The sequence below is a fragment of the Streptomyces sp. NPDC041713 genome (assembly GCF_055591085.1).
The window spans coordinates 279,049-335,320 of sequence record NZ_JBVIZY010000003.1; the positions used below are offsets into that span (position 1 = coordinate 279,049).

The window sequence follows — 56,272 nt, forward strand, 5'->3', positions numbered from 1 at the left end:
CGTCGGCGACGAACGTGGCCCGCTGGTAGTCGGTCACCAGGGACGGTGTGAGGCCCTCGGGCGCGTCGATGCCGTACGAGCCGCGCAGCACCCCGGCCAGGAAGCCGAGCCGCACCGCGTCCAGGGCGTGGTCGTCCCCTTCGAGGCGCTGGCGGTGCTTGACGGTCTCGCCGCGCCCGCTCTTCAGCTTGATCTCGAACTGCCGCTCGCCGCTGTCCCGGTAGACCCGCTCGCGGATCCGGTAGCGCAGCCGCCGGCCCTGCCGGTGGTCGTGGAACGTGCCGAGCTCGGGGGTGTCGTAGTACGTCGAGTGGTAGCGGAACCAGCGCTTCCCGCCGATGCTGAGCGCCCGGAAGGGGCCGCAGGGCCGCCGCGGGTCGGTCAGCAGGGCCGCGAGGTCCTCGAATATCTCGACCGGCACGAGATAGCTGTTGTCGTAGCGGGCGAGCAGCTCCGCCCTGGCGTTCACTTCGTCGAGCGCGATGGGGTGCGCGGCGAGGGCGGCGCGGCCGATGGCGCGTACGGCGGGGTTCACACGGTCTCCTTCGGGTACCTGGGGGCGATCGTGTCGGACCGGGTCGTGCGTCGTCGTTCCGTCAACTCCCGGGACGGCGCGGAAGGTTCCGGCTGACGGAAGCGGACTTCCAGCACCATGAGGTCGCGTACGTAATCCACCTCCTGGACGGTCCATCCGAGCGGCTCACCGAGGCGCCGGGCCAGGTCGGCCCGCAGGGGCGCCTCCTCGCGGTGCACGGTGTCCAGGGTGACGACGGCCCGCCGGTCCCGCGCGAACAGGCGCGGGTGGTCGGCGCCGTACATCACCGCGAGCAGCACCCCGGCGAGCACCGCGGCCACGGGCAGGCTCAGGCCGGGCAGACCGCACAGGAGCCCGAGCACCAGGGTGATGAAGTAGTACGCGACCTCCTGGTGCTGCAGGGCGTCGGAGCGCAGCCGCACGATCGAGAGCACGCCGAAGAGCCCGAAGCCGAGGGCGAGCCCGCCGTTGCCGCCGACCGTCCCGAGCCCCGCGACCACCGCGAACAGCGCGGTGTTCAGGGCGAGATAGGCCGGCACCAGCTCGCGCCTGCGGTGCCGCGGATAGAAGACACCGAAGGTCAGCAGGGCGACGGCGGCGAGATCGAGGCCCAGGTGGGCGCCGAGGTTCAGGGTGCTTTCCATGCCGAGGACGCTAGGGAGGGGCAGGTTAAGGCCGCCCCCTGTGGACGTTAACGATGCGGCCCGGCTTCCGGGGTCCGGTCCCTCCTGGACCTATTGACAGCATGCTTACGTACGCACTACAGAGCACAGCCACCCGCCCCGGAGGCCGTCATGTCTGTCACGTCCCGCAAACCCGTGCACCTGGCCCTCTACGACACGTTCGCGGACTGGGAGACCGGCCACACCACCGCCTGGCTCGCCCGGGTGGGATACGAGGTCCGCACGGTCGCCCCCTCCGCCGTCCCGGTCACCTCCATCGGCGGCCTGCGCGTCCAGTCCGATCTGACCCTCGACGAGCTGCGCCCCGAGGACAGCTCGCTGCTCGTCCTGCCGGGCGCCGACCTGTGGGACACGGGCGACGACCTCGCGCCGTTCGCACGCACCGCCCGCGCCTTCCTCGACGCCGGCGTGCCGGTCGGCGCCATCTGCGGGGCGACCGCCGGGCTCGCCCGCGAGGGGCTCCTCGACGACCGGGCGCACACCACCGCGGCGTCGGAATACCTGGCGGCCACCGGATACGGGGGCGGCGGACGGTACGTCGAGGCGGACGCCGTCACCGACGGCGACCTGATCACGGCGGGCCCGACCGAACCGGTCGCGTTCGCCCGAGAGATCTTCGGCCGGCTCGGCGACGTCTTCGAGGGCAAGAAGCTCGACGCGTGGTTCCGCCTCTTCCACGACTCCGACCCGTCGGCGTACGAGACCCTCAACTCCTGAGCAAAGGACGGAAGATGACCGACGACGCGACCCGGGCGCGGCAGGACCTGCTCAGCCGCACGGCCCTGACCGTCTTCCGGCTGAACGGCCAGTTCCTCGCGCTGGCCGAGGAGCTGGCCGGACCGGTGGGCCTGACCGCCGCCCGCTGGCAGGTCCTCGGCGCCGTCCTGCCCGAGCCGCTGCCGGTGGCCGGGATCGCCCGCGCCATGGGGATCACCCGGCAGAGCGTGCAGCGCGTCGCCGACCTGCTGGTGCGCGACGGCCTCGCCGCGTACGCCCCGAACCCCGCACACCGCCGCGCCAAGCTGCTGCGCCCCACCGACGCGGGGCGGGCCGCCGTGGCGGAGATCGCGCCGGGCCACGCCGGGCTCGCGGGCCGGCTCGCCGACGCGCTCGGCACGGACGGATTCGAGGAGACGGTACGGGTGTTGGAGCGGCTGTCCGCCGTGCTCGACGAGCCCGGTCCGGGGCCCGCCGCACGGCCCCGCACCCAACCCGTTACGCAACCGTAGAGCGAAGCGCGCTCCACCCTGTCGTGCCCGCGCACTATCCTCACTCTGTTGCACACCAGTGGGGGAGGTCGGTGCGGCGATGGAGAAGCTCGTACCCGGAGATCCGCAGAGAATCGGCGCGTACCGGCTGTTGGCGCGGCTCGGCGCCGGCGGCATGGGACAGGTGTACCTCGCGCGGTCGGACCGCGGACGTACGGTGGCGGTCAAGCTGGTCCGCCAGGAGCTCGCCGAACAGGACGAGTTCAGGAACCGCTTCCGGCAGGAAGTGCAGGCCGCCCGGCAGGTGGGCGGCGCGTGGACGGCGCCCGTCCTGGACGCGGACACGGAGGCGGCGATCCCGTGGGTCGCCACGGGGTACGTGGCGGGGCCCTCGCTGCAGAGCGTCGTCTCGCACGACCACGGGCCGCTGCCGGAGCGGTCGGTGAACATCCTGGCGGCCGGGCTCGCGAGCGCGCTGCGGGACATCCACGCGGCGGGCATCGTGCACCGCGACCTCAAGCCGTCGAACGTCCTGGTCACCATCGACGGGCCGCGCGTCATCGACTTCGGCATCGCCCGCGCCCTGGAGACGGTCACCGACGGCGGCCTGACCCGTACGGGTGCGCTGGTCGGCTCGCCCGGCTTCATGGCCCCCGAGCAGGTGCGCGGGGACCGCATCACGCCGGCGTGCGACGTGTTCTGTCTCGGCTCCGTCCTCGCGTACGCGGCCTCCGGGGCGCTGCCCTTCGGGACCGCCAACAGCGGCGTGCACGCGCTGATGTTCCGCATCGCGCAGGAGGAGCCGGACCTGACGGGGCTCCCGGAGAGCCTCACCGAGCTGATCGGCGCGTGCCTGCGCAAGGATCCGGCGGCCCGGCCCTCCCTGGACGAGATCCAGGAACGCACGGGCGCGGCGGACGCGCTCGGCGACGGCCGCACGCTCGACCCCTGGCTGCCGGGCGCCCTCGTGGCCCAACTGGGGCGGCACGCGGTGCAGTTGCTGGACTCGGAGGACCCGGAGGACACGACGTCGGGGGCACCCGCGGGGAAGGCGGGCGTGGTCGACGGGGTCCCGTCGCCGGCGCGGGCCGCGGCCGCGGGAGCGGTCGGGGCTGTCGGCGCGGGTGCCGCGGGTGCCGCATCGGGCGCCAACGGTGCCGGTGACGGTGACGCGAAGGGTGCCGGTGACGCAAAGGGTGCCGGTGACGGCAGCGGCGGCGGTACGGGTGACGGGCAGCGCGACGGTGCGGTGCAGCCCCCGCCACCCGGGAGCCCCGGCCCCGCCGCGCCTCTCGACCACCTGCCCACCATGGTGTCCGGACAGGCCCCGCCGCCCACACCCCCGCCGGGCTCCCCGGCGTACGGCTATCCGCAGCAGTACGCCCAGCCCGCCGGCTACGGCTACCCGCAGTTCCCCCAGCAGGCCCCCCAGCTGCCGCCCGGCTACGGGCCGACGCCCCCGTACGGGCCTGGCTCCACGCCCCCCTACGGGCCCGGCGCCACACCCCCCTACGGGCCCGTCCCGCCGCCCGAGCCCCCGCGCCGCAGCGGGCGCTCCACGGCGGCGCTGGTCGTCGTCGCGCTGATAGTGGCCATCGGAGCGGGCGGCACGGTCTACGCCGTCATGAACGGCGACGGCACCGACGACAAGGGCGACGACGCCAAGAACAGCGCCAACACCGCTCCGACGACACCGGGCCCCTCGGCGTCGACGCCCGGCCCGAGCAGTGCGAGCCCGTCCCCGTCGGCCTCGGCCTCGGCCTCGGAAGACGGCGTCATCCCGGACAAGTTCGTGGGCTCCTGGAGCGGCGGCCTGGACACCAAGAGCGGCCACAGCACCCGCACGCTCTCCCTCCGGCAGGGCGAGGAGGGCGACACGGTCCTCGCGGTGACGGCGGACGGCCCGACCGACGGCGGCGGCACGTACCACTGCGTCTTCGAGGGCAAACTGCAGTCCGCGTCCGACGACCGCCTGCACATCGGCCCCACGGTGGTCACGGTCGGCGAGCCCATGGCGTCCTGCACCCCGGGCGAACCGAGCGTCGTCACGATCCTCGGCAACGGAAAACTGCGGCGTGCGAACACCGACGGCAGCGGGGAGCTGACGTACGACAAGAACTGACGCCCCGGCGGACACCGCACCTCGCGTCCGACCCCGGCATCGCTCAGGAGCGGTACCGGGGGAACGTCCCGGTGTCCACCGACCACTGCCCCATCGGCACGGTGTCACCGAACTTGTAGTGGCGCGGGGCGTCGGCGTAACGGGGCTCGCCCGCGGAGGTGTCGGGGCCCGAGTGCACGGTGATCGTGCCGTCACGGGGGTCGATGATCACGTAGACCGGGACGCCCATGCGGGGGTAGTCGCGGAGTTTGGTGACGTAGTCACGGGCCGGGTCCGAAGGGGATACGACTTCGACGGCCACGGATACGTCGGGCGCGAACGCTGCGAAGTCCGCGGTCTCCTGCTCGTCCGCTTCCTTCGTCATGGCGAGGAGATCAGCAGTGCGGCTCATGCCGAGCTCAGGGTGGTCGACCCGTGTTTCGGCGAGAACTACCGCCTCTGGGTCCTGGGACCGGATCTGGAATCCGATCTCCATCACGATCCGGCCATGCGGCTTCGACGGGGACATCATGTGGACGGTGATCTCCTGGTTCGCAATGTCTGCCCGCACCACGTGGCCGTGGTTGTTCTCGTTGGTCTCGATGAACTCGACGAGTTCCGTGAGCTGCTCATAGGTGACCTGCCGTACCTCTGGCTCCACCGGCTGCGCGCTCATCGGCCTACTCCTCGCTCGGGCATGACGGAGATGCCCTCCCACGGTAACGCCGGTCGCTGTCATGCCCGCAGTCTTGCCGGACACGCACAAGGGGTGGGTCGCACTTGCGCGCGACCCACCCCTTCGAGTGAGCTGAGTGAGCTGGTGAGCTTCAGCGAGCTCCGCTCTAGACGAACGAGTTGATCTCGATCGTCTCGGTGCGGCCCGGACCCACGCCGATCGCGGAGATCGGCGCGCCGGACATCTCCTCCAGGGCCTTCACGTAACCCTGCGCGTTCTTCGGCAGGTCGGAGAAGGTCTGGGCCTTGGTGATGTCCTCGGACCAGCCCGGCAGCATCTCGTAGACCGGCTTCGCGTGGTGGAAGTCGGTCTGGTTGTACGGGAGTTCCTCGACGCGCTTGCCGTCGATCTCGTACGCCACGCAGACCGGGATCTGCTCCCAGCCGGTGAGGACGTCGAGCTTGGTGAGGAAGAAGTCCGTCAGGCCGTTCACGCGGGTCGCGTAGCGGGCGATCGGGGCGTCGAACCACCCGCAGCGACGGTCACGGCCGGTGGTGACACCGCGCTCGCCGCCGATGGTGCGCAGCGCCTCGCCGTCCTTGTCGAACAGCTCCGTCGGGAACGGGCCCGCGCCGACGCGGGTCGTGTACGCCTTCAGGATGCCGATGACGCGGCTGATCTTCGTCGGGCCGACGCCCGTACCCGTGCAGGCGCCGCCCGCGGTCGGGTTCGAGGAGGTGACGAAGGGGTACGTGCCGTGGTCCACGTCCAGGAGCGTGCCCTGGCCGCCCTCGAACAGGACGACCTTGTCCTCGTCGAGCGCGTTGTTGAGGATCAGGGTCGTGTCGGCGACGTACTGCTTGATGTTCTCGCCGTGCTCCAGGAGCTGCTCGACGATCTGCTCCGTCTCGATGGCGCGACGGTTGAACACCTTGGTGAGCAGCTGGTTCTTCTGCTCCAGGGCCGCTTCGACCTTCTGCGTCAGGATCGACTCGTCGTAGAGGTCCTGCACGCGGATGCCGGTGCGGTTGATCTTGTCGGCGTAGGTCGGGCCGATGCCGCGGCCGGTGGTGCCGATCTTGCGCTTGCCGAGGAAGCGCTCGCCCACCTTGTCGACGGTCACGTTGTACGGCGTGATGACGTGCGCGTTGCCGCTGATCAGCAGCTTCGACGTGTCGACGCCGCGCTCGTTCAGACCGCTCAGCTCGGAGAGCAGGACCGACGGGTCGACGACGACTCCGTTGCCGATGACGGGCACACAGTCCGGGGAGAGAATCCCGGAAGGGAGGAGGTGCAGCGCGTACTTCTGGTCGCCTACGACGACCGTGTGGCCGGCGTTGTTGCCGCCCTGGTAGCGCACCACATAGTCCACCGAGCCACCGAGCAGGTCGGTGGCCTTTCCCTTGCCTTCGTCACCCCACTGAGCACCGAGCAGCACAAGTGCGGGCACAGGCGTACACCCCTTCCGGGCGGGGCATGTCCAAGGTCAGGGGCCGTAGCCGCCGTATGGGTGTGCCTTGGATGCTGCCCCGGAATAGACGAAGCCCCTGGCGCAATAGCGCAAGGGGCTCTTGCACAAAGATGCTACCCGAGGTCTCAAAGAACGGCTAAAAGAAAGGGCGCACCTTGTCGGCTCGCGACCAGCTCCTAGTCGTCATCGACCCGGTCGCCCGGCGCACGGACGGTGAGTCGGTACGGATCGCGAAGGACGTGCTCGGTGCGGGCGCGGCGGTCCGGATCTGTCTCCCCGACGGGCCCGAGGACTTCACGAAAGCGCTGGCCAGGAGGGGTGCGCGGCGGTTGGTGGTGGTCGGGGACGACCGCGCGCTGCTGCGGGCGGTCGGCTCGCTCCACCGGGAGCGGGAGCTCGCCGGGTGCGGGCTCTCGGTCGTGCCCGTGGGCGCGGCGCGGACGCTGGCGCTGGCGCGGGTGCTGGGGGTGCCGGCGGGGGCGGTGGCGGCGGCGCGGGCGGTGCTCGAGGGCGCGGAGCGCCGTCTGGATCTGTTGGTGGACGACAGTGACGGGGTGGTGCTGGGGGATCTTCGGATTCCGCCGGTGGCGGGGGCGGGGGCGGATTTGGTGCGGCCCACTGAGGCGCCGGCGGCTGCCGGGGTGTCTGTGTCGGGGGTGGGCGCCGGTGGTGGGGGTGAGGGGCACGCTTGGCTGCGGAGCTGTCAGTCGTTCGTACGGACGCTGGCGGCGCGGCCGTCGCGGGCCGGGGCGGGGGCGCAGGGGCCTGCGCGGCTGCGGGTCGAGGCGGACGGGGTGACGCTGGTGGACCTGGACGAGCCGGTGGAGGACGTGCGGGTGTCGGAGGTGTACGGGGGGCTGGCGCAGGTGGAGGTACGGCGGGCGGGGCCGGGTCCTGGTTCGGGGGCGGCGGCTGTGCGGGTGCGGGCGCGGACGGTGACGGTGTCGGGGCCGGACTTCCGGTACCGGGCGGATGCGGCGGTGGCGGGACCGGTACGGAGCCGCACATGGACGGTCCGCCCACTGGCCTGGGGCCTGACACTGCCTCGGTGAGGTGTGGCTGAGCCTCGGGCGCGGGGGCGCCTCGGGGCCGGGGGCGGGGGCGCCTCGGGTACGGGGGCGGGGGCGCCTCGGGTACGGGGGCGGGGGCGCCTCGGGTGCGGGGGCGCCTCGGGGCCGGGGGCGGGTGTGCCTCGGGTACGGGGGCGGGGGCGCCTCGGGCGCGGGGGCGCCTCGGGCGCGGGGGCGCTTCGGGTGCGGGTGCGCTTCGGGTGCGGGGGCGCTTTGGGCTGGTGTCTGCGGTGCTGTCCGTCTGTGGGTGCGGGGCCGCGGGGGTATGTGCGTACTCGCCATCCACTGTTCGCCACGCCTCGCGGACAACCTTGCTACAGCGCGCTCGGTGCTCCGTGCGCACATACCCCCACGTCCCCTCCCGAGCGTTTGCGCCTGCGGCCCGGTGGGGCGGCTCCCCACCCAGCCAGTGCGTCTCCTCCACGTCAGCCCCTACCCTCCAGTTGCTCGCCGCCCCAAACCGCACCCCCCCCCAATCCGTGTGTCCCGAAGGCCCCCACCCGCTCACCGCCGTGAACCACAGCCGCCCCCAGGCGTACGTCGTGGGGCAAACGGGCGAGTGGGTGTGGAACATCCGCCGCGGAGCGGCGGGACTGTGCCGCCCTGCCGCGTAGCGGCAGCCCGCGCCGGCGCGCCCCCGTGCCGGAGGAGCCGTCCAAGTGCGGGCGCAACCGGTCTACGGTTCGACCAGCAGTTCCTGGAGGCCCCGGATCACGAAGTTCGGCCTGCGCCGCGGCTCCGCGGCGAGGGTGAGGCGCGGGGCCCGGCGCAGCAGGGCCCGGAGCGAGGCCGCCAGCTCCATGCGGGCCAGGGGCGCGCCGATGCAGTAGTGGATGCCCGCGCTGAAGCTGATGTGCGGGTTGTCGCGGCGGGCCAGGTCCAGCTCGGCGGGGCGCGCGAAGACCGCCGGGTCGTGGTTGGCCGCTCCGAAGAGGAGCGCCAGCTCCGCGCCGCGCGGGATCGTCACCCCGTCGATCTCGATGTCGTCGAGGACCCACCGCTCGAAGAGCTGCAGCGGGGTGTCGTAGCGCATCAGCTCCTCGACGGCGCTCGGCACCAGGCCCGCCGGGTCCGCGCGCAGGGCGGCCAGCTGCGCCGGGTCGCGGAACAGCGCGTACCAGCCGTTGACCGTGGCGTTCACCGTCGCCTCGTGCCCCGCGTTCAGCAGGAGCACGCACGTCGAGATCATCTCCTGCTCGCTGAGCGACCGGCCGTCCTCGTACGCCGCGATGAGCCCGGAGATCAGGTCCTCGCCCGGCTCCTTGCGGCGTACGGCGATCAACTCCCGCAAGTACGCCGTGAATTCGAGCGAGGCGCGGACCGCGCGGGCCGCCGTCTCCTCGGACGGCTTCAGCTCGTACATGCCGCAGATCGCCGCCGACCAGGGACGCAGCAGCGGCCGGTCGGACTCCGGGACGCCGAGCATCTCGGCGATGACCGCGACGGGCAGCGGTTCGGCGACCCGCGCGGCGAGGTCCCCGCCGCCGTCCGCCACCAGCTCGCGCACGAGCCGGTCCGCCAACTCCGCCACATACGGCCGCAGTTGTTCGACCGTGCGCGGCGTGAACGTCTTCGACACCAGGCGGCGGATGCGGGTGTGCGTGGGCGCCTCCAGGTCGAGCATGCCGTGGTCGTTGAGGACGTGGAACGGCTCGTGCGCGGCCGGCGGGGCCTCGCGGCCGAACTCCTCGTGGCTGAAGCGGTGCAGATAGGTGCGGCCGAGGCGCCGGTCGCGCAGCAGGGCCGCGACGTCCGCGTGGTGCGGGACCAGCCACTGGCCGGTCGGCGCGTAGTGGTGGACGCGGCCCGCCGCCCGCAGTCGCGCGTACGCCGGGTAGGGGTCGGCGACGAACTCCGGCGAGTCCGGGGCGAACACCTCGGTGACGTCGAAGGCCGGCTCCATGGCGCGACGCTAGTCCGCCCGCGCGGCCGTGACCAGCCCCCGCCTCACCCCGGCGTGACCAACCGCGCCTCGTACGCGAACACCGCCGCCTGCGTGCGGTCCCGCAGGCCCAGCTTCACCAGGACCCGGCTGACGTGCGTCTTGATCGTGGACTCGGCGACCACCAGCCGGGAGGCGATCTCCGCGTTCGACAGGCCCTGCGCGATGAGGACGAGGACCTCCGTCTCGCGCTCGGTGAGCTCCCCGTACTGCTGGGCCTGGACCGACGCCGAGAGCCGGGGCGTCTGCGCCAGCTTCGAGAACTCCGTGATCAGCCGGCGCGTCACGGTGGGCGCGAGCAGGGCCTCACCGGCGGCCACCACCCGTACGCCGTCCGCCAGTTGGCGCGCCGACGCGTCCTTGAGGAGGAAGCCGGACGCGCCCGCGCGCAGCGCCTGGTAGACGTACTCGTCGAGGTCGAAGGTGGTCAGGACCAGGACCTTGCACCCGTCCGTGCCGCCCTCGGCCGCGATGATCTCGCGGGTCGCCTCGATGCCGTTCAGCTCGGGCATGCGGATGTCCATCAGGACGACGTCGGGGGCGAGCTCCCGGACCCGCCGCACCGCCTCGCGGCCGTTGACCGCCTCGCCGATCACCTCGATGTCGGGCATGGCGTTCAGGAGCACGGAGAAGCCCTCGCGGACCATCATCTGGTCGTCCGCGATCAGCACACGGATGGTCATGCCAGGTCCTCTCCGGCCGGGTCGAGCCGGTCCGCGTGCGGGACCGGCAGGAAGACGGTGACCTCGTAGCCGCCGTCGGCCGTCGGCTCCGCCGTCATCTCGCCGTTCAGCATCGTGACACGCTCGCGCATGCCCGTGATGCCGTGGCCGGCCCCCGGCGACGGCTTGACCAGGCCCGTCGCGGGACCGTTGACGATGCGCAGGCCGAGGCCGCCGAGGACGTAGCCGACCTCCACGCGGGCGTCCGCGCCCGGTGCGTGGCGCAGGCTGTTGCTGAGCGCCTCCTGCACGATGCGGTACGCCGAGAGCTCCACGCCCTGCGGCAGCTCGCGGGCCGCCCCGGTGATCACCTTGTCGACGCTCAGCCCCGCGTCGCGGACGTTGTCCAGGAGCCGGTCGAGGTCGGCGAGCGTGGGCTGCGGGGCGTCCGGCGCCTCGTAGTCCTCCGCCCGGACCACGCCGAGGACGCGGCGCAGCTCGGTGAGGGCGGACACCGCGTTCTCGCGGATCGTCACGAACGCCTGCTCCAGCTCGGGCGGCGGGTTCTCCACGCGGTAGGGCGCGGCCTCCGCCTGGATGGCGACCACCGACATGTGGTGCGCGACGACGTCGTGCAGCTCGCGGGCGATGTTGGTGCGCTCCTCAAGGAGCGTGCGCTTGTCGCGTTCGATGGCGGTGACGGTGCGCTGCACGGTGACCTCGCGCTGCGCCTCGCGGCGCACGTGCACCATGGTGGTGATCAGCAGCGCGAGCGCGGAGAAGAACAGCATCTCCGGGCTGTCGTTCACCGGGGAGCCGCCGAGGAACACCTGCGTCGCCAGCGCGTACGCCGCCGTCCCGAGCCACATCCACACGGCGGTGCGCGGCCCGGTCCGTGCCGCCACCACGACCATCACCACGATGTGCGCGAAGAACGGCGCGGGCGCCCACGGCCAGCCGTCCCAGCTGTTGCCGAGCGCCCCGGTGAACGGCGCGGAGAGCAGCGCGATCCAGTAGGCGCCGACCGGCCTGGCCAGCGTCATCAGGACCGCGACGGCGGGGACGAGACCGGTCAGGGCGTACGCGAGGGTGTTCCCGAACCCGCCCATGCCGAGCCCGATGAACAGGGTGATCAGGGCGGCGGACGCCACCAGGGCGTGCGGGAGCCAGGCCGCGTACCGGCGGATCCGCGCGGGCAGCCGGCCGACGAGCGGCCCGTCGGTGGCCCGGGGCGGCAGCGGGCGGTAGGCGAAGGCGTCGTGGAACAGTGTCTGGCGCAGGCCACCGACGACGCCCACGACCAGGCGGTACTCGGGGCTCTTCTGGCCTCTGGCCTTGAACGGCTCGGTCTTCTCGGTCACCTCTACGACGGTACGGGGGCCGCCGCGCGAGGTCGTCCACAGCAAGACGGGTTCCCCGGGGTCCGTCCCAGGTACTACTGGGCCCCGCCAGGGGCCGGGCCCCCGCGGGACCGCCTCAGTACGCCAGCTGCGCGATCTCCTCCGCCACCACCGCGCAGGCGTCCGCCGCCGGGTCGATCAGGGGGAAGTGGCCGACCTCCTCCAGGAGCGTCAGGCCCACCACCTCGCCCGCCTTCGCCGCCGCGTCCGCGTACGCCTCCGCGACCGCCTGGGGGACGGTGATGTCGGTGCGGCCCTGCACCACGGTCGTGGCGATGCCGGTGGGCAGCAGCGCGGCCGGGTCGGCGTACGGGAGCCGCTCCTCGAAGCGGGCCGCGCCGCCCAGCAGCTCCGCGCAGGCGCCGCCGCAGACCGCCAGCTCCTCGGCGGCCCGGAAGTCCGCGATGGGCGCGAGCGCGACGACGCCGCGCAGGGGCGCCGGGCGTGCGGTGCGCCAGGGCGCGTCGGCGGGCAGCAGGTGCCGCGCCGCCGCCCACAGCGCGAGGTGGCCGCCCGCGGAGTGGCCGGTGACCACCGTGCGGCGCGGGTCGGCGGACGGGAGCGCGTCCCGTACGAGCGAGGGCAGGGCGTCCAGGGCGGCCGCCACGTCGTCGAAGGTCTCCGGCCAGCGCCCGGCGACCGGGGCGGTGCCGCCCTGCGCGGGGATCGGGCTGCCCCTGCGGTACTCGACGTTGGCCACCGCGAAGCCGCGGCGGGCCAGGAAGTCCGCGAAGGGGGTGAGGTGGCGCCGGTCGTACGGGGCCCGCCACGCGCCGCCGTGCAGGACGACGACGAGCGGGGCGGTGCCCTGCGCGTCGCCTCGCGGGGCGTAGAAGTCGACGACCTGGTCGGGGTGGTCCCCGTACGCGGCGGTGGTGTCCGGCTCCACGGCGGGATGCGAGAAGGCGGCATCGGCCTCGGCGGCATCGCGGGCCACGGCGGCGTCGTCCGGCATGCGACAACCTCTCAACAGCAGTGCGGCTGACGGGCCCCCGCCCTCCTCCGCGCGCGGCAGCGGGAGAACGGGAGCAAGATCCGCCGGACGTTATCAGCCCAGCGTCTCCGCCAGCACCCGGGCGGCCCGCTCGGCGTCGCCGAAGGAGACGTACAGCGGCGTGAAACCGAACCGCAGCACGTCCGGCGCGCGGAAGTCGCCCACCACACCCCGCTCGATCAGGCGCCGCATCACGTCACCGGCGCCCTCGCAGCGCAGGGCGACCTGGCTCCCGCGCTCGGAGTGCGCGGCGGGCGTGAGGGAGCGCACGCGCCCCTGCGGCACGTACGCGCCGACGCAGCGCAGGAAGAAGTCGGTCAGCGCGAGGGACTTGGCGCGCACCTCGTCCACCGAGACGCCGTCCCAGACGTCGAGCGCCGCCTCCAGGGCGAGCGTCGACAGGATGTCCGGCGTGCCGACGCGTCCGCGCAGCGCCCCGGCGGCCGCCTCGAACTCCGGCCGCATCCCGAAGGGTTCGGCGTGCGAGTTCCAGCCGGGCAGCGGCGAGTCGAAGCGGTCCTGCAGCTCTGCCCGTACGTAGAGGTAGGCGGGCGAACCCGGGCCGCCGTTCAGGTACTTGTACGTGCAGCCCACCGCGAGGTCCACGCCGTGCTCGTCCAGGCCGACCGGCAGGGCGCCCGCCGTGTGGCAGAGGTCCCAGACGGCGAGGGCGCCCGCCGCGTGGACCGCCGCCGTCAGACCGGGCAGGTCGTGCAGCCGGCCGGTGCGGTAGTCGGCGTGGTTGAGCAGGACGGCGGCGGTGCGCTCGCCGAGGACGCCGGGGACCTCGGCGGGGGCGGCCTGGACCAGCCGGCAGCCGGTGAGGCGGGCCGCCGACCCGGCGATGTACCCGTCGGTGGGGAAGGTGGTGGCGTCGACGACGATCTCGTCGCGCCCGTCCCCACCGGCGCCCCGGGCGATGCGGACGGCGGCCACCAGCGCCTTGAAGACGTTCACGCTGGTCGAGTCGCCGACCACGATCTGGCCCGGCGCGGCGCCGACCAGCGGCGCGATGCGGTCGCCGATCCGCTCCGGCGCGGTCCACCAGCCGCTCTCGTCCCAGGAGCGGATGCGCAGCTCGCCCCACTGCCGGGTGATGACGTCGGCGACCCGGTCCGGGACGTGCGCGGGCAGCGCGCCCAGCGAGTTGCCGTCCAGGTAGACCGTGTCGTCGAGGACGAACTCCTTGCGCTTGGCGCGCAGTTCGTCCCGGGCGTCGAGCGCTTCGGCCTCGGCCCGCAGATCGTCCGTGCGGGGTTCAGACATGGCTCCTCGCAGTCCACAGCTCGGGGAAGACGTTCTTCTGCGCGCGCTTCTCCAGCCACGCCACGCCGGCCGAGCCGCCCGTGCCGGTCTTGGAGCCCATCGCGCGGCGGGTGGCGACCAGGTGGTCGTTGCGCCAGCGCCACACCAGCTCGGCGACGTCCGTCAACGTCTCGCCGAGGCGCGCCAGTTCACCGCTCTCGTCCCCGGAGTAGAGCTCCGTCCAGACCGCCTCGACCTCGGGCGAGGGCTCGTACTTCTTGGTCAGGTCGCGCTGCAGGACGGACTGCGGTATCGCGTGGCCGCGCCGGGCGAGGAGCGCCAGCACCTCGTCGTACAGGCTCGGCTCCTGCAGCGCCTTCTCCAGCTCGGCATGGACGCGCGGCGCGCCCCGGTGCGGGACGAGCATGGACGCCGACTTGTCGCCGAGCAGGAACTCCATGCGGCGGTACATCGCGGACTGGAAGCCGGAGCCCTCGCCGAGCGAGCCGCGGTAGGAGTTGAACTGGGCCGGGGTGAGCTGGGCGAGCGGCTGCCAGGAGGCGTTCAGCGCCTCCAGCTCGCGCAGGCTGCGCTTGAGCGCGTTCTGCGCCACGGGGATGTCGTCGCGGCGCAGGGCGTGCGCCGCGGTCTCCCACTCGTGGACGATCACCGTGAACCACAGCTCCATGACCTGCGTGGTGACCAGGAAGACCATCTCGCCGGGGTCGTCCGAGCGCAGGTGCTGGAGGTGGGTGAGGACGTCCGCCTGGACGTAGTCCTCGTACGGGGTGGTGCCTGCGAAGTCGAGGTTCGGGCTCTCGGCCTCGGGGACCTCGGTGGACGCCGCGCGCTCCTCGGGGGATGCCTCATGCGTCTCTGGGGACATCGCTGTCTCCTCGATACGTGCTCCGGGTAGCGGTCCGCCCCTGCCGTTACCGGCACGGGGGCCCCGGTCCCCACCGGAATCTTCTGCAACTTTGCGGCAATCGGCAAGGGAGCAGGAAACCCGTACAGCACCGAAACGCGTACGGGACTGTCTGACCGGAACACTGCCGACTTCCCGGAACACTGCCGACTCAGTCCCGCACGCGGCGGCGCTCCCGGCAGGCCCGCAAGTGGGCGGCGTTCCCGCAGCCGCGCACCGAGTGCCAGACGCCGCTGTTGTTGCGGGAGCGGTCGTAGAACGCGGCCGCGCAGCCGGCGTTGCGGCAGATCTTCAGCCGCCGCCACACGCCCGTGGCCTGGGCGAGCAGCCCCTCGGCGAGGACGGCGGAGGCCAGCCAGCGCGCGCCCGCGCCCTCCGGCTCCACGGTCAGCGCGCCGTCCCCGGCGAGCGTGACCACCACCGGCGCGGAGGTGAACCGCACCGCGCCGCCGCCCTCGTCGCAGGCGGCGAGCGCCCGGCGCAGCTGGTCCCGCAGACAGCGCAGCTTCGGCAGGTCCTCCGCGGTCAGCACGAGACGTACGTCACCGCGGCCCGTCCCGCCCGCCCAGGACCGCACGGCCCGGTCGGCCCACTCCTGGGCGGCGTCGAGCGCCCCGTCGGCGAGCAGGTCGGCGGGGTCCGCCGGGTCGGCGGACGCGGTGTTCAGGAGCTCCTGGACGAGGGCGAGGCCGCCGGGCGCGGGAGCCAGGGAGAGACGCTCGGTCGCGGGCCAGTTCATGTGGTTCACGGTACCCGCCCTGGTTCGACAGGGGCAAAGCGCATACAGTGCTGTCAGACGCGAATGACCCCCCATTCGCGCCGGGACACCCTCGCAGCACCCCAGGAGAGCGCATGGACGCCACGGCCCCCACCGATCCGACCACCTCACGCGCCGCACGGATACTCGGCCGCCCCTTCGACATCAACGGCCTCACCCTCCGCAACCGGATCGCCATGGCGCCCATGACCCGCGAGTTCTCGCCGGACGGCGTGCCCGGCGCGGACGTGGCCGAGTACTACGCGCGGCGCGCCGCGGGCGGCGTCGGCCTGATCGTCACCGAGGGCACGTACGTCGACCACGCGTCGGCAGGCAGCAGTCACCGCGTCCCGCACTTCCACGGCGAGGCGGCCCTCGCGGGGTGGCAGCGGGTCGCCGAGGCCGTGCACGCGGCGGGCGGGAAGATCGTCCCCCAGCTGTGGCACGTGGGCGCCACCCGCGACGCGGGGCAGGGCCCGATCCCCTCCGCGCCCCCGGCGGGCCCCTCCGGCCTCGGCCTGGACGGCGAGGCGAAGGGCCACGCGATGACCGGCGCGGACGTCGACGCGGTGATCGAGGCCTTCGCCGACAGCGCGGCCGCGGCCGAGCGCATCGGCTTCGACGGCGTCGAACTGCACGGCGCGCACGGCTACTTGATCGACCAGTTCCTGTGGGGCGTCACCAACCGCCGCACGGACGGCTACGGCGGCGACCTCGCCTCCCGTACGCGCTTCGCCACGGAGATCGTCGAGGCGGTGCGGGCGGCGGTCTCGCCGACGTTCCCGGTGATCTTCCGCCTCTCGCAGTGGAAGGCGAACGCGTTCGACGCGAAGCTGGCGACGAGTCCCGCGGAACTGGAGTCCCTGCTGGCCCCGTTGGCCGCGGCGGGCGTCGACGCGTTCCACGCCTCCACGCGCCGCTACTGGCTCCCCGAGTTCGACGACACCGACCTGAACCTCGCGGGCTGGGCCAAGAAGCTCACCGGCAGGGCGACGCTGTCGGTCGGCTCGGTCGGCCTCGACAAGGAGTTCGTGGGCCCGCAGGGCTTCACGAAGGAGACCGCGTCGACCGGCATCGACCTGCTCCTCGACCGCATGGAGCGGGACGAGTTCGACGCGGTCGCGGTGGGCCGCGCGTTGATCGCGGACGCGGAGTGGGCCAACAAGGCGCTGACGGACCGCCTCGGGGAGGCGGCGCCCTACGAGGCGGGCCTGCTGCGCAGGCTGAGCTGATTGTCTTCTGCGGGCCCGCTTGGGCTGGTCGCGCAGTTCCCCGCGCCCCTAAAGACCACCCCCCGGCGGGCGGCGGCGTCCGGTTCGGCTGCGGGTTCGTCGTGGCTGGGCGCGCAGTTCCCCGCGCCCCTAAAACCCACCCCCGGCGCCCGGGGAGTGTCCGTCCGGCGCCGGGGTTGGTGTTTCAGCCCGTCCGGCGTTTGAGGACGAGGCCGTTCAGGCCGATGCGGGGGTCCGGGGGCGGAGCCCCCGGGGTGGTCGACCTCACCCCGGGGGATCCGCCGACGTCAGCCGAGCGTCTCCGCCGCGGTCTCCGAAGAGTCCCGCAAGAAGCCCGCGCAGCGCTCGTACTCCTCCTGCTCCCCGATCGCCTGCGCGGCCCGCGCCAACGCGTGCAGAGCGCGCAGGAAGCCCCGGTTGGGCTCGTGCTCCCACGGCACCGGGCCGTGCCCCTTCCAGCCCGCGCGCCGCAGCGAGTCCAGGCCCCGGTGATAGCCCGTACGGGCATACGCGTACGACTCGACGACGCCGCCCCGCTCGTACGCCGCGTCGGCGAGCTGCGCCCAGGCGAGCGAGGACGTGGGGTACTTCGCGGCGACGTCCGCGGGCGCCGCGCCGTTCGCGAGCAGCTCGCGCGGCTCGGGGTCGTCGGGCAGGTGGGTCGGGGGCGGTCCCCCGAGCAGATCCTTGTGAATGGCCATGGGTTCCAGTCTGCTGCATACGCGTACGGGCCCGGCACCCAGGGAAGGGTGCCGGGCCCGTACGGACGCCGTGGGCGTTACTTCAGCTTCGTCCCCGTGGAGCGCAGGTTCGCGCACGCCTCGGTGACGCGCGTGGCCATGCCCGCCTCGGCGGCCTTGCCCCAGGTGCGCGGGTCGTACGTCTTCTTCGAGCCGACCTCGCCGTCGACCTTCAGGACACCGTCGTAGTTGCGGAACATGTGGTCCGCGACGGGACGCGTGAACGCGTACTGCGTGTCCGTGTCGAGGTTCATCTTCACGACGCCGTTCTCCAGGGCGGTCGCGATCTCCTCGGCGGTGGAGCCGGAGCCGCCGTGGAACACGAAGTCGAAGGGCTGCGAACCCGCCGCCTTGCCGTGCTTGGCGGCGACGCCCTCCTGGAGGTCCTTGAGGAGCTCGGGACGCAGCACGACGTTGCCCGGCTTGTAGACGCCGTGCACGTTGCCGAAGGACGCGGCGAGCAGGTAGCGGCCCTTCTCGCCGAGGCCGAGGGCCTCCGCCGTACGCAGCGCGTCGTCGACCGTCGTGTACAGCTCGTCGTTGATCTCGTGCGTGACGCCGTCCTCCTCACCGCCGGTCGGGGTGATCTCCACCTCAAGGATGATCTTCGCGGCGGCGGCCTTCGCGAGCAGCTCCTGGCCGATGGCCAGGTTGTCGGCGAGGGTCTCGGCGGATCCGTCCCACATGTGCGACTGGAACAGCGGGTTGCGGCCGGCCTTGACGCGCTCGGCGGAGACGTCGAGCAGCGGGCGGACGTAGGTGTCCAGCTTGTCCTTGGGGCAGTGGTCGGTGTGCAGCGCGACGGTGACGTCGTACTTCGCGGCGACGATGTGCGCGAACTCGGCCAGCGCCACCGCGCCGGTCACCATGTCCTTGTTGTGCTGGCCACCCAGGAACTCCGCACCACCGGTGGAGATCTGGATGATGCCGTCGCTCTCGGCCTCCGCGAAGCCGCGCAGGGCCGCGTGCAGGGTCTGCGAGGAGGTCACGTTGATCGCCGGGTAGGCGAACTTGCCTGCCTTCGCCCGGTCGAGCATCTCGGCGTAGACCTCGGGGGTTGCGATGGGCATGTGTCCGCTCCTTGTGATGTGCGGGGTATGTGCTGGGCCCTGACCTAAGGGGGCGACGTCATCGTCGCCCCCATCTTTCCAGACGCGGGCCTCAGTCCAGGCCGAGGTCGTCCTTGGAGTACGCGAAGAGGTACGGCACGCCCGCGCCCTCGGTGATCTTCTCGCCGGCGCCGGTCGCCCGGTCCACGATCGTGGCGACGCCGACGACCTCGGCGCCCGCCTCGCGGACCGCCTCGACGGCGGTCAGCGGCGAGCCGCCGGTGGTGGAGGTGTCCTCGACGACCAGGACGCGGCGGCCCTTGATGTCCGGGCCCTCGACGCGCCGCTGCATGCCGTGCGCCTTGGCGGCCTTGCGCACCACGAAGGCGTCCAGGCGCTTGCCGCGGGCAGCCGACGCGTGCAGCATCGCGCCCGCGACCGGGTCGGCGCCCATGGTCAGGCCGCCGACGGCGTCGAAGTCGAGGTCGGCGGTGAGGTCCAGGAGGACCTGGCCGACCAGCGGGGCGGCCTCGCCGTCGAGGGTGATCCGGCGAAGGTCGATGTAGTAGTCGGCCTCCAGGCCGGAGGAGAGCGTCACCTTGCCGTGCACGACGGCCTTGTCCTTGATCTGCTGCAGCAGCTCGCCGCGTACGTCAGTCATGCCCAAGAGCTTAAAGCCGCCGCCAGGTCCAGGTCGTCGCCGTCTCCAGCGGCTCGATCGGGGTGACCAGGCGCGGGTCGGTGTTGAGCCCGTTCGGCGGCCCGGTCTGCGGCTCCACGCAGACCGCGGCCTCCTGCTCGTCGTAGACGACGGCCCACTGCTCGCGGCTGGTGACGCGCAGCTCCAGCTGCTCGGGCCAGGTCAGCGTGACGTCCACCCCCTCGGGCATGCCGAAGCAGTCGTCCCAGGGGCCGGGCTTCGGGTCGACGCGGCGGCCGGTGGGCAGGTGGTCGTCGCCGCGCTCCTCCTGCCAGGCGGCGGTGAAGTCGACCCGCACGTCCTCGCCGCCGAGGTTCCGGTTGAACCACGGGTGCCAGCCGGCCTGCGCGGGGAAGGAGCCGCCGCGCGTCTCGATGCCGAGCCGCAGCGTCAACGCCTCCTCGGTGAGTTCCACGATCTGGGTGACGCGGCCCGGGTAGGGCCAGGGGTCGGTCAGGTCGTACGTGAAGACCGCCTCGCCCGCGCCGGTACGGGCGGTGCGCCACTCGGCGTCCCGGCCGAAACCGTGGATGGCGTGCGGCGGCGAGTTCAGCGGCATCTGGTGGACGGTCGCGCCGTCGTGGAACCGCCCGTCCCGGATGCGTCCGCACCACGGCACCATCGGGAAGCAGCCGTACTTCTTCCCCTGCCGCAGCAGCTCGACGCCGCCGACGCGCAGGCCGGTGATGCGGCAGCCGTTGCCCGGCTGCACCGTCAGTTCCGCGTCGCCCGCGGTCAGGATCACGTCTTCGGTACTCACGGAGGCGACCCTACGGCGTCAAGGGTCAGCGGCGGCGGCGCAGGGCCCGGCCCACGACGATGGCCGAGGCCACCGCGAGGGCGGCGGCGGGCGCGGCCCAGCGCAGGGTGGCGCTAGCGGTGAGGGCCTCGGGGGCGGGCGCCGGCGCGTACCGGCCGCGGGGCGGGGCGTGGTCGACCTCTTCGGCGCTGCGGCCGATCATGGTGCGGCGGGCGTGGGCGGCCTCGGCGGGCGGTACGTCGAGGTCGTCGATGTCGTCCAGGTCGTCGAGTTCGTCGATGTTCTCGATGTCCTCGGCGTCGGCGGCCTCGGCCTCGGCGATGACGTCGTCGGCGTCGCCCACGTCGGGCAGGTCGTCGAGGTCGTCGTCGTCCTCATCGATCTCGTCGCCGTCGTCGATCTCGTCGGCCTCGTGGATTCCGTCGGCCTCGTCGGCCTCGTCCGGCGCCGTGTCGGGCGGTGCCGCGGCCGCGAGGCCCTCGCCGAAACGTTCGAGCAGCCGGTGCATCGCCGCCTCGACGGTCTCGGGGGCGCCCTCGGTGATCCGCCCGTCCGCCGTCGCGCTCCCGTCGAAGGCGAGGGTCGTCCCCTCCGTGCCCTGCACGAGCCGCAGCGCGAGGGACAGCTTCACGGTGCCGGACCCGCGCACCTCGGCGCCCTCGGCCCGCAGCGCGTACGCCCCGTCGGAGCCGGGCTCGACCGTGGCGGTCCCGCGATACGTGATGGAGTGCCCGCCGACGCGCACCTTGAGGCGCCCGGAGAGCGGATCCGCCGCCTCCTCCGCGTCGCGCTGAAGCCCCGGTACCGCCCCGGCGACCCGCTCGGGGTCGGCCAGGACCTGCCGGAGCCGCTCTGCCGAAACCGGAACGAACACCTCATGCTCCATGTCAACCGAGCCTACCCACGAGTCAGCCACTTGTACGTCAGTTCGTCGGACGTTGTACTTCAGTTCGCGTAACGCGGATGTACGAGCGTGGACGGCACGAGCCCGGTCTGCCTGCTCCGCTCGGCCGAGCGCACCCCGGCGCGCACCACCTCGGATCCGGCCGCGTGCAACAGGACCGGCCGGGTCCGCGAGGCGAGCACGAAGCCCCAGTCCCTCGGCGCCCGGCCGCCCCGGGCGGTGCGGTCGGGCCCGGCGGCGAACCCGGACTCGCGGCCGCCGACGCGGTAGGGCACGGTCCGCAGGCCCGCCGCGCGCAGCGTCGTCTCCACCGTCCAGAAGGTGCGCGGGCGGGAGGAGAGCGGCCCGGCGTGCACGGCGAGCCTGCCGGTGTCGGCGAGGACGTGGGTGGCGAGGCCGTAGAACTCCTGGGAGTACAGCTTCGTGCTGGCGGTGATGCCGGGGTCCGGCAGGTCGGAGACGACCACGTCGTACGTCCCGCGCGCGGAGCGCAGCCAGCGGAACGCGTCGGCGTTCACCACGTGGACCCGCGGGTCGCGGTAGGCGTGGCCGTTCAGCCGGCTCAGCGCCGGGTCGTGCCGGGCGAGGTCGATCACGCCCGCGTCCAGCTCGACGATGTCGAGGCGGCGCACGCCGGGGTGGCGCAGGATCTCGCGCGCCGCCAGGCCGTCGCCGCCGCCGAGGACGAGGACGCGCGCGTGCGGCCCGCGCATCGCGGGGGAGACCAGACCCTGGTGGTAGCGCTTCTCGTCGCGGCCGCTGATGCGCAGCCTGCCGTCCAGGAAGAGGGTGAGGGGGCGCCGCTTCCCGCCGGTGAGGACGACCTCCTGGACGTCGGTCTGCACGGCGACGCGGATGTCCCCGCCGTACACCGCGCGCCGGGCGGCCCGCTCGAAGTCGTCGACGAGCACGGCGGCGGAGGCGAGCAGGGAGAGGACGACGACGTTCGCGGTGAGGAGCGCCCAGCGGCCGCGCACGCTGAGGTCGCGCCGGAACAGGCCGAACACCAGCGCGCCGCCCACCAGGGCGTTGACCGCGCCGGTGAACAGGGCGCCGGTCAGCTGGCCGAAGAACGGCAGCAGCAGGAAGGGAAAGGCGAGGCCGCCGACGAGGGCGCCCACGTAGTCGGCGGCGAAGAGGTCGGCGACGGCGCCGCTGGCGTCCTGGCGCCGGATGCGCTGGATGAGGACCATGAGCAGCGGCACCTCGGCGCCGATGAGGACGCCGATGGCGAGGGAGAAGCCGACGAGGAGGTACCGCGAACCGCCGGACCACACCCCGCCCCGGTCGCCGGTCCACGCGAACGCCGCGTACAGCGCCATGGCACTGCAGCCGCCGGTCAGCGCGAGCGCCGACTCCACGAGGCCGAACCAGACGGAGGCGCGGCACCGCAGCCGCTTGGCGAGCAGCGAGCCGACGCCCATGGCGAAGACCATCACGGAGAGCACGACGGAGGCCTGGGTGACGGAGTCGCCGATCAGGTAGGAGGCGAGGGCGACCAGTTCGAGTTCGTAGACGAGGCCGCAGGCAGCGCAGACGAACACGCCCGCGAGGACGAAGAACCGTCCTGTCTGGGGCGAGACCGGCAACCGCGTCGACGACTCGAGCACGCCAGGAACGCTACGTCACGGCATGCTCACTACGGGTCCCCCACAGGGGTGTAACTCCCGCTCCATGCCGGGCACATGTGCGCGAATTCGCCCTCGGCCTCGCACCTGACCTCGCCCGTGGGGCGTCACAGTGCCGCGGACATCGGCATGCGCACGCCCACCCGGGTCCGGGTCGCCACCAGCTGGCCCTCCTGCGGATACGCGTGCCACGTACGCCACATGAGCGCGTCCTCGTCCCGCTGCGCCAGCATCGCCGTGAAGGCGTACGGGCTGCCGGGGAACTTTCCGGCGAGACCGTGCGGGTGTTCGGCGACGAGAGCGAGCAACTCCTGTGCTCTGCCGACGAACTGACCGTGCGACAACGTTTCTACGCGCGCCGCGAACTCGTACTCCCATTCGCCCATGCGCTTGGAGACGCCGAGCGGGAGCGGGGTGCTGCTGCCGGGGATACAGGCCACCGTCTCCGAACAGCCGCCTTGCTCCTCCTCCAGGAGGACTTGGTGGGAGGCGCCGAGCAGTCTCAACTGCATCTTCGCGCCGCCCAGTTCGAGGTCGAGGGTGGCGAGTGCGGGCAGGGGCTCGCGTCCCAGGGCCCAGGCCAGGTCCTCGGCGCGCGTGTCGGTGTACGCAGTCTTCAGGGTCGTGAGCATGGGTCGGCTCCGCTAACACTCAATGGAGGTGGGGCCGGCGCACCCGGTATGGGCACCGGGAGGTCGGGATGCCGGCTCGTGCCCACGAGAACGTCATCTGACGGGTTTCCAGAACACGGTCCGCGAAACCTGCGACGCACGAGGGCGGTGCTGACGGACAAGAGGGAATCATGGTCGGCGACGCTGCCACAGCGCTTTTACCCAACTTCGTGGGGTTTCCATCCCGATGAGGGCCGCACAGTTCAACTGTTCAGTACGGCAATCACAGCACGGCTCCTGAGCACGCCCCCGTCGCACTCCTCCCCCGACACCGAAGCGCCCGGCGGGAAACGTCCGCCCCCGCCGGGCACTTCGTCGGATCGGTGGACCAGCTGCCCCGTGTCAGCTGCCTCCGCCGCATCCGCCCCCGCCGCCTCCGCACGAGGAACCGCCCCCGCACGAGGACCCGCTGCTCCCGCAGGACGACCCGCCTCCGCAGGAATGCCCGCCGTGATGACCACCGTGGTGCCCGCCGCCCCCGCTGTCACCGCCCCCGGCCCACCAACTGCCCCCACCCGCCGAGCCGCTCGCCGCACCGCCGCCGCCCCACCCGCGGTGCGCCTTGCCGCCCTTCTTGCGGCCGGACACCACGGCCAGCACGACGACGACCACCCCGATGAGGATGAAGAAACCGATCACGGCCACCACACTCCTTATGTTCCCCCGAAGCAGGTCCCCCGTGGGCCGTGCTCCGTGCGTGCCAGGGGGATGCCCGTGCCCACACCCGCGCAAAGCAGAGTTGAGGAACTCCAGAGGTTACGTCCGTCCTTCGCCGTCCCTCACCGCGCGCCGATCAGTTGGGCCACCGCGGTGCGCAGGGACTGTTCCCGCTTGCAGAGTGAGAAGCGGACGAGCCAGGACGGGGCGTTCGGGGTCAGGTAGAAGGCTGAGGTGGGGATGGCCACGACGCCTGCTCGCTCCGGCAGTTCGCGGCAGAACCGCACGCCGTCCTCGTACCCCCACGGCCGTACGTCCGCCTGGACGAAATAGCCGGCCTCGGCGCGGAAGGGGCGCAGGCCCGCCCGGGTCAGGCCGTCGGTCAGGAGGTCCCGGTTGCGGCGCAGGGTGCCGCGCAGTTCCGCCGCCCAGCCCTCCACCGAGCCCAGCGCGCGGGCCAGCGCCTCCTGGTACGGGGTACCCGAGGCGTACGTCAGGAACTGCTTCGCGGCCCCCACCGCGGCGACCAGCGGGGCGGGACCGCAGACCCAACCCACCTTCCACCCGGTCGTGTTGAAGGTCTTGCCGGCCGAGGAGACGATCAGCGTCCGCTCCCGCATGCCCGGCAGCGACGCGATGGGCAGGTGCCGCGCGCCCTCGTCGTACACGAGGTGCTCGTACACCTCGTCCGTGATCACCGTGAGCGCGTGCTCCCGCGCGACGTCGGCGACGACGGCCAGCTCGTCCGGCGTGAACACCTTGCCCGTGGGGTTGTGCGGCGTGTTCAGGATGAGCACGCGCGTGCGCGCGGAGACCGCGGCGCGCAGCGCGTCGGCGTCCAGGGCGAAGCCGTCGCCGTCGAGGACGAGGGGGACGCCCACGAGCCGGGCGCCGGCCAGCCGCGCGTCGGCGGCGTACGCGTCGTAGCAGGGGTCGAACGCGACGATCTCGTCCCCCGGGTCGCAGAGCGCGAGCAGCGCCGCGGCCAGGGCCTCCGTCGCGCCGGTGGTGACGAGCACCTCGCCCGCGGGCCGGTAGTCGAGCCCGTACCGGCGCAGCTGGTGCGCGGCGATCGCCTCGCGCAGGGCGGGGAAGCCGACGGCGGGCGGGTACTGGTTGGCGCCGGACAGCACGGCGTCCGCGACGTCCTTGAGGAGTTGAGGCGGACTGGGCAGCTCCGGGACGCCCTGGCCGAGGTTGACCGCACCGGTGCGGCGGGCCAGCTCCGTCATCTCCGTGAAGATCGACGTTCCCATGCCCCGCACCCGCGCGGCCGGTGCCCATTCCTTCGAGCCCACGACGCCGCGTGCGTCGGCGGTCCCCAGCGATTCCATGCCACCCTGCTTCCCGAGTCGGTTGTAGCCGAGAGGACCAGGCTACGGACGCCCCCGCCCCGGCCACGACGAGAGCCCGGCCGAAGAGCGCCCACCTGGTGGTGTGCGCCCCGGCCGGGCTCTCGCTCGCGTCTTCCGCCGCGGGGCCGCTCAGGCCTCGTCGTCGCCGGGCTTCTCCTCGCCGTCGGCGGCGTCGACGTCGGCCTCAAGGCCGAGCTGCTCGACGAGCCAGCGGTCGAACTCGATCGCGGCGCGCACCCAGCTGACCGTGGACGACACGAAGTGCTCCAGGGAGACACCGGTGCCGATCAGCATCTGGGCCTCGCCGATGAGGCGGACCGTGCCGTCGTCGTGCGTGTGGCTGTAGACCTTCGGCCACAGCGTGCGGCGGTTCCAGTCGTCGATCGACTCGAGAAGCTGCTGCTTCTCCTCGATCTGGTGCGGCCGGTCGTAGAACGTCCGCACGGAGAAGACCTGCTGGTCGTCCTCACCGCGGAACATGAAGTACGTACGGAACTCCTCCCACGGCGCCGCGAGGTCACCCTCGTCGTCGACGACGTGCTTGAGCTCCATCTGGTCCAGGAGCTGCTTGACCAGGTCCTGGTCGGGGACGACGGGGCCCGCCGGTCCTGCGCCCTGCTGCGGATCGGGCTGGCCCCCGAAATTCGGAATGGAGGACGGGTCGATGCTCACGTTCTTGTGTCCCTTCGTACGGATTGCCGCCATCCTCTCCCAGGAGGCCCCCCGGGGGGCAAGCCCGGCGCTGCGTCTGCCCGGTTCCCGCCGTACCCGGCCGCCGGCCGTGGTCCGTCCTCGCGCAGTTCCCCGCGCCCCTGAAGGGGCGCGCAGCGCCCTCCCAGGGGCGCGGGGAACTGCGCGAGCGACCACGAAGCCGCCGCACCCGGCAGAGACCCGGACCAGGCAGACGAGATGCCGTTACAAAGACTTGCCGGAGGAGGAACCCGTCGCCGGGCCCACGATGAGTCCGTCCCCGGCGTGGTCCACGCGGACCACGTCCCCGTCCTTCACCTCACCCGCGAGGATCTCCTTCGCGAGCCGGTCGCCGATCGACGTCTGGATGAGGCGCCGCAGCGGCCGCGCCCCGTACGCCGGGTCGTTGCCCTCGTCCGCCAGCCAGGCCAGCGCCTCGGGCGAGACCTCCAGGGTGAGCCTGCGGTCGGCGAGCCGCTTGGCGAGCCGGTTGATCTGCAGCTCGGCGATGTGCGCCAGCTCGTCCTTGCTGAGCGCGGAGAAGACCACGAGGTCGTCGAGCCGGTTGAGGAACTCCGGCTTGAAGGAGGCCCGCACGACCTCCAGGACCTGCTGCTTCTTCTCCTCCTCGGAGGTGAGCGGCTCCACCAGGTACTGGCTGCCGAGGTTGGACGTCAGCACCAGGATGGTGTTGCGGAAGTCCACCGTCCGCCCCTGGCCGTCGGTCAGCCGGCCGTCGTCGAGCACCTGCAGCAGGACGTCGAAGACCTCGGGGTGCGCCTTCTCGACCTCGTCGAGGAGTACGACGCTGTACGGGCGCCGCCGCACCGCCTCCGTCAGCTGGCCGCCCTCGCCGTACCCGACGTAGCCGGGCGGGGCGCCGACGAGCCGGGCCACGCTGTGCTTCTCGCCGTACTCGCTCATGTCGATGCGGACCATGGCCCGCTCGTCGTCGAAGAGGAAGTCCGCGAGCGCCTTGGCGAGCTCGGTCTTGCCGACACCGGTCGGGCCGAGGAACAGGAAGGAGCCGGTCGGCCGGTCGGGGTCGGCGATCCCGGCGCGGGTGCGCCGCACGGCGTCGGAGACGGCCCGCACGGCCTCGGTCTGCCCGATGAGCCGCTTGCCGAGCTCGTCCTCCATGCGAAGCAGCTTCTGCGTCTCGCCCTCCAGGAGGCGGCCTGCGGGGATGCCGGTCCACGCGCCGACGACATCGGCGATGTCGTCCGGGCCGACCTCCTCCTTCACCATGAGGTCCTTGGCCTGAACGGCCTCCTCCTCGGCCTCCGAGGCGACCTCCAGGTCGTGCTCCAGGGTCGGGATCTCGCCGTAGAGCAGCTTGGACGCGGTGTCGAAGTCGCCGTCGCGCTGGGCGCGCTCGGCCTGGCCGCGCAGCTCGTCGAGCCGCTCCTTCAGCTCACCGACGCGGTTGAGGGACTGCTTCTCCTTCTCCCAGCGTGCGGTGAGGCCGCGCAGCTCCTCCTCCTTGTCGGCGAGGTCGCGCCGCAGCTTCTCCAGACGCTGCCTGCTGGCCGGGTCCGTCTCCTTGCCGATCGCCAGCTCCTCCATCTTCAGCCGGTCGACGGCGCGCTGGAGCTCGTCGATCTCGACGGGCGAGGAGTCGATCTCCATGCGCAGCCGGGACGCGGCCTCGTCGACGAGGTCGATGGCCTTGTCGGGCAGGAAGCGCGAGGTGATGTACCGGTCGGAGAGGGTGGCGGCGGCGACGAGCGCGCTGTCGGCGATCTGGACCTTGTGGTGCGCCTCGTACCGCCCCTTGAGCCCGCGCAGGATCGCGATGGAGTCCTCGACGGACGGCTCGGCGACGAGGACCTGCTGGAAGCGGCGCTCCAGGGCGGGGTCCTTCTCGATCCGCTCGCGGTACTCGTCGAGGGTGGTCGCGCCGACCATCCGCAGCTCGCCGCGGGCGAGCATCGGCTTGAGCATGTTCCCGGCGTCCATGGCGGAGTCGCCGCCCGCGCCGGCCCCGACGACGGTGTGCAGCTCGTCGATGAAGGTGATGATCTGCCCGTCGCTCTCCTTGATCTCGGAGAGGACGGTCTTGAGGCGCTCCTCGAACTCGCCGCGGTACTTCGCGCCCGCGACCATCGCGCCGAGGTCCAGGGAGACGAGCCGCTTGTTCTTCAGCGACTCGGGGACGTCCCCCTTCACGATGCGCTGGGCGAGCCCCTCGACGACGGCGGTCTTGCCGACGCCTGGCTCGCCGATGAGGACGGGGTTGTTCTTGGTCCGCCGCGAGAGCACCTGCACCACGCGCCGGATCTCCTGGTCCCGCCCGATGACCGGGTCGAGGCGCCCTTCGCGGGCGGCGGCGGTGAAATCGGTGCCGAACTTCTCCAGGGCCTTGTACTGACCCTCGGGGTCGGGTGTGGTCACCCGGCGCCCTCCCCTGCTCTTCTCGAATGCGGCCAGCAGCTTCTTGCTGCCGGCTCCGTGCTGTGTCAGGACGTCCCCGGCCTTGCCGCCCTCGGCCGCGACGCCGATGAGCAGGTGCTCGGTGGAGAGGTAGTCGTCGCCGAGCTCCTTGGCGCGCTTGGCGGCGTCGGCGACGACGGCCAGCATCTCGCGGTCGGGCTGCGGCGGCGAGACGGTCGACCCGGTGACGCTGGGCAGCGCCGCGAGGGCCCGCTCGGTGTCCGCGCGCACGGCCGCCTGGTCGGCGTCGACCGCGGCGAGCAGGTCGGTGATGTTCTCGTTGTCCTGCCCCTCCAGCAGCGCGAGCAGCAGGTGCGCGGGGGTGAGATCCGGGTGCCCGTCCTGCACGGCGCGGCGGGTGGCCGCGTTGATCGCGTCCCGGCTCCTGTTGGTCAGCTCGGCGTCCACGTGCGCTTCTCCTCCTTACGGGGTTCCTTACGGGTCCGATCAGGTCGTCGTCCTACGGCTCTACGGGTTCCACGCACCCGCGTCCGTAACACCGACCCGAACACTGACTTGGTCAACGTACACAAAGTTGAGTCTATTCCACTCAAGGAGGGTCCGGGAAGGCCGGGCGGCTATGTTCCGTAGCCATGTCGTCGAACACCGCTCCCGCCGCCCCTCGCATCGACCCGCGGAATCCGCCCGAGCCCTATCTCAGCTTCTGGCGTGAACGGCACGTCTGCACCCTGACGACCCTGCGCCCGGACGGCACGCCGCACGTGGTGCCGGTGGGCGTGACGTACGACCCGGAGGCGGGCGTCGCCCGGGTCCTGGCGCGCAGGACGAGCCGCAAGATCGCGCACGTCCTCGCGGCGACGGGCCCGGACGGCGCCGGAGCGCGGGTGGCGGTGTGCCAGTTCGAGGGCCGGCGGTGGGCGACGCTGGAGGGCCGGGCGGTGATCAGGACGGAGCCGGCGGCGATCGCGGAGGCGGAGGAACGGTACGAGGAGCGGTACGGCCGCAGGCCGTCACCGAACCCGGAGCGGGTGCTGATGGAGATCACGGTGACGCGGGCGATGGGGAAGGCGTGAGGCCTCCCGGCCGGGGCGGCGGGGTGGGCCGGGGCGGGGCGGGGTGACCTGGGGGCACACCACAGCGGCGCCACCGTGTTCAGGTCCACGGTGACGCCGCTGCTGGGGGAAGCGCCTGCGCGATTTACAACGACGGGGGAATCGCGTCAGGCACTGCGGGGGGTGGCTGTGATGTTGTCCTGGGCGCTCGCGGCGTCCCGGCCCTGCCGGTCCTGACCGCCGCCGACCACCTGGTGGTCACGCCGGTCGAGGTTGACGAAGACCATCCCGTACCGAATGGCACACCGCACGGGCTGCGGCGCCCCGCGGGGCCTGCGCAGGCACCGGTAGGCCCTTATCTCTTCCTCGTCGTCACGGGTGACGACGATCGGCTCGCCGAGCAGCGTCACCATCAACGAGTCGCCGCGGTGGGGGATCGCGGTCACAAGATCGATGAAGTGCCAGCCGGAACGGTAGGCGGTGGCCATTTCTCGGCGGAAGGTACGGTCGTCGGGAGGGGTGCTCATGCGACGCCGCCTCCCTTCGAGGTCGACGCCCAGATGATGTCTTCCGTGGACACGGAGTTCCAGATCACGTCATTGTGCGGACCGGACCCCCAGACCACATCCGGCGGGGCCGCGGACACGGCCGACACGGTGCGTTCAGTGGCATCGGCATCCGGGAGCGCGCCCACAACACTGAAGGCGCTGACAGCCAACCCAACGGAGAAGGCACAAACAAGTACCGAGCGAAGCTTTCCCTGGCGCATAGCGGGCTTCGTCCTCACTTCCATCGCGACTCTCCCCCGGCCTTCCATGACGATGGCTCATTCAGCCATGCGAACACCACAGGACCGATGCATCATGTTCCTGCACGTTCAGGACCCTGGGGGGTGGAGCTATGCCAACAAACAGCCCAATTAGGGCACATTCACACGCCATGGCCGAACTATGCGATGAAGGCAAGCGGCTCTACGCCAGCGCTCTACGTACCGGACGTATCCGGCGCACCGAAGCGGAAGCCACTCCTTGCCTTATGGATTTCGCGCTTCTGGTCCCCGATCCGGACGATGCGGAGTGGCTCCGCCCTGTTCCGCCCACTTCGGCCCTCGCCCAGCGGCTCCGCCCCATCGAGCGCGAGATCCAGGAGCGGAGGGCGCTCGCCAACGATCTCGCCGACGCTTTCGAGCCATTCATGGCCATCACCGCCCAGGACCGGCCGACCGCCCACTCGATCACCGTTCTTGAAGGCGCGAGCCGCATCAACGGAGCCATACAAGTCGCCATAGCCGAATGCCAGTCGGAGGTCATCACCGTCCAACCCGGCGGCGGCCGCAGCGAGGCGATCGTCACGGAAGCGGTGAAGCAGAGCCAGAGCATCCTCGACCGAGGCATCAGGATGCGTACGCTGTATCAGCACACGGCGCGCCACAGCCAGACCACCATCGCCTACGCCGAGCACATGCGGCAAGGCAAGGTGGAGGTACGCACCCTCGAGGAGCTCATCGAACGCCTGATGATCTTCGACCGGACCGTCGCCTTCATCCCGGCCCGCGAGGATCGCCAAACAGCCCTGGAACTCCGCCATCCCGGACTGGTCCAGTACCTGGCCAACGTCTTCGAGCAGCTCTGGCAGCGGGCCTCACCACTGCTCGACGAGGCGCCCTACGCACCGTCCACCGACGGCATCACCGGCGTCCAGCGCTCCATAGCCAAACTCCTCATCGAGGGCCACGTCGACGAGGCCATCGCCCGCCGCCTCGGCATGAACGTCCGCACCTGCCGCGCCCACATCGCCAAGATCGCCGCAGCACTGGGCAGCGGAAGCCGGGCCCAACTCGGCTACTTGATCGCCCAGTCCGGGATGCTCGCCCCGGACCAGCCGAAGTGAGCGTCAGACCCGGCGCCCTCTTCCCCGCTGCGGAGGCCGCTGCCCACCTCGGTCTGGACGCCTCACTCACCGGCCGGGGATTCTCCACCCCGCATCGCGACATCCCACGGTGGAACAAACCCAATCCGTAACACCGTGACCCCGCTTACAATCGCGACGCTTCAGCCAGGGGGGAGGAGCACGGAGTATGCGCTGGGAGCATGTACCGCACGAAATCGAAGAACTCTGCGAGACGGGCTCAGCCACGTACGCCCGCGCCCTGCGCGAACGGCGCGTGCGCAGGACCGACGCTGGAAGCGCCCCGTGTCTGGTCGACTTCGGCCTCCTCCGCCCCAGCCCCGACGATGCGGAGTGGCTGCTCCCCACCCCGCCGGGTGTGGCCTTGCCCCGCCTGCTCCGCACCATCGAAGCCCGCATCAGCCAAGAGCGGATGCGCGAGGAGAACCTGGCCGAGGCGTTCGAAGCCTTCCTCGGGCTCGAGACCGGGCCCGTCAGTCGCGGGACCGCCTCTCTCACCGTGCTGGACAGCATGGCGCGCATCGACGCGGCCATAGACGCGGCCGTCGCGAGTGCCTCCCAAGAGGTCCTCATCATCCAGCCAGGTGGCGCCCGGCGCCCCAAACACATGGCCGAGTCTCTCCCCAGGGCTGAGGAGGTCCTCTCCAAGGGCGCCCGCATGCGGACCCTCTACCAGCACACGACGCGCTACTCATTGCCGGCGCTCGCCCACTACGAACAGCTGCAAGGCGATGTGGAAGTACGCACGCTGAGTGAAGTGTCCGAGCGTCTGTTCATCTTCGACCGGACCACGGCCTTCATTCCGGCGTCCAGCGACCGCAGTCACAAAGTAGCCCTGGAACTACGGCACCCCGCTGTGGTCAACGCCCTCGTCATCATGTTCCAACAGCTGTGGAGCCTGGCCACCCCCATGTTCCCCCTGCCGGCCCCGCAACCCGCGCAGAGGGGTGTCACTGCCCGGCAACGAGCGATCGCGGCGCTCCTGATCGAGGGACTCACGGACAACGAGATAGCGGCCCGCCTGGGATTGAACGTTCGGACCGCCCGAGTGCACATCGCGAAGCTGGCCGCCAAACTCGGCAGTCGCAGCCGTGCGGAACTCGGCTATCTCATCGGCCAGTCGAAGATCCTCGCCGAGTTCCCCTCCGAAGAGACGGCTCGGCATCACAGATCTGCGGAGGTCCCCGGCGCCGCACCGGAGAGGAACGGGGGCACCACCTGATGCGACAGCACGTTCCCCACGACGCCGAGGAGCTCTGCGGTACGGGCTCGGCTCTCTACGCGCGAGCGTTGCGCGAGGGCCGCATTCCGCGTGAAGACGTCGAGGTCGCACCCTGCCTGGTCGACTTCGGGTTGCTCCATCCCGAACTCGACGATGTGCGATGGCTGCGGCCGGCCACGCCGCATGCCGTCCTCTCGCAGCTCGTGCGCACGATCGAGAACCGCATTGTCACCCATCGGGAACGTGAAGAGATGCTCACAGCGGCGTTCCGGCCGTTCTTGGCCCTCGACGCCGAGCGCCGCTCGCCCGAGCCTGACGACGATCCCGGCATAGCCGTCCTCTCCGGCGCGCAACGCATCAACACGGCTGTTGCCCACGCCATGGGTGAAGCAACGGACGAGTTCCTGGCCGTCCAGCCCGACAACTCACGGCAACCGCAGGAGTTGGCCACCGCCCTTGCCCAGGGCCTGCCTGCCCTGCCCCGCAACTGTCGTATGAGAACCCTCTGTCAGAAAGCGACCAGTCCTTCCCGCGCGCCCCTCGCGCAGCTCCATCGGCTGCGGGGTGACGTTGAAGCCCGCACGCTCGACGAGGTGACCGAACCCCTCCTCATCTTCGACCGGACCGTGGCCTTCATCCCGATGGGCCAGTACCGCAGGGACGCTCTCGAATTGCGCAATCCGGCTCTCGTCCAGTACTTCGCCACCACGTTCTGGCGGCTGTGGGGACTGGCGGCCCCTTTGTGGACGCGGCGCGCCGCCCCCTCGGAGAACCGGGAAGCCACCCCGAGAAGCCCGGCGGGCGGCATGACCACGATCCAGCACACGGTCGCCACCCTCCTCGTCGAAGGCCTCACCGACGCCGAGATCGCCGGCCGTCTCGGCATGAACATCCGCACCGCCCGCGTCCACATCGCCAAACTCGCCGCCACCCTCGGCAGCCACAGTCGCGCCCAACTCGGGTATCTCATCGGGCAGTCGGGGATCCTCGGTCGGGGCGAGTGAAGCGTCCGGTGTGTGGGCATATGGGACCGTTCGCGTCCCCCTCAGCTCGCTGCACGGCAACAAAATGGCGCTTCCCGCGCCCGGGCGGGGCGGGCAGGCTGGCCGTGGCGGAAGGGGGCTCCAGCCGGCGTCCATCCGCCCGGCGAACCGTCCCGTCCACCGACCACGGCGGGGCCTCGCCGCGACGGGCGCCCCGGTCGTTTACTCCCCCGTAGGCGGCCGGGGTGCTGCGCGGACGGCGTCAGCCGGCCGTTTACTCAGGCGTCCACCCACTCCCGCAACAGCCCCTCCCGCTCCGCCGCCCGCGGCGTCCCGCCCTCGTGGGTGCGGCCCCAGGCCGACATCGCCGCCAGCGTGGTCAGGAGCGTGCCCGCGCCCTCCGTCAGGCGGGCCAGGAGGGCGCGGGAGAGGTCGTACTCCGTGCGGGAGTAGCCGACCGCCGGGGCCGTGTACGCCGTCAGCTCCGTGGTGGCGTCCGCCGCGTCCGTGATCCGTACCGTCATCGTCGGCGCCTCGTCGCCGCCGCCCAGGCCCAGCGTGAGCGCCATGTCGAACGCCGCGCCCACGTGCCGCTTCAGGGACTTCACCGGCGCGTGCTCGACGGCCAGCGCGTGCACGTCCTCCCACGGCCACATGCCCGACTGGCGGTCGCCCAGGGCCAGTACGCCCTCCGGGGTCAGCCGGACACCGGGAGCGAGGCCGGCCGGCTTCGCGCCCACGTACACGTCGCCCTCGGCGATCCAGAACAGCCCCACCATGGCCATGGCCAGCCCCACTCCCCGTAACCCGGATACAACGATGCGGGGCCGGGAGGTTGCCACCTCCCGGCCCCGCACAAGCCTACGAAACCTACTGCTCGGTCGCCCGCTTGGGACGCCACACCACCAGCGCGCTCGCCTGCTGCACGTCCTGGTAGGGGACGAGGTCGCGACGGTACGAGGCGTGCACCGCCGCCTCACGCTGCTGCATGGCCGCGGCGGCTCCCTCCACGGCCGCGGAGAGCTCCGCGATCCGCGACTGGAGCGCGGTGACCTGGTTCTCCAGCTCGATGATCCGCTTGATGCCGGCGAGGTTGATGCCCTCTTCCTGCGACAACTGCTGCACCGTGCGCAGCAGTTCGATGTCGCGGGCGGAGTAGCGTCGGCCGCGCCCCGCGGTCCGGTCCGGCGAGACCAGACCGAGGCGGTCGTACTGCCGCAGGGTCTGCGGGTGCAGACCGCTCAGCTGGGCGGCCACCGAGATGACGTACACCGGTGTCTCGTCGGTGAGTTGGTACGGATTGCGACGGCCGACCCTGTCCATGGGGTCACGCTCCCTTCGCGGCCTGGAACAGTTCTGCCCGCGGGTCGTCGCCCGCAGTCGCCTTGCGGTAGGACTCCAGTGCTTCCTTCGCCCCGTCGCTCAACGACGTCGGGACGGAGACCTCCACCGTCACGAGCAGGTCGCCCCTGCTGCCGTCCTTGCGGACCGCGCCCTTGCCGCGGGCCCGCATCGTACGACCGTTGGGGGTGCCCGCGGGGAGCTTCAGGGTGACCGGCGGGCCGCCCAGGGTGGGCACCTTCACCTCGCCGCCCAGCGCCGCCTCGGGATACGTCACCGGCACCGTGACCGTGAGGTTGTCGCCCTTGCGGCCGAAGACCGGGTGGCTGTCGACGTGCACCACCACGTACAGGTCGCCGGCCGGGCCGCCGCGCTCGCCGGGCGCGCCCTTGCCGCGCAGCCGGATGCGCTGCCCGTCCGAGACGCCCGCCGGGATGCGCACTTGCATCGTGCGCGACGACTTGGCGCGGCCGCTGCCGCCACAGGTGTCGCAGGGGTCCTGGGCGATCAGCCCGCGGCCCTTGCAGTCCATGCACGGGTCGGTGAGGGAGAACCCTCCGCCGCCGCCCCGCGAGACCTGGCCCGTGCCGACGCAGGTCGGGCACACGCGCGGCGTGCCGTTCTTGTCGCCGGTGCCGGAGCACGCCTTGCAGGCGGCCTGGGAGGACATGCGCAACGGCACCGTCGCGCCGTCGACCGCCTCCGTGAAGCTCAGCGTGACCTCGGACTCGATGTCCTGGCCGCGCCGCGGCTGCGTCCGCGCGCCGGCCCCGGCACCCGCGCCGCCGCGGTTGAACAGGCCCCCGAAGACGTCACCGAGGCCGCCCCCGAAGCCGCCGCCGGCCGCTCCACCGCCACCCGGGGCGCCGCCTCCGAAGAGGTCGCCCAGGTCGAAGTTGAACGAACCGCCGCCGCCTCCGGGGCCCTGCCGGAATCCGCCGTTGCCGAAGAGAGCACGCGCTTCGTCGTACTCCTTGCGCTTCTTGGGGTCGCCGAGGATGTCGTTCGCCTCGGAGATCTCCTTGAAGCGCTCCTCCGCCTTGGTGTTGCCCTTGTTGGCGTCCGGGTGGTTCTCGCGGGCGAGCTTCCGGTACGCCTTCTTGATCTCGGCTTCGGTGGCGTCCTTGGGGACGCCGAGGACCTTGTAGTAGTCCTTCTCGATGAAGTCCTTGGTGCTCATCCTCGACGCACCCCCTTCCGGTTGTCCCTCGTCGGTTCAGCGTCAGCCCTCGTCCGGGCCACCGCTGTCCTTCTCCGTCGGCTCGGCCGACTCGGTGTCGGCCTCGGCCGTCTCGCCCTTGACCGTCTGCGCGCCGGGCTGCGGCTCGGCGACGGCCACCCGCGCGGGGCGGATGGTGCGCTCGCCGATGCGATACCCCGGCTGCAGGATCGCGACGCACGTCGTCTCGGTGACGTCCGGTGCGTAGCTGTGCATCAGGGCCTCGTGGATCGTCGGGTCGAAGGGCTCGCCCTCCTTGCCGAACTGCTGCAGCCCCATCTTGGCGACGACGGTCTCCAGGGACTCCGCCACCGACTTGAAGCCGCCCACCAGCTCGCCGTGCTCACGGGCGCGGCCGATGTCGTCGAGGGTGGGGAGGAGCTCGGAGAGGAGGTTCGCCGAGGCGATCTCCTTCACCGTCACCTTGTCCCGCTCCACCCGACGGCGGTAGTTCTGGTACTCGGCCTGCAGCCGCTGGAGGTCCGCGGTGCGCTCGCCGAGCGCGGTGCGCACCTGGTCCAGCTGGGCGGTCAGGCCCACGTCCTGGGCGGACGTCTTGCTGCTTTCCGCGTCCCCGGCCGGGGCCGCCGCGCCCTCCTCGGTGGAGGGCTCGGCGGCCTTCGGCGCGGCGTCATCAGAGGTGGCGCCAGAGGGGACGTCGGGCTTCTCGGCGCTGTCGCCGAAACCCGGGGTCTCCTCGGTCATCAGGCAGCGCCACCCTTCGCGTCACCGGGCTTCTCGTCGTCCACGATCTCGGCGTCGACGACGTCGTCGTCGGCCTTGGCGTCGGCGTCCGGGCCGGGGGCCGCGCCCTCGGCGCCCGCGCCGGCGGCCTGGGCGTCGGCGTACATGGCCTGGCCCAGCTTCTGCGAGACGGCGGCGACCTTCTCGGTGGCGGTGCGGATCTCGGCCGTGTCGTCGCCCTTGAGCTTCTCCTTCAGCTCGCCGACGGCGGTCTCGACCTCGGTCTTCACGTCACCCGGGACCTTGTCCTCGTTGTCCTTGAGGAACTTCTCGGTCTGGTAGACGAGCTGCTCGCCCTGGTTGCGGGACTCGGCGGCCTCGCGGCGGGCGTGGTCCTCGTCCGCGTACTTCTCGGCCTCCTGGCGCATCCGGTCGACCTCGTCCTTCGGCAGCGAGGAGCCGCCGGTGACGGTCATCTTCTGCTCCTTGCCCGTGCCCAGGTCCTTCGCGGTCACGTGCATGATGCCGTTGGCGTCGATGTCGAAGGAGACCTCGATCTGCGGGACGCCGCGGGGCGCCGGGGGCAGGCCGGTCAGCTCGAACATCCCGAGCTTCTTGTTGTACGCCGCGATCTCGCGCTCGCCCTGGTAGACCTGGATCTGCACGGACGGCTGGTTGTCCTCGGCCGTCGTGAAGATCTCGGAGCGCTTCGTCGGAATCGTGGTGTTCCGCTCGATGAGCTTGGTCATGATGCCGCCCTTGGTCTCGATGCCGAGGGACAGCGGGGTGACGTCGAGGAGCAGGACGTCCTTGACCTCGCCCTTGAGGACACCGGCCTGGAGCGAGGCGCCGATGGCGACGACCTCGTCCGGGTTCACACCCTTGTTGGCGTCCTTGCCGCCGGTGAGCTCCTTGACGAGCTCGGCGACGGCGGGCATGCGGGTGGAGCCACCGACGAGAACGACGTGGTCGATCTCGGAGAGCTGGATGCCCGCGTCCTTGATGACGTTGTGGAACGGCGTCTTGCAGCGTTCCAGGAGGTCGGACGTGAGCTGCTGGAACTGGGCGCGGGTGAGCTTCTCGTCCAGGTGCAGCGGGCCCTCGGCGGAGGCCGTGATGTAGGGCAGGTTGATCGTGGTCTCCGTGGAGGAGGACAGCTCGATCTTGGCCTTCTCGGCTGCCTCGCGCAGGCGCTGGAGCGCCATCTTGTCCTTGGCGAGGTCCACGCCGTGGCCGTTGTTGAACTGCTTGACCAGGTAGTCGACGACGCGCTGGTCCCAGTCGTCACCACCGAGGTGGTTGTCGCCGTTCGTCGCCTTCACCTCGACGACGCCGTCGCCGATCTCGAGCAGCGAGACGTCGAAGGTGCCGCCACCGAGGTCGAAGACCAGGATGGTCTGGTCGTCCTTGTCGAGGCCGTAGGCCAGCGCGGCGGCGGTGGGCTCGTTGACGATGCGCAGGACGTTCAGACCCGCGATCTCACCGGCCTCCTTGGTGGCCTGGCGCTCGGAGTCGTTGAAGTACGCCGGGACGGTGATGACCGCGTCGGCCACCTTCTCGCCCAGGTACGACTCGGCGTCGCGCTTCAGCTTCTGCAGGATGAACGCGGAGATCTGCTGGGGGTTGAACCCCTTGTCGTCGATGTCCACCTTCCAGTCGGTGCCCATGTGGCGCTTGACCGACCGGATGGTCCTGTCGACGTTGGTGACCGCCTGGCGCTTGGCTACCTCGCCGACCAGCACTTCACCGTTCTTCGCGAAGGCGACGACGGACGGCGTGGTCCTGGCACCCTCGGCGTTGGTGATGACGGTGGGCTCGCCGCCTTCGAGAACGCTGACGACGGAGTTAGTCGTGCCCAGGTCGATGCCGACCGCACGTGCCATTTCGATGCCTCCAGTGACTTCTTGAGTGGAACTGACTCAAGGATGCATGAGCGCTGCGCTTGCGTCAACAGAAGTGAGTCGAGGGGGCTCAACTCTTATCCCGCGCTTACGCGCAGGTAGGGCGCTGACCTCGTTCCCCGCGCCCCTCGCGGGGCGCTCCCGACGCGGATCGGCTTGCGCTGGCTACAGTGCGGCGGAGTGAGCGGGGACTCTCCGTTCCGTCGTCGTTCGTCCCCACAGGCCCGTGGAGCCCCCCATGCAACTCGCCGCGATCATCGTGTCGCTGGTCCTCATCGCGGTCGGTGTCGCGCTGTTCTGCCGTGCCGTCGTGCAGATCTACCGGTTCGTACGGCTCGGTCAGCCGGTGCCCGCCGGGCTGCGGACCGACGATCCCGGCCGCCGCACCGTCACCCTGGCCAAGGAGTTCCTCGGCCATACGCGCATGAACAAATGGGGCGTGATCGGCTTCGCGCACTGGTTCGTTGCCGTGGGCTTCTTCACGCTGCTCCTGACCATCGTCAACGCCGTCGGCCAGCTCTTCCGTGCCGACTGGATCCTGCCGGTCATCGGCGACTGGGCCCCGTACAACGTCTTCGTCGAGTTCATCGGCACGATGACCGTGCTCGGCATCCTCACGCTGATCGCCGTACGGCAGCTGAACCGGCCCGACAAGGCGGGCCGCAAGTCCCGCTTCGCGGGGTCCAAGACCGGCCAGGCGTACTTCGTCGAGGCCGTCATCCTCGTCGTGGGTATCTGCATCTTCACGCTGCACGCCCTGGAGGGCGCCCAGCACCACGTCGACGGCTACGAGGCCTCGTTCTTCCTCTCGTACCCGTTCGTCTCCTGGTTCTCCGGGATGGATCTCTCCACCCTGCAGAACCTCACGTACTTCTTCGCGGGCCTGAAGATCGCGACCTCCTTCATCTGGATGATCGTGGTCGGCCTCAACACCAACATGGGCGTGGCCTGGCACCGCTTCCTGGCCTTCCCGAACATCTGGTTCAAGCGCGAGGCGGACGGCGGCACGGCGCTCGGCGAGCTGCAGCCGATGACGTCCGGCGGCAAGCCGATCGACTGGGAGGACCCCGCCGAGGACGCGGTCTTCGGTGTCTCGCAGGTGGAGCAGTTCTCGTGGAAGGGCCTGCTGGACTTCTCCACGTGCACGGAGTGCGGGCGGTGCCAGTCGCAGTGCCCCGCCTGGAACACCGGTAAGCCGCTCTCGCCGAAGCTGCTCATCATGTCCCTGCGCGACCATGCGTATGCGAAGGCTCCGTATCTGCTCGCCGGTGGCGAGAAGTCGATGGAGGCGGAGCGTCCGCTGATCGGGACGGTCGAGGAGAACGGGGTCATCGACCCCGACGTCCTGTGGTCCTGCACGACCTGTGGCGCGTGTGTGGAGCAGTGCCCGGTCGACATCGAGCACGTCGACCACATCGTCGACATGCGCCGCTACCAGGTCATGATCGAGAGCGCGTTCCCCTCCGAGGCCGGAACGATGCTCAAGAACCTGGAGAAGAAGGGCAACCCCTGGGGCCTGGCCAAGAAGCAGCGCCTGGAATGGCTCAAGGAACTCGACTTCGAAGTCCCCGTCGTCGGCAAGGACATCGAAGACCTCACCGAAGTCGAGTACCTGTACTGGGTGGGTTGTGCCGGCGCCTTGGAGGACCGCGCGAAGAAGACCACCAAGGCCTTCGCCGAACTCCTGCACATGGCCGGCGTCACGTTCGCCATCATGGGCGGCGACGAGAAGTGCACCGGCGACTCCGCACGCCGCCTGGGCAACGAACCGCTCTTCCAGCAGCTCGGCCAGGAAAACGTCATGACGCTGAACGCCGCGTTCGGTGAGGACGCGGAGTACGAGTCGACCAAGAAGCCAAAGTCGGCGAAGAAGATCGTCGCGACCTGCCCGCACTGCCTCAACACCCTGGGCAACGAATACCCCCAGCTCGGCGGCGACTACGAAGTCATCCACCACACCCAGCTGCTCCAGCACCTCATCGACGAGGGCAAACTCATCCCCGTCACCCCCGTCGAGGGCCTGATCACCTACCACGACCCCTGCTACCTGGGCCGCCACAACAAGATCTACACGCCCCCGCGCGAGATCATGGACAAGGTCCCCGGCCTGCGCCAGCAGGAAATGCACCGCCACAAGGAACGCGGCTTCTGCTGCGGAGCCGGCGGCGCCCGCATGTGGATGGAAGAACGCATCGGCAAACGCATCAATGACGAGCGCGTCGACGAAGCCCTGTCACTCAACCCCGACATCGTGTCGACGGCCTGCCCCTTCTGCCTCGTCATGCTCACCGACTCCGTCAACGGCAAGAAGAACGACGGCGCCGCCAAGGAAACCCTCCAAGTCGTCGACGTCGCCCAACTCCTCCTCGACTCCGTGAAAACACCGGTCGAGGCGCCGGCCGAGTAAGCGGCCTACCGGGGGTCGCGGTTGAACCTCGACGTCGACCAGAAGTAGCCGAGCACCGCGAGTCCGACGCACCAACCGATCGCGAGCCAGCCGTTGTTGCCGATCTCGCCGCCGAGCAGCAGCCCGCGCAGGGTCTCGATGGCGGGGGTGAACGGCTGGTATTCGGCGATCGGCTGGAACCAGCCCGGCATCGCGTCGACCGGCGTGAACGCGCTGGAGAGCAGCGGCAGCAGGATCAGCGGCATCGCGTTGTTGCCGGCGGCCTCGGCGTTCGGACTGACCAGGCCCATGCCGACCGCGATCCAGGTGAGCGCCAGGGAGAAGAGCACCAGCAGCCCGAACGCGGCCAGCCACTCCAGGGCGGAGGCGTCGGTGGAGCGGAAGCCGATGGCGAGGGCGATGGCGCCGACGAGCACCACGCTCATGACCGACTGCAGCACGCTGCCGACGACGTGCCCGATGAGCACCGAGGGGCGGTGGATCGCCATGGTGCGGAAGCGGGCGATGATCCCCTCGGTCATGTCGTTGGAGACGGAGACCGCGGTGCCGATCAGGGTGCTGCCGACGGTCATCAGCAGCAGGCCCGGGACGACGTACGCGATGTACGCGGCGCGGTCGGCGCCGCCGTCGCCGATCCCCGAGCTCATCGCGTCGCCGAAGATGTAGACGAAGAGCAGCAACAGCATGACCGGGGTGAGCAGCAGGTTCAGGGTGAGGGAGGGGTAGCGGCGGGCGTGCAGGAGGTTGCGGCGGAGCATGGTGGAGGAGTCGCGCAGGGCGAGGGTGAGGGAGCTCATCGCAGGGCCTCCGTGGGCTGTTGGGTGTGGGTGTCGCCGGTGTGGGTGTCGGCGGTGTGGGTGTCGGCGGTGTGGGTGGTGTCGCCGGTCAGGGCGAAGAAGACGTCGTCGAGGTCGGGGGTGTGGAGGGTGAGTTCGTCGGCGTGGATGTGGGCGGTGTCGAGGCGGTCGAGGAGGGTGCGCAGGGCGTGCTGGCTGCCGTCGCTGGGGAGGTGCAGGGTGAGGGTGTCGTCGTGGTGGGTGGCGTCGTGGAGGGTGTCTGCGGCGGTGCGGTAGGCGGCGGGGTCGGTGAAGCGCAGGCGCACGTGGCCGCCGGGGATGCGGCGCTTGAGTTCTTCGGGGGTGCCGTGGGCGGCGATGGTGCCGTTGTTCAGTACGGCGATGTGGTCGGCGAGTTGGTCGGCTTCTTCGAGGTACTGGGTGGTGAGGAAGACGGTGACACCGTCGGCGACGAGGGCGCGGATGATCTGCCACATGGTGTGGCGGGAGCGGGGGTCCAGGCCGGTGGTGGGTTCGTCGAGGAAGATGATGCGGGGGTCGCCGACGAGGGTCATGGCGATGTCGAGCCGGCGTTTCATGCCGCCGGAGTAGGTGGCGGCGGGTTTTCGGGCGGCGTCGGTGAGGTCGAAGCGGGCGAGGAGTTCGGCGGCGGTGCGGCGGCCTTCCCGCTTGGGCAGGTGGTGCAGGTCGGCCATGAGGAGCATGTTCTCCTCGCCGGTGATCAGGTTGTCGACGGCGGAGAACTGGCCGGTGACGCCGATGGTGGCGCGGACGGCCTGGGGGTGGGTGGCCAGGTCGTGGCCGGCGACGTGCAGGTCGCCGGAGTCGGCGCGGATGAGGGTGGACAGGATCTTCACGGCGGTGGTCTTGCCGGCGCCGTTCGGGCCGAGCAGGGAGAAGACGGTGCCTTCGGGGACGGCCAGGTCGATGCCGTCCAGGACGACTTTGTCCCCGTAGGACTTGCGCAGCCCGTGCGCCGCGATGGCCAGGTTCGTCATGGTGGTTGTTCCCTTTCGAGCTGCGAGGGGCGGGCTTCGGTGGCTCAGAGGCTGCGGGCGGAGATGTCGCCGTAGGCGGTGGTCGCGTGGATGCTCAGGCCGGCGTCGGCGCCCTCGGAGTTGCGGAGCGCGTTGTGGATCCGGCCGTACGTGGTGCCGGCGTCCAGCGAGGCGGAGACGCCGCGGGCGGCGCCGACCGAGATCTCACCCGCTTCGGTACGGAGTTCGACGGTGCCGCGGACGGCCTCGGCGATGCGGAGGTCGCCCTTCATCGTGCTGATCTCCGCGGATCCGGTGAGGCGGCCCACCGAGACGTCACCGGCCATCAGGGCGAGCCGGGCGCCGGCGGCCTCGTCGAGCTTGACGGTGGCCTGCGCGCCCTCGAAGTCGACGTCGCCGAGGCGCCCGACGCCGCGCAGTTCGGCGGCGGCCGCCTTGGCCTCGACCCGGGAGCCGGCGGGCAGTTGGACGGTGACCTCGACGGAGCCGGAGCTGCCGAGGAGGCGGTTCTTGGGCGCGGCGGCGGCGATCCGCAGCACGCCGTCGGCGTACTCGACCGCGATCCGCTCCGCCGCCTTGACGTCCTTGCCGTTCGAGGCGTCCGCGGGGCGGACCTCGACGGTGGTGTCGGACCGGTCGGCGGCGATGAACTGGAGGCGGCCCGCGGGGATGTCGAGGACGGCGGAGATGGTGGCGGGTGTGTCGAACTTCTGCATGGTGTTGTGCTCCTTGGCTGGGCTGTGTTGCGCTTCGGCGGTGGACGCCTCGACGTTTCCGATGAGTGAAACGCTACGTTGCCTTTCCGTACTCGGCAACGAGCCCGTTGCACTGAGTACCCATACATGCAGCTCAGCTGGCACATTTCATTGCAACGGAAGGAAATCTAACGCAACGCTCAAGGGTCGTTGCGTTGCAATGACTGAGTATCGAACGCTATGCTGCCGGTATCGCAGACGTATCGAGGAGGCCGTGATGCCGGGAGGCAGACTCACTCAGCAGGAACGCCGGCAGATCGCGCTGGGCCTGGCCGACGACCTCGCCTACGCGGAGATCGCCCGCCGCCTGGACCGCCCCACCTCGACGGTCACGCGCGAGGTGATGCGCAACGGCGGTCCCGCCGGTTACCGCGCCGATCTGGCCCACCGCGCCACGGAGCAGCGCGCCCACCGGCGCAGGCAGGCCCCGGCCCGGGGCGCGCAGGCGCCCGCGTCCTCGCGCGGACGGGACGAGGAGGCGGTGCGGGAGTACGAGGAGGTGCTCGCCACCGTCTTCATGCAGTCGGGTCTGCCCAAGATGACCGCACGGGTCCTCGTCGCCCTGTTCACCACGGACGAGGGCAGCCTGACCGCGTCCGAACTCGTCCAGCGGCTGCAGGTCAGCCCGGCGTCCGTCTCCAAGGCGATCGCCTTCCTGGACAGCCAGGGCCTGGTCCGCCGGGAGCGTGACGACCGGCGCCGCGAGCGGTATGTGGTCGACAACGACGTCTGGTACCAGTCGATGATCGCCAGTGCGCGGGCCCACGCCACGCTCGTGGAGACGGCGCGGCAGGGGGTGGCGATCCTGGGCCCGGACACCCCGGCGGCCACCCGCCTGGAAAACGTCGCCCGCTTCGTCGACTTCGTCTCGGAGAGCCTTGTGCGGGCGGCGGAACAGGCGCGGGGCGTTCTTTACGCGACGTCGGAGCGGGGCTCGGTCTGATCGGTGACGTTGCTGGGCCGGTGCCTTTGCCGGCGGGGGCGGGGCCGCCCGGTTCATCGTGGGCGGGGGCCACGGTCAGGGCTGGGCCCGGGGGTCACCCTTCGGTGGGCCGGTGCCTTGGATGGTGACCGGGGCCGCCCGGGTGTGAGCGGAGTGTGGCGCCTCCGGGCCGGCAGTAAAGGGCGCCCTACGGGCGTCGGCTCCGCCGATTCCGCTCCGCTCCACCCTTGACTCCCGCCCCTCCACCGCGACTTGACCCTCGACCCGGACGGCCAGGGGTGAGGCGGCGGGCGAGGCTGGGTTGGGTCATCCCCTCTCGCGGCCGGGTGCGGCCCGGCCCATCGTGGACGGGCGCCACGGTGCGAGCCCGGCCAGCCGCCCGGCATCGCCGCTCGGGCCATCCGCTCTCGCTGCCGAGTGCGGACCGGCCCATCGTGAGCGGACGCCACGGTGCGAGCTCGCCCAGCCGCCCGGCTTCGCTGCTCGGGTCATCAACTTTCACTGCCGGATGCGGACCGGTCCAGCGTGGGTCGACCCCCCGGTGCGTGCTCGGCCAGCCGCGCGGCCACGCTGCTTGGGCCATCGCCTTTTGACGCCGAGTGCCGACCGGCCCATCGTGGGCGCGGGCCAGGGTTGAGGCTCGGCCGTCTATACGGCATCGCTGCCCGGGGTCATCGGCTTTCGCCGCCGGGTGCGGACCGGCCCATCGTGGGCACGGGCCACAGTGCGGGCTCGGCCAATTGCGCGGCTTGGCAGCTCGGGTCGTCAACTTTCATCGCCGGGCGCGGTCCGGCTGATCGTGAGCGAGCCCCACGGTGCGGGCTCGGTCCGCCGCCCGCCTCGCTGCTCGGGCCGTCGCCTCTCGACGCCGAGTGCGGCCCGGCCCATCGTGGGCGGGCGTCAGGATGGCGGATCGGTCCGCTCGGGTCATCAGCCTCTTCGCGGCCGAGTGGCAACCAGCCCATCATGGGCGGACGTCAGGCTCCGGGCGCGGCCACCCGGCTCGGGTCGTCGGCTCTCGTGGTCGGGCACCTACTTTGGCAAAGTTGCGAATTGAGGGGCCGCGCGCCCCCTCACCACACCCGATGCGCCCCCCCCCGGGGACGTAAGTCCGCCCTCTGGCGTCAGGCCCGTCCGCACCCCCATCCTTCCCCCTCCGTTACCTACTTTGGGAAAGTTGCGAAGCAGATGGCCGCGCGCCCCCCTGCCACGCCCCGCGCGCCGCCCGGCGGGTGGGCCGATCGCAGGATCCGGCCCCTCCGCCGAACCCGGTAGCCCCACTGAACTCATCTGTCCCACACACCTCACGCGCCACCAGCCCCCACCAACCCCACCTCCCGCAGAGCAGCCACCCACCCCATTTACCTCGGCGGATGGGGCGATTCCGGGGGAGCTTGGGGTGTGACAGGGGGGGCGCGCGGCATATTCATTCGCAACTTTCCCAAAGTAGGTGCCAGACCCCCAGAGGCGGCAGCCCCCTGTCCACGGGCAGCACATTGAGGGTGCCCTCTGCCAACGATGGACCGGACCGCACCCGGCCGTGAGAGCGGATGGCCCGAGCGGCGATGCCGGGCGGCTGGCCGAGCGCGCACCGAGGCGCCCGGCCACGATGAGCCGGACCGCACCCGGCAGCGAGAGCGGATGACCCGAGCAGCGTCACCCGTCGGCCCCACCCCTGGCCGTCCGGGTCGAAGGTCAAGTCGCGGTGTAGGGGCGGGAGTCAAGGGTGGAGCGGAGCGGAATCGGCGAAGCCGACGCCCGAAGGGCGCCCTTTACTGCCGGCCCGGAACCGCCACACTCCGCAAAACCCCGGGCGGCCCCGGCAACCAGCAAAGGCACCGGGCCACCGAAGGGTCACCTCCGGGCCCAGCCCCGACCGTGGCCGCCGCCCACGATGAGCCGGCCCGCACCCGCCGACCCGGAGGCGCCACACTCCGCTCACACCCGGGCGGCCCCGCCCACCGAAGTCCCGCCCCGGGGCGTAATGGAAACGGGACCCCGCCCGTCTTATGCCCGGCGAGGGAGGGGAGCATCATGGGCTGGTTGTGTCTGGCGAGGTGGTCGGGGCGGGTGAGGGGCATGCGGAGTGCCGGGATACGCGGTGCAGGGGGCACGCGGAGTACGCAGGGCGCGTGGGATACGCGGGGCACGCCGGGTACTCCGGGCACTCCGGGTACGCCGGGTACGCCGGGCACTCCGGGTACGCCGGGTACGCCGGGTACGTCGGGTACGTCGGGTACGTCGGGTACTCGAAGTACGGGACCCCGTACCCGCCACCCCGCCCTCCTCGGAGCCGCCGCCACCCTCAGCTGCGTCCTGATCCTCGCCGGCTGCGGCGGCGGAGACGGGCACGGCTCCGGCGCGAAGGACGGCCGCAGTCACCCCGTCGGCCCGGCAGGCAAGGGCCCCGCCCAACGCCCCGTCCCGCCCGGCAAGGGCAGCAAGGTCGACGACGACTTCAACGGTGACGGCGCCCGCGACCTCGTACTCGACGACCTCGTGCACCGCGACCACGGCGACGACGCGGGCATCGGCATCGTCTACGGAGGCAAGGACGGACTCGTCCCGGGAGCGAGGCAGTTGCTCAGCGCCCACGCCAACGGCGCCCGCACCAAGGACGAGCTGCCCGCCGCCTTCGAGTCCGAGGCCTCCTGCGACCTGGACGAGGACGGCTTCACCGACCTGATCGTGTCCACCGACCCCCCGTACGACGGCCAGGGCCGCCCACCCGTGCCGCTGCAGGTCCTCTTCGGCTCGCCCAAGGGCCTGACCGGCAAGGCCGTGAAGCTGCGCGTGCCCGCGCAGGCACGCTTCGGCAACGACTGGCCGGACCAGCCCGTCTGCGGCGACTTCGACGGCGACGGCGCCCACGACATCGTCCTGCACGCGAGCGAGGCCAAACTGAGCTTCCTGCGCGGCCCGTTCAAGCGGACCGGCGCACCGCGCGCCGCGGGCAAGCCCGTCACCGGGCCCGGCAACAACCTCGTGTCGGGCCGGGCCACGGACGTGGACGGCGACGGCTACGACGACGTACTCGTACGCAAGGCCGCGAACGCCTCCGGCGCCGCCGTCAGCGCCCTCGTCCTGGGCGGCCCGAAGGGACCCGGCGAGACCGGCGTGCTCTTCCCGGCGGGCACGGACGTCGCGTTCGGCCGCTTCGGCCGGGGCAAGGGGACGGACGCCGCCGTCGCCTCGCCGAAGGGCATCGCGCTGCGGTACGAGGTGCCGGGCACCCTGCGCGACACCCTGGAGGCCAAGAACGTGTCGGTCGACGCGGGCGACCTCGACGGGGACGGCCTGAGCGAGCTCATCATCAGCGGCGAGGGCAGCGGCAGCGGAGGCGGCGCGGGCGACGTACGGGTCCTTAGGGGACGTACGGCGGGGCTCGCCCCCAACGCCACGGCGCTCACCCGGCCCGCCGCCAAGGGCACGACCCAGGTGCTCCAGGTCGCGGACTTCGACGGCGACAAGCGGGCCGACCTGGTGGTGCGCACGTATCGCGGGGACAGCGCGGACACCGTGGCCGTGTATCCCGGCCGGGAGAGCGGTGAGTTGATCTCGCGGGACGCGCAACTGACCTTTTCGACAGCGGAGTTCCTGGCGCTGAGCGACAAATGAGGGGCCGGGGGGGCAGGCGCCGCGTCACCCTCCCCAAACGCACAAACGCACAAACGCACAACCCTTCGTACGCCCCACGAGTCACACCCCCGTAAGCCCAGCCCCACCCCCTTCCGGGAGTCACCGTGCGCGTACGAAATCTGGCCGTCACCACCACCGTCGCGGCCCTCGCCGCCACGGGCCTGACGCTGCCCCTGGCCGGTACGGCGAGCGCCGCGCCCTCGAAGATCCGCGCCGACTACAACGGCGACGGCTTCGTGGACCTCGCCGTCGGCGTGCCGGGCGCGACGGTGAACGGCAAGGCCAAGGCCGGATACGTCAACGTCGTCTGGGGCGGCGCGAGCGGCCTCGGCAAGCACGGCTCCACCACCGTCAGCCAGGCCACCGCCGGCGTGCCCGGCACCGTGGAGGCGGGTGACGGGTTCGGATTCGCCGTCGCCTCCGACGACATGAACGGCGACGGCTACAGCGACCTGGTCGTCGGAACGCCCGACGAGGACACCGACATCGGCCTGAGCACCGGCACCATCGCCGTCGTCTGGGGCGCCGCCACCGGCTTCAAGGGCGGCTTCACCGCCGCCAACGGCAACTTCGGGGACGCGTCGTACGGGGCGCTGCTCGCCACCGGTGACTTCGACAAGGACGGCGACAAGGACATCGCCCTCAACTCCCACTTCGACGAGTCCAGTTCGGTCGTCGTACGCTCCGGACCCTTCACCGCGGGCTCGTCCGCCGCGCTCTCCCGGGTCGACGGCTGGCACTTCGCGGGCCCCGCCGCGCTCGCGAGCGGTGACTTCGACGGGGACGGCGGCGACGACCTGGCGATCTCGTACCACGGCATGGAGACCAACGGCACGAGCGTGCTGAGCCGCGCCTCCGGCGAGTGGAAGGAGACGTGGGGCACGTCCGACCGCAGCGACAGCGACCTCGTCGCCGGTGACTTCGACGGGGACGGCACCACCGACCTCGCCGTCGGCGACGTCCGGCCCAACCCCGAGACCGAGGAGACCCTCTGCCCCGACCGGCTCGGCGGCGCGATCCTCACCGTCTACGGCAAGCGGGGCGGCACGCTCGGCGACGGCGGCACCTCCTGCACCACGCAGGCCTCCCCCGAGGTCGGCGGCACCGCGGAGGCCGGCGACAACTTCGGCGCGCACCTCGCGGCCGGCAACCTCGACCGCGACGGCATCGACGAGCTGATCGTCGGCGCGGACGCGGAGGCCGTCGGCGACGCGGGGAACGCGGGCACGTACTGGGTCCTGGCCTCCACCGGCACGGGCAAGCCCCTGGCGGGGCCCGCCTTCAGCCAGAACTCCGCGGGCGTCGCGGGCACGGCGGAGGCGGACGACCACTTCGGCGCGGCCGTTTCGGCGGGCGACTACAACGGTGACGGGTACCCGGACGTGGCGGTGGGCGCGCCCGGTGAGGACGCGCGGAAGGGCGGCGTCTGGTACGCGCCGACCCCGAAGGACGGGCCGAAGCCGCCGGTCACGTCGGTGACGCCGGCCAAGCTTTCGCTCGCGGGGGCGCGGGAGTACGGGATGGTTCTTGGGCGGTGAGGTGGTGAACCGGTGAGTCGGTGGCCGTCTTGTCACCGGCTTCGCCGAGTTCGTCCTCAAACGCCGGACGGGCTTAATATCCCTGCCGCCGCGCCGGACGGGCTGAATATCCCCGCCTCAGCAGACTGCACCCCCAACTCACCCGCCCCATACAACCCTTGCTCCCCTCCAGCGGTCTCCCCTTCGTCGACCACCCCCTACCCATCGACCTCGCCGCAGGAGACCCCGCATGGCCACGCACAAGCGCACCTCCACCCCCGCCCGTTCCAGACGCGGCCGCCTCGCCGCGTCGACGGTCGTCGCCGCCGCCCTCACCGGCGGACTGCTCACCGTCACGGCTGCCTCGGCGTCCGCCGCGCCCGCCGAGCCGCTGCCCTCGCACGAGGCGGACTTCAACGGCGACGGCGTCGCCGACCTCGCCACCTCCGCGCCCGGCGCCAACGTCGCGGGCAAGGACTCGGCGGGCCAGGTCACCGTCACGTACGGCGGTACGACCCTGCGCCACAAGACCTTCAGCCAGAACAGCGCGGGCGTCCCCGGCTCCGCCGAGAAGGGCGACGGCTTCGGCTCGGACACCGCGTACGGCGACTTCGACCGCGACGGCTACGACGACCTCGCGGTCGGCGCGCCCGGCGAGGACGTCGGCAGCGACACCGACGGCGGCACCGCGCAGATCCTGTGGGGCTCCGCGAGCGGCCTCACCGGCGGCACGACCGTGCAGGACCCCCGGCCGTCCGGCCACGACTTCTTCGGCGGGCCCATGGAGGCCGGCGACTTCGACGGCGACGGCGCCACCGACCTGGCCATCGGCGCCCGGTCCGGCGCGGCCACCATCGACGTCCTCAACGGTGACATCTCCCGTACGCACGGCACCGGCGAGAGCCGCTACACGGTCAAGCCGGCCATCATCAGCGGCGAGGGCGCGGGCCCGTTCAACCTGCACTCCGGCGACGTGAACGGCGACGGCAGGGACGACCTGATCGTCGACGGCTACTCAACGGCCGACGACTACAACGCCAACCTGTGGGTGCCCGGCACCCCGGACGGCCTCAAGACCGCCCAGCAGCAGCGGCTGCCCGGTGGCCTGATCACCGACGTCGGCGACACCGACGGCGACGGGTACGGCGACATCGTCATCGGCCTCCAGTGGGACGACGAGATCGCGGGCGCGCACAAGGGCGGTTCGGTGCACGTCGTGCACGGCGCCGCGAACGGCCCGTACGGCGACACGCAGGTGTTCACGCAGGACAGCGCGGGCGTGCCGGGCACGGGTGAGAAGGGTGACTCGTTCGGCACCGAGCTCGACCTCGGCGACATCAACGGCGACGGCCATCTCGACCTGGTGGTCGGCGCGGCGGGCGAGGACCTCGACGGCGTCGTGGACGCGGGCGCGGTCACCGTCATCTACGGCGCGGCGGACGGCTCGGGCCTGTCCACGCGGGGCGCGGGCTTCCTCGACCAGAACACGCCGGGCGTCCCCAACTCCAACGAGACGTACGACTTCTTCGGCTCGGACGTCCACGTGGACGACCTGAACGGGGACGGGCGGGGCGACGTCACGGTCGGCGCGTCCGGCGAGAACGGCGAGAACGGCGCGATCTACCCGCTGACCAGCAAGGCGGACGGCACCCTCGCGGGTACGTCGGGTGTCTACACCTCGACGGTGGGCATCTCGGCGACGGGCCGCCCCCGCCTCGGCTCGAACTTCGCGGACTGACCCGACCCGCCCCCACCGGGCCCGCGCCTCTTCCGACGCGGGCCCGTCCTCCTCCACCTCGGAGCCCTCCGTGCGCGCACGCACCCCGGGCGAGAAGCTCGGTTCCGCGCGGTCCGCGGGCACGGTCGTCATCGTGCCGGGCGGCCCCCAAGGCCCCACCGGCGCGGGCTCGTTCACGCTCTCTCAGGACTCGTCCGGCGTACCCGGCACCGCGGAGCGCGAGGACCGCTTCGGCACGACGGTCCACTTCGCCGACCTCACCAAGGACGGCCGCCCGGAACTCGTGGTCGGCACCCCCGGCGAGATCGCCCCCGGCTCGACGCGGAACACGGGCGGCGTCTGGGTCTTCAAGGGCACCGCGTCCGGACTGATCCTCGGTACGTCGTACGACGTCATGGCCGGCTCGGTGGGCCTGCCTACGACGAGGGACACGGCGTGGGGTTCCGTACAGGCGCCCTGAGGGCCGCTACCCCGACCGCCCTGAGGGCCGGTACTCCGGTCGGCCTGAGGGCCGGTAACCCGGTCGGCCTGAGGGGCGAATCCCCGGCCGGGAAGGGACACGTACCGCACAACCCTCCCCCACCCCCGCCCGTCCAACAGCTGAAGCCCACCAGAACGTACGTACCCGCACCGAGAGTCGGAGCCCCCATGCGTCCCCGCCCCCGCCACCTCGCCCTCGCCGCCGCCACCGCGCTGGCCGCCACCGGCCTCGCTCTGCCCCTCACGGCCACCACCGCGACCGCGGCCCCCGCGGCACCCTCCACCCCCGCGGCTCCCGCCGCCTCCGCCGCCCCCACGAACCGCGTCGAGAGCGACTTCGACGGTGACGGGCGGGCCGATCTCGCCGTCGGCGTGCCCTCCGGCACCGTCGACGGCAAGGCGAGGGCCGGATACGTGAGCGTCCTCTTCGGCGGCGACGACGGCACCAACCCGCACAACGTGCGCCGCATCACCCAGGCCACCGTCGAGGTACCCGGCACCCCGGAGGCCGACGACCGGTTCGGCTCCGCGCTCACCACCGCGTACATCGACGACGACCAGTACGCCGACCTCGTCATCGGTGCCGCGGGCGAGGACATCGACGCCAAGAAGGACGCCGGTTCCGTCACCGTCCTGTACGGCACCGGCGACGGCTTCGCCCTGGCCAACACCGCGGCCCGCGGCGCGAAGTCCGGCGACGCGTACGGAAACGCCCTGACCGCCGCCGACTTCACCGGCGACACCGACGTCGACCTCGCGATCGGCGGCACGGACCAGGTCGTCTTCAACGCCAACCCGTACACCGCCGACACCACGCCCGTCATCACGCGCCCCATGGGCGGCCGCGCCCCCGTCATGACGACCGGCGACTTCGACTCCGACGGCCACCCCGAACTCGCCGTCGCCTACTACAAGCAGAGCCCCCAGTACACGCAGTCCCACGTCCAGCTCTACCGCTACGACCGCGAAAACGAGTACGAGGGAGACTTCGGCCTCACCTGGAGCAGCGACAACAGCGCCGCCAACGCGCTCGCCACCGGCGACTTCAACGGCGACGGCCACGACGACCTCGCCCTCGGCAACTGCCGCGAGATCGCCGACGAGAACATCGACGACCCGTGCGGCCCCGAGGAGACCGCCAACGGCGGCGGCATCCACATCCACTACGGGGACGGCGACGGCCTCGTCTGGGAGGGCCAGACCCTCAACCAGGACACCCCGGGCGTCCCCGGCGTCGCCGAGAAGGGTGACGACTTCGGCAACGCCCTCGCCGTCGCGGACCTCGACGGCGACGGCCGCGACGACCTGATGGCCGGCGCCCCCGGCGAGGCCATCGGCAGCGCCGCCCGCGCGGGCGCCGTCACCGTCCTCAAGGGCGGCAAGAACGGCATCCTCGACGCGAACGGCACGGCGGCCGGCGCGCTCTCGTACCAGCAGAACTCCCCCGGCGTCCCGGGTGCCGCCGAGGCCGGCGACACCTTCGGCGCGGCGCTCGCCACCGCCGACCACGACGGCGACGGCCACCCGGACCTCTCCATCGGCTCGCCCGGCGAGAACGCCGCGTCGGGCGGCGTCTGGGAGTTCCCCTCCGGCGCGCCCGGCGGCCTCGCGATCACCCCGAACTCCATTGACCTTCCCGCGTCCTTGGACCCGGAGGCGTACGGGGCGGTGCTCGGCCGCTGACACGGGCGGGGCGGACGGGGCGGACGGTGCGGGTGGGCCGGAGAGCTCCCACCCGTACCCCTCGGGGTCCCCCCCTAGGGGTTGTCACAGGTCGGCCGCAAAGCCGGTCTCCTCCGGAGGAGGGACGACCCCACCCGCCGAGACCAGGTACGTTCGATTCGTGGCTGGATTCAGGATCGGACGCGGCCGGGACAACCGCGCCCCGCAACCGCAACAACAACCGCGGCAGCAGCCGTACGGACAGCAGGCCCCGCAGGGCAGGCAGCAGGCCCCACAGGGTCGGCCGCAACCCCCGCAGGGCAGGCAGCAGCCGTACGGCTACCCGCCCGCGCCGTCGCATCCGCAGCAGCAGTACGGCGGAGGCGGTCCGCAGTACGGCGGAGGCGGCCCGCAATACGGCGGCGGAGGCGGCGGTCAGCAACAGTGGCCGCAGGCCGGCGGCCACCAGGGCGGCCACCACGGCAACCACGGTGAGCCGGAGTACTTCGGCGGCCCCGACGACCAGGGCCACGGCCAGGGTCCCGGCGGCCAGGGCGGCTACGACCCGTACGCGGCCAACAACCCCGGACACACCCAGGCCTTCTCCATCGGCGAGGACCCCTACACCCAGGGCGACACCTACCGCGCCGGCCAGGCGCCCGCGCCCCCCGTGGGCCCCCGCCTGCACTGGAAGGACCTGCTGCGTGGCATCGTGCTGCGCCCCGGACCCACCTTCCTCCAGATGCGGGACTACGCGATGTGGGGCCCCGCCCTCATCGTCACGTTCCTCTACGGCGCGCTCGCGATCTTCGGCTTCGACGACGCCCGCGAAGACGCGATCAACGCGACGCTGTCCTCGGCGGTCCCGTACGTCCTGACCACCGGCGTCGCGATCACCGTCAGCGCCTTCATCCTGGGCGTGGTCACCCACACCCTCGCCCGCCAGCTCGGCGGCGACGGCGCGTGGCAGCCGACGGTCGGCCTCTCGATGCTGATCATGTCGCTGACGGACGCGCCGCGCGTGGTCGTGGCGATGTTCCTGGGCGGCGGCGAGACGTTCGTCCAGCTGCTCGGCTGGCTGACCTGGATCGCGGCGGGCGCGCTGCTGACGACGATGGTCGCGAAGTCCCACGACCTGCCGCTCCCGAAGGCGCTGGGCGCGTCGGCGATCCAGCTGCTGGCGATCCTGTCGATCATCAAGCTGGGCACGTTCTAGCGACCTGCGACGGACGACGGACACGGGAAGGGCCCCGGCGGACTACGGTCCACCGGGGCCCTTCCACGTACCACGCCCTGGGCGCCGCGCCCCGCCCTCAGGCGTCGAGAACCTGCCCCGCACGCCGTACGACGGGCGGCTCGACGCTCCACGGGAAGTTGATCCACTCGTCGGTGCGCTTCCACACGTACTCGCACTTCACCAGCGAGTGCGACTTCTCATAGATGACGGCGGACCGCACCTCGGCGACGTGGTCGAGGCAGAAGTCGTGCACGAGCTTCAGCGTCTTGCCGGTGTCGGCGACGTCATCGGCGATGAGCACCTTCTTGTCGGTGAAGTCGATGACGTTGGGGACGGGCGCGAGCATGACCGGCATTTCCAGGGTGGTGCCCACCCCGGTGTAGAACTCCACGTTCACGAGGTGGATGTTCTTGCAGTCGAGCGCGTACGCGAGACCGCCGGCGACGAAGACACCACCGCGGGCGATGGAGATGATCACGTCGGGCCGGTACCCGTCGTCGGCGATGGTCTGCGCGAGCTCGCGCACGGCGCCGCCGAACTTCTCGTAGTCAAGGTTCTCGCGGTTCTCGCGCACGTCACTCATGCCGCTGCTCACACCTGTGTCCGATGGAAATTGAGGAAGGAACGGGAGGCGGTCGGCCCGCGCTGCCCTTGGTAACGCGACCCGTACCGCTCCGAGCCGTACGGCTCCTCGGCGGGCGAGGTGAGCCGGAACATGCACAGCTGCCCGATCTTCATGCCCGGCCAGAGCTTGATCGGCAGGGTCGCCAGATTCGAGAGCTCAAGGGTCACGTGCCCGCTGAACCCCGGGTCGATGAACCCGGCGGTGGAGTGCGTGACCAGCCCGAGCCGCCCGAGGCTGGACTTCCCTTCGAGCCGGCTGGCGAGATCGTCGGGAAGGCTGATGACCTCGTACGTGGAGGCGAGCACGAACTCCCCGGGGTGGAGGATGAACGGCTCGTCGCCCTCGGGCTCCACGAGCCGCGTCAGGTCGGCCTGCTCCACGGAGGGGTCGATGTGGGGGTAGCGGTGATTCTCGAACACCCGGAAGTAGCGGTCCAGCCGCACGTCGATGCTCGAGGGCTGCACCATGGATTCGTCGTACGGGTCGATCCGCACCCGTCCGGAGTCGATCTCGGCCCGGATGTCCTTGTCTGAGAGAAGCACGCACCGAGGATACGCAGAGCGCGCGGGCCCGCCCCAATCGGACGGGCCCGCGCGCGCTCTCGTTACCGCTGCGGCAGTGCCGCTACCGCTACCGCTTCTGCAGGGACACCGGCACGGCGTGCCGGAGCCGGGCGCAGCGCGGACAGCGGATGAGCCGGCCAGGACCGAGCCGG

51 protein-coding genes (2 of these 51 running past the window's edge) are annotated in these 56,272 nt (G+C 71.6%); 17 read left to right on the forward strand and 34 right to left on the reverse strand.

What is annotated here, in order from left to right; genetic code table 11:
• Positions 1-535: the 5' portion of a VTC domain-containing protein gene (locus tag ACZ6CV_RS10845; RefSeq protein WP_469250515.1), read on the reverse strand. 272 nt of this gene lie to the left of the window's left edge; only the first 535 of its 807 coding nucleotides appear in the window; its start codon is at positions 533-535; the stop codon falls past the left edge of the window.
• Complete coding sequence (locus ACZ6CV_RS10850; RefSeq protein WP_469250516.1) at positions 532-1,179, reverse strand: DUF4956 domain-containing protein; 648 nt, start codon at positions 1,177-1,179, stop codon at positions 532-534. Before ACZ6CV_RS10850 ends, ACZ6CV_RS10845 begins: the two co-directional genes overlap by 4 nt.
• A 150-nt stretch (positions 1,180-1,329) precedes the next feature.
• Between ACZ6CV_RS10850 and ACZ6CV_RS10855 the strand changes: the two genes are divergently transcribed.
• From ACZ6CV_RS10855 to ACZ6CV_RS10865, 3 genes are all read left to right on the forward strand, one after another.
• Positions 1,330-1,935, forward strand: a complete 606-nt coding sequence (locus ACZ6CV_RS10855; protein WP_469250517.1) for a DJ-1/PfpI family protein — start codon at positions 1,330-1,332, stop codon at positions 1,933-1,935.
• A gap of 14 nt (positions 1,936-1,949) precedes the next feature.
• Positions 1,950-2,447, forward strand: a complete 498-nt coding sequence (locus ACZ6CV_RS10860) for a MarR family winged helix-turn-helix transcriptional regulator (protein ID WP_469250518.1) — start codon at positions 1,950-1,952, stop codon at positions 2,445-2,447.
• 79 nt (positions 2,448-2,526) lie between these two features.
• Positions 2,527-4,548: a serine/threonine-protein kinase gene (locus tag ACZ6CV_RS10865; protein WP_469250519.1), complete on the forward strand. Its 2,022-nt coding sequence runs from the start codon at positions 2,527-2,529 to the stop codon at positions 4,546-4,548.
• Positions 4,549-4,591: 43 nt separating this feature from the next.
• Here ACZ6CV_RS10865 and ACZ6CV_RS10870 read toward each other — a convergent pair whose 3' ends face one another.
• Positions 4,592-5,203, reverse strand: coding sequence for a Uma2 family endonuclease (locus tag ACZ6CV_RS10870; protein ID WP_469250520.1), 612 nt, complete (start codon positions 5,201-5,203; stop codon positions 4,592-4,594).
• Positions 5,204-5,369: 166 nt separating this feature from the next.
• Positions 5,370-6,653, reverse strand: coding sequence for an adenylosuccinate synthase (locus ACZ6CV_RS10875; protein WP_355810654.1), 1,284 nt, complete (start codon positions 6,651-6,653; stop codon positions 5,370-5,372).
• Between the two features lie 176 nt (positions 6,654-6,829).
• On the opposite strand from ACZ6CV_RS10875, the gene ACZ6CV_RS10880 reads away from it, so the two are divergent.
• A complete protein-coding gene (locus ACZ6CV_RS10880) occupies positions 6,830-7,726 on the forward strand; it encodes a diacylglycerol kinase (protein WP_469250521.1) in 897 nt (298 codons plus the stop codon).
• Between the two features lie 694 nt (positions 7,727-8,420).
• On the opposite strand, the gene ACZ6CV_RS10885 is transcribed toward ACZ6CV_RS10880, so the two are convergent.
• From ACZ6CV_RS10885 to ACZ6CV_RS10915, 7 genes are all read right to left on the reverse strand, one after another.
• Positions 8,421-9,647 (reverse strand): cytochrome P450, encoded by a 1,227-nt coding sequence (locus ACZ6CV_RS10885; protein ID WP_469250522.1) that lies wholly within the window; start codon positions 9,645-9,647, stop codon positions 8,421-8,423.
• A 44-nt stretch (positions 9,648-9,691) separates the two neighbouring features.
• A complete protein-coding gene (locus ACZ6CV_RS10890; protein ID WP_362374329.1) occupies positions 9,692-10,369 on the reverse strand; it encodes a response regulator transcription factor in 678 nt (225 codons plus the stop codon).
• Entirely contained in the window at positions 10,366-11,709 is a 1,344-nt protein-coding gene (locus ACZ6CV_RS10895) for a sensor histidine kinase (RefSeq protein WP_469250523.1), read from the reverse strand. Before ACZ6CV_RS10895 ends, ACZ6CV_RS10890 begins: the two co-directional genes overlap by 4 nt.
• A 115-nt stretch (positions 11,710-11,824) precedes the next feature.
• A complete protein-coding gene (locus ACZ6CV_RS10900; RefSeq protein WP_469250524.1) occupies positions 11,825-12,703 on the reverse strand; it encodes an alpha/beta hydrolase in 879 nt (292 codons plus the stop codon).
• 93 nt (positions 12,704-12,796) lie between these two features.
• The gene (gene kynU, locus ACZ6CV_RS10905) at positions 12,797-14,008 is read right to left on the reverse strand and encodes a kynureninase (RefSeq protein ID WP_469250525.1); all 1,212 of its coding nucleotides are present in this window, start codon (positions 14,006-14,008) and stop codon (positions 12,797-12,799) included.
• Positions 14,001-14,873, reverse strand: a complete 873-nt coding sequence (locus tag ACZ6CV_RS10910; RefSeq protein WP_469250526.1) for a tryptophan 2,3-dioxygenase family protein — start codon at positions 14,871-14,873, stop codon at positions 14,001-14,003. The genes kynU and ACZ6CV_RS10910 overlap by 8 nt, the downstream gene beginning before the upstream one ends.
• 190 nt (positions 14,874-15,063) lie before the next feature.
• Positions 15,064-15,651, reverse strand: a complete 588-nt coding sequence (locus tag ACZ6CV_RS10915; protein ID WP_469250527.1) for a CGNR zinc finger domain-containing protein — start codon at positions 15,649-15,651, stop codon at positions 15,064-15,066.
• Between the two features lie 113 nt (positions 15,652-15,764).
• On the opposite strand from ACZ6CV_RS10915, the gene ACZ6CV_RS10920 reads away from it, so the two are divergent.
• Complete coding sequence (locus ACZ6CV_RS10920) at positions 15,765-16,901, forward strand: NADH:flavin oxidoreductase (protein WP_469250528.1); 1,137 nt, start codon at positions 15,765-15,767, stop codon at positions 16,899-16,901.
• 287 nt (positions 16,902-17,188) lie between these two features.
• Here the strand turns inward: ACZ6CV_RS10920 and ACZ6CV_RS10925 are convergent, their stop codons facing one another.
• From ACZ6CV_RS10925 to clpB, 11 genes are all read right to left on the reverse strand, one after another.
• Entirely contained in the window at positions 17,189-17,602 is a 414-nt protein-coding gene (locus ACZ6CV_RS10925; RefSeq protein ID WP_358709960.1) for a DUF3151 domain-containing protein, read from the reverse strand.
• 77 nt (positions 17,603-17,679) lie between these two features.
• Positions 17,680-18,711 carry a class II fructose-bisphosphate aldolase gene (gene fbaA / locus ACZ6CV_RS10930; protein WP_362374310.1) on the reverse strand — a complete coding sequence of 344 codons (1,032 nt, stop codon included), beginning with the start codon at positions 18,709-18,711 and terminating at the stop codon, positions 17,680-17,682.
• A 91-nt stretch (positions 18,712-18,802) separates the two neighbouring features.
• Positions 18,803-19,351 carry an orotate phosphoribosyltransferase gene (gene pyrE, locus ACZ6CV_RS10935; protein WP_062774598.1) on the reverse strand — a complete coding sequence of 183 codons (549 nt, stop codon included), beginning with the start codon at positions 19,349-19,351 and terminating at the stop codon, positions 18,803-18,805.
• A gap of 10 nt (positions 19,352-19,361) precedes the next feature.
• The gene (locus ACZ6CV_RS10940) at positions 19,362-20,150 is read right to left on the reverse strand and encodes an aldose epimerase family protein (RefSeq protein ID WP_469250529.1); all 789 of its coding nucleotides are present in this window, start codon (positions 20,148-20,150) and stop codon (positions 19,362-19,364) included.
• Positions 20,151-20,175: 25 nt separating this feature from the next.
• On the reverse strand, positions 20,176-21,024 hold the full coding sequence (locus ACZ6CV_RS10945; RefSeq protein ID WP_469250530.1) for an SRPBCC domain-containing protein: 849 nt from the start codon (positions 21,022-21,024) through the stop codon (positions 20,176-20,178).
• A 71-nt stretch (positions 21,025-21,095) separates the two neighbouring features.
• The gene (locus ACZ6CV_RS10950; RefSeq protein ID WP_469250531.1) at positions 21,096-22,664 is read right to left on the reverse strand and encodes a polyamine aminopropyltransferase; all 1,569 of its coding nucleotides are present in this window, start codon (positions 22,662-22,664) and stop codon (positions 21,096-21,098) included.
• 125 nt (positions 22,665-22,789) lie between these two features.
• A complete protein-coding gene (locus tag ACZ6CV_RS10955) occupies positions 22,790-23,314 on the reverse strand; it encodes a DUF2617 family protein (protein WP_469250532.1) in 525 nt (174 codons plus the stop codon).
• A 381-nt stretch (positions 23,315-23,695) separates the two neighbouring features.
• The gene (locus ACZ6CV_RS10960) at positions 23,696-23,992 is read right to left on the reverse strand and encodes a hypothetical protein (RefSeq protein ID WP_469250533.1); all 297 of its coding nucleotides are present in this window, start codon (positions 23,990-23,992) and stop codon (positions 23,696-23,698) included.
• A gap of 140 nt (positions 23,993-24,132) precedes the next feature.
• Positions 24,133-25,344 carry an aminotransferase class I/II-fold pyridoxal phosphate-dependent enzyme gene (locus tag ACZ6CV_RS10965; RefSeq protein ID WP_469250534.1) on the reverse strand — a complete coding sequence of 404 codons (1,212 nt, stop codon included), beginning with the start codon at positions 25,342-25,344 and terminating at the stop codon, positions 24,133-24,135.
• Positions 25,345-25,494: 150 nt separating this feature from the next.
• Positions 25,495-26,037 (reverse strand): type III secretion system chaperone family protein, encoded by a 543-nt coding sequence (locus ACZ6CV_RS10970; protein WP_355811325.1) that lies wholly within the window; start codon positions 26,035-26,037, stop codon positions 25,495-25,497.
• 243 nt (positions 26,038-26,280) lie between these two features.
• Positions 26,281-28,896 carry an ATP-dependent chaperone ClpB gene (gene clpB / locus ACZ6CV_RS10975; protein WP_469250535.1) on the reverse strand — a complete coding sequence of 872 codons (2,616 nt, stop codon included), beginning with the start codon at positions 28,894-28,896 and terminating at the stop codon, positions 26,281-26,283.
• 185 nt (positions 28,897-29,081) lie between these two features.
• Here clpB and ACZ6CV_RS10980 point away from each other — a divergent pair, with 185 nt between their 5' ends.
• Positions 29,082-29,522 carry a pyridoxamine 5'-phosphate oxidase family protein gene (locus ACZ6CV_RS10980; RefSeq protein ID WP_469250537.1) on the forward strand — a complete coding sequence of 147 codons (441 nt, stop codon included), beginning with the start codon at positions 29,082-29,084 and terminating at the stop codon, positions 29,520-29,522.
• A 146-nt stretch (positions 29,523-29,668) separates the two neighbouring features.
• Here the strand turns inward: ACZ6CV_RS10980 and ACZ6CV_RS10985 are convergent, their stop codons facing one another.
• A complete protein-coding gene (locus ACZ6CV_RS10985) occupies positions 29,669-30,028 on the reverse strand; it encodes a hypothetical protein (RefSeq protein ID WP_362374287.1) in 360 nt (119 codons plus the stop codon).
• A gap of 373 nt (positions 30,029-30,401) precedes the next feature.
• Between ACZ6CV_RS10985 and ACZ6CV_RS10990 the strand changes: the two genes are divergently transcribed.
• The 3 genes from ACZ6CV_RS10990 to ACZ6CV_RS11000 all read left to right on the forward strand — a co-directional run bounded on the left by ACZ6CV_RS10990 (position 30,402) and on the right by ACZ6CV_RS11000 (position 33,635).
• Complete coding sequence (locus ACZ6CV_RS10990) at positions 30,402-31,391, forward strand: helix-turn-helix transcriptional regulator (protein WP_362374284.1); 990 nt, start codon at positions 30,402-30,404, stop codon at positions 31,389-31,391.
• A gap of 187 nt (positions 31,392-31,578) precedes the next feature.
• Complete coding sequence (locus ACZ6CV_RS10995) at positions 31,579-32,631, forward strand: helix-turn-helix transcriptional regulator (protein WP_469250538.1); 1,053 nt, start codon at positions 31,579-31,581, stop codon at positions 32,629-32,631.
• A 68-nt stretch (positions 32,632-32,699) separates the two neighbouring features.
• Positions 32,700-33,635: a helix-turn-helix transcriptional regulator gene (locus ACZ6CV_RS11000; protein ID WP_469250539.1), complete on the forward strand. Its 936-nt coding sequence runs from the start codon at positions 32,700-32,702 to the stop codon at positions 33,633-33,635.
• Between the two features lie 257 nt (positions 33,636-33,892).
• Here ACZ6CV_RS11000 and ACZ6CV_RS11005 read toward each other — a convergent pair whose 3' ends face one another.
• From ACZ6CV_RS11005 to dnaK, 5 genes are all read right to left on the reverse strand, one after another.
• Positions 33,893-34,399, reverse strand: a complete 507-nt coding sequence (locus tag ACZ6CV_RS11005) for a hypothetical protein (protein ID WP_469250540.1) — start codon at positions 34,397-34,399, stop codon at positions 33,893-33,895.
• A gap of 85 nt (positions 34,400-34,484) precedes the next feature.
• Positions 34,485-34,937 (reverse strand): heat shock protein transcriptional repressor HspR, encoded by a 453-nt coding sequence (locus tag ACZ6CV_RS11010; RefSeq protein ID WP_355811350.1) that lies wholly within the window; start codon positions 34,935-34,937, stop codon positions 34,485-34,487.
• A gap of 4 nt (positions 34,938-34,941) precedes the next feature.
• Positions 34,942-36,135 (reverse strand): molecular chaperone DnaJ, encoded by a 1,194-nt coding sequence (gene dnaJ, locus ACZ6CV_RS11015; RefSeq protein ID WP_362374276.1) that lies wholly within the window; start codon positions 36,133-36,135, stop codon positions 34,942-34,944.
• Between the two features lie 42 nt (positions 36,136-36,177).
• Positions 36,178-36,879, reverse strand: a complete 702-nt coding sequence (gene grpE / locus ACZ6CV_RS11020; RefSeq protein ID WP_362374274.1) for a nucleotide exchange factor GrpE — start codon at positions 36,877-36,879, stop codon at positions 36,178-36,180.
• Positions 36,879-38,741, reverse strand: a complete 1,863-nt coding sequence (dnaK, locus tag ACZ6CV_RS11025) for a molecular chaperone DnaK (RefSeq protein WP_358709972.1) — start codon at positions 38,739-38,741, stop codon at positions 36,879-36,881. The genes grpE and dnaK overlap by 1 nt, the downstream gene beginning before the upstream one ends.
• Before the next feature lie 256 nt (positions 38,742-38,997).
• Here dnaK and ACZ6CV_RS11030 point away from each other — a divergent pair, with 256 nt between their 5' ends.
• Complete coding sequence (locus tag ACZ6CV_RS11030; RefSeq protein WP_469250541.1) at positions 38,998-41,166, forward strand: (Fe-S)-binding protein; 2,169 nt, start codon at positions 38,998-39,000, stop codon at positions 41,164-41,166.
• Positions 41,167-41,171: 5 nt separating this feature from the next.
• Here the strand turns inward: ACZ6CV_RS11030 and ACZ6CV_RS11035 are convergent, their stop codons facing one another.
• The 3 genes from ACZ6CV_RS11035 to ACZ6CV_RS11045 are packed head-to-tail and all read right to left on the reverse strand — an operon-like array spanning position 41,172 to position 43,677.
• The gene (locus ACZ6CV_RS11035) at positions 41,172-41,963 is read right to left on the reverse strand and encodes an ABC transporter permease (protein ID WP_469250542.1); all 792 of its coding nucleotides are present in this window, start codon (positions 41,961-41,963) and stop codon (positions 41,172-41,174) included.
• Positions 41,960-42,961 carry an ATP-binding cassette domain-containing protein gene (locus ACZ6CV_RS11040; protein WP_469250543.1) on the reverse strand — a complete coding sequence of 334 codons (1,002 nt, stop codon included), beginning with the start codon at positions 42,959-42,961 and terminating at the stop codon, positions 41,960-41,962. Before ACZ6CV_RS11040 ends, ACZ6CV_RS11035 begins: the two co-directional genes overlap by 4 nt.
• A gap of 44 nt (positions 42,962-43,005) precedes the next feature.
• A complete protein-coding gene (locus ACZ6CV_RS11045; RefSeq protein ID WP_469250544.1) occupies positions 43,006-43,677 on the reverse strand; it encodes a DUF4097 family beta strand repeat-containing protein in 672 nt (223 codons plus the stop codon).
• 256 nt (positions 43,678-43,933) lie between these two features.
• On the opposite strand from ACZ6CV_RS11045, the gene ACZ6CV_RS11050 reads away from it, so the two are divergent.
• The 7 genes from ACZ6CV_RS11050 to ACZ6CV_RS11080 all read left to right on the forward strand — a co-directional run bounded on the left by ACZ6CV_RS11050 (position 43,934) and on the right by ACZ6CV_RS11080 (position 54,911).
• Positions 43,934-44,659, forward strand: a complete 726-nt coding sequence (locus tag ACZ6CV_RS11050; protein ID WP_469250545.1) for a GbsR/MarR family transcriptional regulator — start codon at positions 43,934-43,936, stop codon at positions 44,657-44,659.
• A gap of 2,079 nt (positions 44,660-46,738) precedes the next feature.
• Positions 46,739-48,277 carry an FG-GAP repeat domain-containing protein gene (locus ACZ6CV_RS11055; protein ID WP_469250546.1) on the forward strand — a complete coding sequence of 513 codons (1,539 nt, stop codon included), beginning with the start codon at positions 46,739-46,741 and terminating at the stop codon, positions 48,275-48,277.
• Positions 48,278-48,402: 125 nt separating this feature from the next.
• Positions 48,403-49,836, forward strand: a complete 1,434-nt coding sequence (locus ACZ6CV_RS11060; protein ID WP_469250547.1) for a VCBS repeat-containing protein — start codon at positions 48,403-48,405, stop codon at positions 49,834-49,836.
• Between the two features lie 229 nt (positions 49,837-50,065).
• Entirely contained in the window at positions 50,066-51,553 is a 1,488-nt protein-coding gene (locus tag ACZ6CV_RS11065; RefSeq protein ID WP_469250548.1) for an FG-GAP-like repeat-containing protein, read from the forward strand.
• 70 nt (positions 51,554-51,623) lie between these two features.
• On the forward strand, positions 51,624-52,013 hold the full coding sequence (locus ACZ6CV_RS11070; protein WP_469250549.1) for an FG-GAP repeat protein: 390 nt from the start codon (positions 51,624-51,626) through the stop codon (positions 52,011-52,013).
• A 188-nt stretch (positions 52,014-52,201) separates the two neighbouring features.
• Positions 52,202-53,716: an FG-GAP-like repeat-containing protein gene (locus ACZ6CV_RS11075; RefSeq protein ID WP_469250550.1), complete on the forward strand. Its 1,515-nt coding sequence runs from the start codon at positions 52,202-52,204 to the stop codon at positions 53,714-53,716.
• 160 nt (positions 53,717-53,876) lie between these two features.
• On the forward strand, positions 53,877-54,911 hold the full coding sequence (locus tag ACZ6CV_RS11080; protein ID WP_469250551.1) for a Yip1 family protein: 1,035 nt from the start codon (positions 53,877-53,879) through the stop codon (positions 54,909-54,911).
• 97 nt (positions 54,912-55,008) lie between these two features.
• Here the strand turns inward: ACZ6CV_RS11080 and ACZ6CV_RS11085 are convergent, their stop codons facing one another.
• The 3 genes from ACZ6CV_RS11085 to ACZ6CV_RS11095 form a co-directional block, all read right to left on the reverse strand.
• Positions 55,009-55,515: a phosphoribosyltransferase gene (locus ACZ6CV_RS11085; RefSeq protein WP_358711268.1), complete on the reverse strand. Its 507-nt coding sequence runs from the start codon at positions 55,513-55,515 to the stop codon at positions 55,009-55,011.
• Positions 55,516-55,523: 8 nt separating this feature from the next.
• A complete protein-coding gene (gene dcd / locus ACZ6CV_RS11090; RefSeq protein ID WP_362376648.1) occupies positions 55,524-56,099 on the reverse strand; it encodes a dCTP deaminase in 576 nt (191 codons plus the stop codon).
• An 88-nt stretch (positions 56,100-56,187) separates the two neighbouring features.
• Positions 56,188-56,272: the 3' portion of a hypothetical protein gene (locus ACZ6CV_RS11095; RefSeq protein ID WP_355812619.1), read on the reverse strand. It continues 74 nt past the right edge of the window; the window shows 85 of its 159 coding nt (coding positions 75-159); its start codon lies beyond the right edge, outside the window — the gene reads right to left on this strand; its stop codon occupies positions 56,188-56,190.

What these genes read in the sequence shown, in the direction of transcription:
- ACZ6CV_RS11065 (WP_469250548.1), top strand. Translation starts at nt 50,066, where the DNA reads ATGGCCACGCACAAGCGCACCTCCACCCCCGCCCGTTCCAGACGCGGC.
- ACZ6CV_RS11040 (WP_469250543.1), bottom strand. Translation starts at nt 42,961, where the DNA reads ATGACGAACCTGGCCATCGCGGCGCACGGGCTGCGCAAGTCCTACGGG.
- ACZ6CV_RS11010 (WP_355811350.1), bottom strand. Translation starts at nt 34,937, where the DNA reads ATGGACAGGGTCGGCCGTCGCAATCCGTACCAACTCACCGACGAGACA.
- ACZ6CV_RS11030 (WP_469250541.1), top strand. Translation starts at nt 38,998, where the DNA reads ATGCAACTCGCCGCGATCATCGTGTCGCTGGTCCTCATCGCGGTCGGT.
- ACZ6CV_RS11050 (WP_469250545.1), top strand. Translation starts at nt 43,934, where the DNA reads ATGCCGGGAGGCAGACTCACTCAGCAGGAACGCCGGCAGATCGCGCTG.
- dnaJ (WP_362374276.1), bottom strand. Translation starts at nt 36,135, where the DNA reads ATGAGCACCAAGGACTTCATCGAGAAGGACTACTACAAGGTCCTCGGC.
- ACZ6CV_RS10850 (WP_469250516.1), bottom strand. Translation starts at nt 1,179, where the DNA reads ATGGAAAGCACCCTGAACCTCGGCGCCCACCTGGGCCTCGATCTCGCC.
- ACZ6CV_RS10965 (WP_469250534.1), bottom strand. Translation starts at nt 25,344, where the DNA reads ATGGAATCGCTGGGGACCGCCGACGCACGCGGCGTCGTGGGCTCGAAG.
- ACZ6CV_RS10920 (WP_469250528.1), top strand. Translation starts at nt 15,765, where the DNA reads ATGGACGCCACGGCCCCCACCGATCCGACCACCTCACGCGCCGCACGG.
- ACZ6CV_RS11005 (WP_469250540.1), bottom strand. Translation starts at nt 34,399, where the DNA reads ATGGCCATGGTGGGGCTGTTCTGGATCGCCGAGGGCGACGTGTACGTG.
- ACZ6CV_RS10915 (WP_469250527.1), bottom strand. Translation starts at nt 15,651, where the DNA reads ATGAACTGGCCCGCGACCGAGCGTCTCTCCCTGGCTCCCGCGCCCGGC.
- ACZ6CV_RS10865 (WP_469250519.1), top strand. Translation starts at nt 2,527, where the DNA reads ATGGAGAAGCTCGTACCCGGAGATCCGCAGAGAATCGGCGCGTACCGG.
- ACZ6CV_RS10955 (WP_469250532.1), bottom strand. Translation starts at nt 23,314, where the DNA reads ATGCTCACGACCCTGAAGACTGCGTACACCGACACGCGCGCCGAGGAC.
- ACZ6CV_RS11035 (WP_469250542.1), bottom strand. Translation starts at nt 41,963, where the DNA reads ATGAGCTCCCTCACCCTCGCCCTGCGCGACTCCTCCACCATGCTCCGC.
- ACZ6CV_RS10990 (WP_362374284.1), top strand. Translation starts at nt 30,402, where the DNA reads ATGCCAACAAACAGCCCAATTAGGGCACATTCACACGCCATGGCCGAA.
- ACZ6CV_RS10910 (WP_469250526.1), bottom strand. Translation starts at nt 14,873, where the DNA reads ATGTCCCCAGAGACGCATGAGGCATCCCCCGAGGAGCGCGCGGCGTCC.
- ACZ6CV_RS10860 (WP_469250518.1), top strand. Translation starts at nt 1,950, where the DNA reads ATGACCGACGACGCGACCCGGGCGCGGCAGGACCTGCTCAGCCGCACG.
- fbaA (WP_362374310.1), bottom strand. Translation starts at nt 18,711, where the DNA reads ATGCCCATCGCAACCCCCGAGGTCTACGCCGAGATGCTCGACCGGGCG.
- ACZ6CV_RS10870 (WP_469250520.1), bottom strand. Translation starts at nt 5,203, where the DNA reads ATGAGCGCGCAGCCGGTGGAGCCAGAGGTACGGCAGGTCACCTATGAG.
- ACZ6CV_RS10900 (WP_469250524.1), bottom strand. Translation starts at nt 12,703, where the DNA reads ATGCCGGACGACGCCGCCGTGGCCCGCGATGCCGCCGAGGCCGATGCC.
- ACZ6CV_RS10855 (WP_469250517.1), top strand. Translation starts at nt 1,330, where the DNA reads ATGTCTGTCACGTCCCGCAAACCCGTGCACCTGGCCCTCTACGACACG.
- ACZ6CV_RS11045 (WP_469250544.1), bottom strand. Translation starts at nt 43,677, where the DNA reads ATGCAGAAGTTCGACACACCCGCCACCATCTCCGCCGTCCTCGACATC.
- ACZ6CV_RS10995 (WP_469250538.1), top strand. Translation starts at nt 31,579, where the DNA reads ATGCGCTGGGAGCATGTACCGCACGAAATCGAAGAACTCTGCGAGACG.
- kynU (WP_469250525.1), bottom strand. Translation starts at nt 14,008, where the DNA reads ATGTCTGAACCCCGCACGGACGATCTGCGGGCCGAGGCCGAAGCGCTC.
- ACZ6CV_RS11085 (WP_358711268.1), bottom strand. Translation starts at nt 55,515, where the DNA reads ATGAGTGACGTGCGCGAGAACCGCGAGAACCTTGACTACGAGAAGTTC.
- pyrE (WP_062774598.1), bottom strand. Translation starts at nt 19,351, where the DNA reads ATGACTGACGTACGCGGCGAGCTGCTGCAGCAGATCAAGGACAAGGCC.
- grpE (WP_362374274.1), bottom strand. Translation starts at nt 36,879, where the DNA reads ATGACCGAGGAGACCCCGGGTTTCGGCGACAGCGCCGAGAAGCCCGAC.
- ACZ6CV_RS10890 (WP_362374329.1), bottom strand. Translation starts at nt 10,369, where the DNA reads ATGACCATCCGTGTGCTGATCGCGGACGACCAGATGATGGTCCGCGAG.
- ACZ6CV_RS10885 (WP_469250522.1), bottom strand. Translation starts at nt 9,647, where the DNA reads ATGGAGCCGGCCTTCGACGTCACCGAGGTGTTCGCCCCGGACTCGCCG.
- ACZ6CV_RS10985 (WP_362374287.1), bottom strand. Translation starts at nt 30,028, where the DNA reads ATGAGCACCCCTCCCGACGACCGTACCTTCCGCCGAGAAATGGCCACC.
- ACZ6CV_RS10980 (WP_469250537.1), top strand. Translation starts at nt 29,082, where the DNA reads ATGTCGTCGAACACCGCTCCCGCCGCCCCTCGCATCGACCCGCGGAAT.
- dnaK (WP_358709972.1), bottom strand. Translation starts at nt 38,741, where the DNA reads ATGGCACGTGCGGTCGGCATCGACCTGGGCACGACTAACTCCGTCGTC.
- ACZ6CV_RS11055 (WP_469250546.1), top strand. Translation starts at nt 46,739, where the DNA reads ATGCGGAGTGCCGGGATACGCGGTGCAGGGGGCACGCGGAGTACGCAG.
- ACZ6CV_RS10925 (WP_358709960.1), bottom strand. Translation starts at nt 17,602, where the DNA reads ATGGCCATTCACAAGGATCTGCTCGGGGGACCGCCCCCGACCCACCTG.
- ACZ6CV_RS11075 (WP_469250550.1), top strand. Translation starts at nt 52,202, where the DNA reads ATGCGTCCCCGCCCCCGCCACCTCGCCCTCGCCGCCGCCACCGCGCTG.